Below are 56,083 nucleotides of genomic sequence, written 5' to 3'. Positions count from 1 at the left end.
GCGCCAAAACCTGCCTTTCCGACCCGAAATCGCCCGAAAGGTATCAAACCCGGTGAAATGGCCCCTTCGCAACCCATTGAAAACGCGCGTTCTTTTTTTCAACAGGTATCAAACCCGGTGAAGGCGCTCATCCGGGACGGGGGCAGCGCCCCCCGAACACCCCTGGGGGTCAGCCGTTGCCGTCGCCGGTGAAGCGCGCCGCGTCGGCCGCCGCGCGGCGGATCGCGTTCGACTTGTGCACGGTTTCCTGGTACTCGGCCTCGGGGTCGCTGTCATAGACCACGCCGCCGCCGGCCTGGATGTAGAGCTTCTGGTCCTTGACGATGGCGGTGCGCAGGGCGATGCACATGTCCATGTCGCCGCCGGCGCTGAAATAGCCCACGCCGCCGCCATAGACGCCGCGCTTTTCCGGTTCCAGCTCGTCGATGATTTCCATCGCGCGCACCTTGGGCGCACCCGAAACCGTGCCCGCCGGCATGCCCGCGAAAAAGGCCGACAGAGCGTCCTGGTCGTCGGCCAGTTCGCCCACCACGTTCGACACGATATGCATCACGTGGCTGTAGCGTTCGATGATGAATTTCTCGGTCGGGCGCACGGTGCCGATCTTGCTGACGCGCCCGGCGTCGTTGCGGCCGAGATCGAGCAGCATCAGGTGTTCGGCCAGTTCCTTCTTGTCCGCCAGAAGATCGGCCTCGAGCGCGCGGTCCTCTTCGGCTGTGACGCCGCGCGGGCGGGTGCCCGCGATCGGCCGGATCGTGACTTCGCGGCCGAAGACGCGCACCAGGATTTCCGGGCTGGCGCCGATCACCTGGAACCCCCCGAAATTGAAGTAGAACATGAACGGAGACGGGTTCGTCCGCCGCAGTGAGCGGTAGAGCGAGAAAGGCGGCAGCGGGAAATCCTGGGTCCAGCGCTGCGACGGCACGACCTGAAAGATATCGCCGGCGCGGATGTATTCGCGCGCCGTCTCGACCGCCTGCTTGTAAGCCTCATGGGTGAAATTCGACACCGGCGGGCCGGCTTCATGCGCCTCGCCCAGCACGCGCGAGGCCTGGGGCAGGGCGCGTTCGAGATCGCGCACCGCGTCCATCACCCGTTCGGCCGCCTGGGCATAGGCCGCGCGCGCCGATTGCCCATCCTGCACCCAGGCCGGCGACACCACCGTCACCTCGCCCTTGACCCCGTCCAGCACCGCTACCACCGAAGGCCGCAGCATCACCGCGTCGGGCAGGCCCAGCGGGTCGGGATTGACGTTCGGCAGGCGTTCGACCAGCCGGATCATGTCATAGCCCAGATAGCCGAACAGACCCGCCGCCGCCTGCGGCAGGTCGTCGGGCAGTTCGATCCGGCTTTCGGCGATCAAGGCGCGCAGGGCGGTCAGGGGGTCGGCATCCTGCGGCTCGAAGGCGTCGGCATCGAACCGCGCCTGGCGGTTGATGCGGCTGGTGTCGCCGTGGCACTGCCAGATCAGGTCGGGCTTCATGCCGATGATCGAATAGCGCCCGCGCACCTCGCCGCCGGTGACCGATTCCAGCATGAAGGCGTCGCGTGCGGCCCCGGTCAGCTTGAGCATCAGCGACACCGGCGTATCGAGGTCGGCCGCCAGCCGCGCATAGACGACCTGGTTGCGCCCCGCTTCATAAGCCTTTGCAAAGGCGTCATATTCGGGGATCAATGCCGCCATCGGATCACTGGAAATTGGCGTGAACGGCGTTCAGCGCTTCCTGGTTGATGGTGACCCCGGCGCGGGACTGGATGTCGGAGGCCAGCGCACGGAACAGATCGTTCGCCACGTCCGAGACCGCCTGGTCCTGCACTGCGCCGGCGATCAGCTGTGCTTCCTCGCTGCTCATGTCGACCGCGATGATCTCGTCGAGCCGCAGCAGATAGGCGCCATCGGGCGTCGTCACCACCTGCACAGCGCCGGGTTCCATCTCGAATGCGGCGCGGCGCAACTCGGCCACCTGTCCGGTCAGCGCACCGTTGCGGGTGATCCCCGGCTCGCTCTGCACTGTCAGGCCAAGGGCTTCGAAGGTGCGGCCTTCGGCCAGTTGTGCCTGCAACGCCTCTCCGGCGGCGGCAAGCGCGGTCACGCGCTGTTCGGCGACCCAGCCTTGGCTGACCGCGTCAGCGACATCTTCGAAGGGGCGCGGCGCGGGCGGCTCGATACCATCAAGGCGGAGCGCGAAGATGCCGCCATCGCCCAGATCGTCGATCGCCGGGAAATCCTGCTCGGTGGCGGCAAGCGCCGCGCTGCGAAAGGCGTCGTAGCCCGCGATGTCCTGCTCGGACAGGTCGTTGAAATCGATCTGGCCCAGCCGCATGTCGGTTTCGGCCGCCAATTCCTCGAGCGTGGCGCCGGCGGCCAGTCGGTCATCGAAATCCTGGATCTGGGCATCGATCACCCGCCGCGCCCGGTCCATCGCCAACGCGTCGCGCAAGTCGGGCTCGGCCTCTTCGAAACTGGTGTTTTGCGACGGCAATACGGCATTCACACGGTAGAGCGCCGGGCCCAGCGAAGACGGCGCCGGTCCGGCGACGCTGCCGGGTTGCGCGGCAAAGACCAGCTCGGCGGCGGCACCCAGATCGTCGGCGGTCACGTCGCCCATGTCGGTATCGGCCAGCGCCAGCCCGCGTTCCGCGACCAGCGCCTCGAATGTCGCGTCGCCGCTGGCGATCCGGTCGGCCGCCGTCCGGGCGGCGGCATCGTCGGCAAAGACAAGGCGTTCGACCAGCCGCCGTTCGGGCAGGTTGAACTCGGCCCGGCGTTCGTCATAGGCCGCCCGCAACGCGGCCTGGTCCACCTCGACCTCGTCGACGATCATGTCCGGGGTCAACCAGGCATAGGTGATCAGCCGCGTCTCGGGGCGGGTGAAGCGGTCGATATTCGCCTCGTACCAGGCGGTCAGATCGGCGTCGGTGGGTTCGGGCAGCGGATCGGTCAGCAGATCGCCGGTCAGGGCGGCATAACTATAGGCGCGACGCTCGCCGATATGGGCCAGCAGCGTGTCGACATAGGTGTCGGGAAACGCGACACCGGCCACCACCGCGGCCTGCAACAGGGCCCGGCCGCTGTCGGCGCGCAGGTCTTCTTCGAACTCGGCTTCGCTCAGACCGGCATTCTGCAGGGCAAAGGCATAGGCCTCGCGGTTGAACTGGCCGTCCGAGCCGTTGAACGCGTCGATCTGGCGCAATTCCCGGGCCAGACGCTCATCGCCGATCGACAGGCCGATGCGTCTGGCCTCGTCATCCAGCGCCGTGGCCACGACGACCTGCGCCAGCACCTGGTCGGTCAGCCCGATGTCGCGGGCCTGCTGGAACGGCAGCGGCTGGCCGGTCTGCGCCTCGAAGGCGCGGATTTCGTTCTGCAGGGTGCGCGCGTAATCCTGCAACGGGATGTCGCTGTCGCCGACGCTGCCCACGCTGCGCACGGTGCCCGAGAAATTGGTCGCGCCGAACCCTGCCAGGCCGACGATCAACAGGCCCAGGATGATCCAGACAAAGGTCTTCGACAAACCGCCTTTTGCGCGTGCCATGGCCGCCTCTTTCGCTCGTGTCGGGGTGTGTCTACGCTGCAGGTTGACGACCCGCAAGGGGCCAGTCCAGCGCGGCGAGACGGTCGAACAGGGTGCCGATCTGCGTCGCGTCGATATTGGCGAAGGCAACACGCAATTCGCGGCGACCGGCCTCGGCACCCGCGGGGTGGAACATGGTTCCGGGCAAAAGCAGGATACCGGCCTCGCGCACCAGTTTCGGGGCCATCTCGGCGCTGGACATCGCAAAGGGATGTTCGAGATAGGCGAAATAGGCACCGGCCCCCGCCAGTCGCCAGCCCTTGACCGCGAGTTTCGGCATGTTGGCCGCGATCGCCGCGCGGCGGGCCAGGATCTCGTCGCGTTCTCCGGCCAGCCATTGCCGCAGGTTGCGCAAGCCCCAGAGCGCGGCGCGCTGGCCCAGCTGCGGCGGGCAGATCGCGATGGTGTCGAGGAATTTCTCGACCTCGGACAGCAGGTCCGGCGCGGCGACAAGCGCGCCGACGCGATGGCCGGTCAGGCGGAACGCCTTGGAGAAACTGTAAAGATGCACCAGCGTGTCGTCCCAGTCCGGATCGGCGAAAAGCGGATGGGTCGGCATGGGTCGCATGTCGAAATCCCGATATGTCTCGTCCAGCAGCAGTTTGATACGTTTTGCCCGGGCCAGGTCGCGGAAGGCGGCCAGTGTTTCGGCGGGGTATTCGACCCCGCCGGGGTTGTTGGGAGAGACCAGCGCAATGGCACGGGTGCGGTCGGTCACCAGCGCTTCGGCGGTTGCGACATCGGGGATCAGGTTGGCGTCCGTCGGCAGTGGCACGGCCGTCACGCCGGACATGTCCAGCCACATCTTGTGATTGAAATACCAGGGGGTTGGAAGGAGAACTTCATCTCCCTCGGTGCAGATCGCGGTGATCGCGGCGGCAAAGGCCTGGTTGCAGCCCGACGTGATGGCGACCTGTTCGGGCGCGATCGCACCGCCATATTGCGCCGACCATTGCGCGGCCAGTTCCCCGCGCAGGGCAGGCAGGCCCAGGACAGGGCCGTAAAGGTGGGTATCGGCGTCTTTCAACGCGTCGGCCATCGCCGCAAGCAGCGGTTCGGGTGGTGGTTCGACCGGGGCGGCCTGGCTGACGTTCAGCAGCGGCCGGTCGGGCGGAAAGGTCACCCCGTCAAGCCAGCGGCGGGCCTCCATGACCGGGGGCGGAAAGGTGGTTTGCGTTCTGCTGGTCATGGCTGTGATCCGATTGGGCGGCTGCGCCGCACAGGGTTTGATTTGCGTTCACGCAGATTGGGGGTGCTACCCCCAAACCCCCGAGATATTTTGAAACCGGAGAAGACGGGGGCGGGGTTCCGGGGTCAGTCGTCGCCGCGATAGGGTTTGACGTATTGCAGCGCCATGTCCCAGGGGAAGAAGATCCAGGTGTCCTGGCTGACCTCGGTGATGAAGGTCTCGACCTGCGGGCGGCCCATCGGCTTGGCGTAGACGGTGGCGACATGGGCCTTGGGGTAGAGGCTGCGCACCAGTTCCAGCGTCTTGCCGCTGTCCACGAGGTCGTCGACGATCAGGATACCTTCGCCATCGCCCATCAATGCCGGGTCCGGCGATTTCAGCACTTCGGCCTCGCGCCGCTGGTCGGCCTTGCCGCCACCGGAATGGTAGGATTTCACGCTGATCGTGTCGACGGTGCGGATGTCGAGCTCGCGCGCCACGATCATCGCCGGTGCCATGCCGCCACGGGTGATGGCGACCACGGCCTTCCAGGCGCCGTTATCCGGGCCCTGGCCCTGCAGGCGCCACGCCAGGGCGCGGGCATCGCGGTGCAGCTGGTCCCAGCTGACATGAAAGCCTTTTTCGTGAGGCAGGCGGGTGTCGGACATGGGCGGGTTCCTTTAGCTGAGCGCGATCTTGAGCCCGAAAAGCGCGATGAGGCTGCCGAAAGCACGGTCTATCCAGGCCTTGAGGCGGGCATAGGCGGTGCGGGCGCGGGGCAGCGAAAAGACCCGCGCCACCGCGAGATACCACAGGGTTTCGTTGAGAAAGATCACGCCGATCAGAGCGATACGCACAAGTGGCGGGGTCTCTGCAGGCACCAGCCCCACGAAGACCGCGCCGAAGAAAACCGCCGTCTTGGGGTTGCTGGCGAAGGTCAGGAAGCCAAGCCGTATCGCCGAAGCGGCACTGCGCGGCGCGGCGCCCTCGGTCGAAGGCAGGGGGTCGCGGGCATGACGCCACATCATGAAGGCGATGAAGAGCAGGAAGGCGGCCCCGCCGAACTTGAGCGCGGCGAACAGCGCCGGGACCAGCTCGAACAGCAGCGCCAGGCCGGCCATCGCGGTGGCGGCCCAAAGCGCCGCCCCCAGGCCGAAACCGATGGCCAGCGCGACAGCGGTGCCGAACCCTTCGGACACGGCGGTGCGGACGCAGACGACGAAGGAAGGGCCGGGCGACATCGCCGCAACCAGGTGGATCAGCCAGACCGAGGCGAAGGCGACAAGGCTCATCTCAGCGGTCCAGCAGCAGGCGCAAGCCAAGCGCAGCCAGGATCACGCCCGCGGCGCGGTCGAACCAGTGCTTGATCCGCAGGTAGCCCGCACGGGCGGGCGGCGTGGCCAGCATCGCCGCAAACAGGCCGTAGACGATCAGCTCGACCAGGAAATGGTTGAGAACGATCAGGGCCTTGCTGGCCAGACTTAACCCGGCGGGGAAAATCACGATCAGCACCGAACCGGCGAACAGGACCGATTTGGGGTTGGCGAGATTGACCAGCACGCCGCCCCAGAAGGCCTGCGCGCCGGGCCGGGCGCTGTCGCTGACCGGCTGGCGGGCATCGCGCCACAGCGTGTAGGCGATCCAGAGCAGGTAGAGCGCGCCCGCGATCTTGAGCGCGAGATAGGCCCAGGGCACGAGGCGGAACACCGCTTCGAGACCCAGCAGCGCCGCGCCGGTCCAGCAAGCCGCCATCAGCCCGAGCCCGGCCCCGGTCGCCACACCCGTGCGGAAGCCGCCCGCGATGGACTGGCGCAGCGCGAACAGGAAAGCCGGGCCGGGGGCCGCCATCGCGGCCAGCAGCGTGAGGTTGAAGGCCAGCAGGTGGGTCCAGTCCATGACCGGTCAGCCCTTGGTGATGTCGGGCGCGTCCACCGCCTTCATGCCGACGACATGGTAGCCGGCATCGACATGGTGGGTCTCGCCCGTCACGCCGGAGCCCAGGTCACTGAGCAGGTAAAGCGCGGATTTGCCCACATCCTCGATGGTCACGTTGCGGCGCAGCGGCGAATTGTATTCGTTCCACTTCATGATGTAGCGGAAATCGCCGATGCCGCTGGCGGCCAGCGTCTTGATCGGTCCGGCGCTGATGGCGTTGACGCGAATGCCGTCCTTGCCGAGATCCTCGGCCAGGTAGCGCACCGACGACTCCAGCGCCGCCTTGGCCACGCCCATGACGTTGTAATGCGGCATGATGCGTTCGGCGCCGTAATAGGTCAGCGTCAGGGCCGATCCGCCATTGGTCATCATCTTTTCGGCGCGCTGCATCACCGCGGTGAAGGAATAGACCGAGATGTCCATCGTCATCATGAAATTGTCGCGGCTGGTATCGACATAGCGACCGCGCAGTTCGTTCTTGTCGGAGAAGCCGATGGCGTGGACGATGAAATCCAGGTTGTCCCACCGGGCCTTGAGACCGTCGAACAAGGCGTCGATCGACGCGCCGTCGCCCACGTCGCAGGGCAGAACGATGTCCGAACCAAGCTGTGCGGCCAGCGGGTCGACGCGCTTTTTCAACGCCTCGCCCTGGTAGGAAAACGCCAGGTCGGCGCCGGCATCGCCGCAGGCCTTGGCGATACCCCAGGCGATCGACTTGTCATTGGCCAGGCCCATGATCAGCCCGCGTTTGCCCGCCATCAATCCGTTTGACATATGCGCCTCTCCGCCCAAATCCTGCGTTTAGCGACCATTAGGCGATCCCCCGCGGGCCATCAAGGCCGCAGCGCGGGGCGATCGCGGGCAACAGAGGCGGACATGACAGACAGAACCGGCATATTCGCGGGAGACGACCCGTTCGCCATCGCGCGCGCCTGGCTTGCCGAGGCCGAGCAGAGCGAACCCAACGATCCCAATGCCATCGCGCTGTCGACGGTGGATGCCGACGGGATGCCGAACGCCCGGATGGTGCTGCTCAAGGAGATCGAGGACGGCGCCTTTGTCTTCTACACCAACTATGGCAGCGCCAAGGCCCGCGAGATCGAGGGCGCCGGCAAGGCGGCGTTCGTCATGCACTGGAAATCGCTGCGCCGGCAGATCCGGGTGCGCGGCACTGTCACCCGCGAGGACGGGCCGCTGGCGGACGCCTATTTCGCCTCACGCTCGCTGAAAAGTCGCCTGGGCGCCTGGGCGTCGCATCAAAGCCGGCCGCTGTCGTCGCGTGCCGCGCTGATGGCCGAGGTCGCCAAGGTGACTGCGCTGCATGGCACCGCGCCGAAACGGCCGCCGTTCTGGGGCGGGTTCCGTATCGTGCCGGTCGAGATCGAGTTCTGGGCCGATGGCGCGTTTCGTCTGCACGACCGGTTCCGCTGGACCCGCCGCGACCGGGAAACGGCCTGGGAAATCGCCCGTCTCAGCCCGTGAATTTCACGCCACGTGAAATGAAGGCCTGTCCAGCTGACACAAAATCGGGCAAGCTGCGACTTGAAATCCCCGTCTTTCCTATCGCAGAAGTGATCCTTGGGGATATGCAAGTTGTGTTTTGGACAAGCAGTGAGACAGCAAGAAACAGACACCGAACGGTTGCATGGCAAGGTCAAATGGTTCGACCCTGTCAAGGGTTTCGGATTTGTCGTGGCGGAAGCCGGGGGTCCTGACATCCTGTTGCATGCCAACGTTCTGCGCAACTTCGGCCAGAGCTCGGTCGCGGATGGAGCGCGAATCGAGATTTCGGTCCAGCGCACAGAGCGGGGCGTGCAGGCAACCGAGGTTTTCCGCATCGACCCGCCGGAGGCCCCGGTGGGGGCGCCGCTGGCGGATTTCGAGGACATCGATCCGGAATTGATCCGGTCGGCCCCTCTGGAGCCGGCGCGGGTCAAGTGGTTCGACAAGGCCAAGGGCTTCGGGTTTGCCAACGTGTTCGGCAAACCGCAGGACGTCTTCATCCACATAGAGGTGCTGCGCCGGTCAGGCCTGTCCGACCTGCAACCGGGCGAGGCCCTGGCGATCCGGGTGATCGACGGCAAGCGTGGCCGCATGGCGACCGAGGTGAATGTATGGGAAGCCGGTTTGCCGCGCTCCTGATCGCGGCCGTATTCGCACCCGCCTCGGCCCTGGCCGCCTGCGATGCGGGCACGCTGTGGCTGCGCGGCGATTTCGGCAATGCGCGGTTCAACGTCACCGTCGCGGACGACGCCGGCGAACGGGCGCGCGGCTTGATGCATGTCGAGTCGATGCCAGCCAGCACGGGCATGCTGTTCGTCTACGAACGGCCGCAGCGCGTGGCGTTCTGGATGAAGGACACGCTGATCCCGCTGGACATGATCTTTGCCGACGAAAACGGCGTGGTGCGAAAGGTGCATCACCGCGCCGAGCCGGGCAGCTGGAAGTCGATCCCCGGCGGCGATGCAATCCAGTACGTGCTCGAGATCAATGGCGGATTGGCGCAACAGCTGGGGATCGCTGTGGGGACGCAGATGCAGCACCCCGCGATTGCCGATCCGGCCTGGCCCTGTCCCTGAGTTTGGCCTTTTCATCGCGGCACGACGCCGCTAAAGCATGATCCCTGTCGGGGCGTAGCGCAGCCTGGTAGCGCGTCTGTTTTGGGTACAGAAGGCCGTGAGTTCGAATCTCGCCGCCCCGACCACAGCAGCAGTGGAGGACTCCGGATGGAAGTCGACGGGCGCTGCCTTTGCGGTCAGATCACTTACGTTGCCGTCATCGACCCCGACCGCGTCGCGATCTGCCATTGCAGCGATTGCCAGATCAACTCCGGTTCGGCCTTCGGGGTGGTCGCCGCGGTGGTCGAGGGCCGGTTCACGCTGAAGACGGGGCGATTGGCGGAATACCGCAAGATCGCCGAAAGCGGCCGGGTTCGCGTATTGAGCTTCTGCCCCGATTGCGGCACCCGTATCCACGCGCATACCCCGGGAGACCCGGCGGCCTTTTTCGGCCTGCGCGCCGGGACGATCAACCAGCGGGCTGCGTTGACGCCGAGACTCCAGGTCTGGTGCCAGTCCGCACTGCCCTGGACCGCGGACATGACGGCCATACCGGCCCGGGCGCAGCAGGGGGATTGATCGCCACGACCGCCACGCAACCCGAGTCGCGCCTGCGCCGACTCGGCGTGTTACCCGCGCGTAGGGAGTACAATATGGGCTTTGCCGTGACCCGTGTGCCACGAGATGTTGGTAGCAGCCGCTTTGAAAGCCCTGTCGCACCCGAGTTCAGACAAGATCGCAACGCTTGTGGATAACTCTGCGGACAAAAACGTTTTTTCCATACCCCGCCGCAGACCTGTCATGCAGGCACCTTGGGGGTGAATCACGGGCCTGCCTACCGCGGGTTGTGGTAGGTGCCCAGGTCAACACCAAATATATGGCGAACTGTCTAAAAAATTCGTTGACCGACACAGACCGAATACGTCAGTTTGTGTGGGCCGAATGGAAGACCCACAAGATATAGTGGGCGGTTCGACAGGGGACAGAACACCAATTCCGCTAACCCTTGCGCGGAGGCCGTTCTCGGGAACGGGCGGTCAAGCTGTGTTTCCTGTTCGGACATCCGCCGGCACCGGTGTTTACAGTTTGGAGACGGGGCAGCACATCATGAAGATCGAACGGAAATACACCAAGGCCGGCGAAGACGCCTATGCAGGGATCGAATTCGTCAAGACCACCTCGGAGATCCGCAATCCCGATGGTACCACGGTGTTCAAGCTGGACGAACTGGAAGTGCCGGCAAGCTGGAGCCAGGTCGCATCCGATGTGATCGCCCAGAAGTATTTCCGCAAGGCCGGCGTGCCGACCGAACTGAAACCCGTCGCCGAGGACGACGTGCCCCAGTTCCTGTGGCGTTCCGAGGCGGCGACCGAGGACACCCCCCGCATCGGCGAGACCTCGTCCAAGCAGGTCTTCGATCGTCTTGCCGGGGCATGGGCCTACTGGGGTTGGAAGGGCGGCTATTTCACCACCGAAGAAGACGCGCGCGCCTATTACGATGAAATGCGCCACATGCTGGCCACGCAGACCGCCGCGCCGAATTCGCCCCAGTGGTTCAATACCGGCCTGCATTGGGCCTATGGCATCGACGGCCCCAGCCAGGGCCACCACTATGTCGATCACAAGACCGGCAAGCTGACCAAGTCGAAATCGGCCTACGAACACCCGCAGCCGCATGCCTGTTTCATCCAGTCGGTCAGCGACGACCTGGTCAACGAAGGCGGGATCATGGACCTGTGGGTCCGCGAGGCGCGGCTGTTCAAATACGGCTCGGGCACCGGCACGAACTTCTCCTCCCTGCGTGCCGAAGGGGAAAGCCTGTCGGGTGGCGGCAAGTCGTCGGGCCTGATGGGTTTTCTCAAGATCGGCGATCGCGCCGCCGGCGCCATCAAGTCGGGCGGCACCACGCGCCGCGCCGCCAAGATGGTGATCTGCGATGCCGACCATCCGGATATCGAGGAATTCATCAACTGGAAGGTCAAGGAAGAGCAGAAGGTGGCGAGCCTCGTCGCCGGGTCGAAGATGCACGAGAAGATGCTGAACGCGATCTTCGACGCGATCCGGGCCTTCGACGGCACCGAAGACGGCGCCTATGACCCCAAGGTCAACGAGGCGCTGAAAGCGGCGGTGCGCGCGGCCAAGGGCGCGATGATCCCCGAAACCTACATCAAGCGCGTGCTGGACTATGCGCGCCAGGGTTACGCCAGCATCGAATTCCCGACCTACGACACCGATTGGGACAGCGAAGCCTATGCCAGCGTGTCGGGGCAGAACTCGAACAATTCGATCCGCGTCACCGACGCCTTCCTCAAGGCGGTGCGCGAAGATGCCGACTGGGAGCTGATCCGCCGCACCGATGGCAAGGTCGCCAAGACCGTCAAGGCGCGCGACCTTTGGGAACAGGTGGGCCATGCCGCCTGGGCCTGCGCCGATCCCGGCATCCAGTTCCACGACACCGTCAATGCCTGGCATACCTGCCCGGAAGATGGCCAGATCCGCGGCTCGAATCCGTGCTCGGAGTACATGTTCCTGGACGACACCGCCTGCAACCTGGCGTCGATGAACCTGCTGACCTTCCTGCATGACGGCAAGTTCGACGCCGAGACCTACATGCACGCCACGCGGTTGTGGACCCTGACGCTGGAAATCAGCGTGACGATGGCGCAGTTCCCGTCCAAGGAAATCGCGCAGCTGTCCTACGACTTCCGAACCCTGGGCCTCGGCTATGCCAATATCGGCGGGCTGCTGATGAACATGGGCTATGGCTATGACAGCCCCGAGGGCCGGGCGCTGTGCGGCGCGCTGACCGCCATCATGACCGGCGTGGCCTATGCCACCTCGGCCGAGATCGCCGGCGAACTGGGCGCCTTCAAGGGCTACAAGAAGAACGCCAAGCACATGCTGCGAGTGATCCGCAACCACCGCAACGCCGCCTATGGCGCGACCAGCGGCTATGAGAACCTCGCGGTCAAGCCGGTGCCGCTGGACCACGCCAATTGCCCCGACACGACGCTGGTCGAACTGGCCATGTCGTCCTGGGACGAGGCCCTGCGCCTTGGCGAGCAGCACGGCTATCGCAACGCCCAGGCCACGGTGATCGCGCCCACCGGGACGATCGGCCTGGTGATGGATTGCGACACCACCGGGATCGAGCCGGACTTCGCGCTGGTCAAGTTCAAGAAGCTGGCCGGGGGCGGCTACTTCAAGATCATCAACCGCTCGGTGCCCGCGGCCCTGGCCAAGCTGGGCTATGGCAGCGCGCAGATCGAGGAGATCATCAGCTATGCCGTCGGCCACCAGACGCTGGGCAACGCGCCGGGCATCAACCACACGGCGCTGATCGGTCACGGCTTCGGCACCGCGCAGATCGAAAAGATCGAGGCCGCGCTGGCCACGGCTTTCGACATCCGCTTCGTGTTCAACCAGTGGACGCTGGGCGAGGCGTTCTGCAAGGACGTGCTGGGCATCCCGGCGGCCAAGCTGAACGACCCGACCTTCGACATGCTCAAGCACCTGGGCTTTGCCAAGGCCGATATCGACGCCGCCAACGACCATGTCTGCGGAACGATGACACTGGAAGGCGCGCCGCATCTGCGGGTGGAACACTACCCGATCTTCGATTGCGCCAATCCCTGCGGCAAGAAGGGCAAGCGCTTCCTGTCGGTCGACAGCCACATCCACATGATGGCGGCCGCGCAATCCTTCATCTCGGGTGCGATTTCCAAGACGATCAACATGCCCAACTCGGCCACGGTCGAGGATTGCCAGAAGGCCTACGAACTGTCGTGGTCGCTGGGCGTGAAGGCCAACGCGCTTTACCGCGACGGCTCCAAGCTCAGCCAGCCCCTGGCGGCGGCACTGGTCGAGGGCGACGACGACGCGGCCGATGTGCTGGAAAGCGGCACGATCACGGAAAAGGCGCAGGTGCTGGCCGAGAAGATCATCGAAAAGGTGGTGGTCAAGGAAATCGTCAAGTCGCACCGCGAAAAGATGCCCGAGCGCCGCAAGGGCTATACCCAGAAGGCGATCGTCGGCGGCCACAAGGTGTATCTGCGGACCGGCGAATACGAGGATGGCAGCCTTGGCGAGATCTTCATCGACATGCACAAGGAAGGCGCGGGCTTCCGCGCGATGATGAACAACTTCGCCATCGCGGTCAGTGTCGGCCTGCAATACGGCGTGCCGCTGGAGGAGTTCGTCGATGCCTTCACCTTCACCAAGTTCGAACCGGCGGGCATGGTGCAGGGCAATGACAGCATCAAGAACGCGACGTCGATCCTCGACTACATCTTCCGCGAACTGGCGGTGTCCTACCTGGACCGCACCGACCTGGCCCATGTGAAGCCCGAAGGCGCATCCTTCGACGATCTGGGCCGCGGCGAGGAAGAGGGCGTGTCCAACATCCGCGAGATGTCGGAAAGCGCCGCGTCGAAAAGCCTGGAAGTGCTGAAGCAGATCAGTTCGACCGGATATCTGCGCAAGCGTCTGCCGCAGGAACTGGTGGTGCTGCAGGGCGGCCAGGCCGGCGCGGTGGCGTTCAACGGCGCCGACCCGGTCGGAACGCTGAACACGCTGGTACCGGAAACCGCGATCGCGGCGGGCGGCGGCGGGGCCACGATGACGGTCAGCACCACGACGGCGACCTCGTCGATGGTCATGGATGCCGCCAGCAAGGCGCGCATGCAGGGCTACGAAGGCGAAGCCTGCGGCGAATGCGGCAACTACACGCTGGTGCGCAACGGCACCTGCATGAAGTGCAACACCTGCGGCGCGACGAGCGGGTGTAGCTGAACCAGATCGCGTCCGAGGGAGGGCGTGTAGGGGGGCCGGTCATGGCCGACAGGCCGGGCCCCCCGACGAAATACCGGGGCAGGGCGCGCGGGCGCCCGCTCCTCACGGTTCCGGGGCGCGTGCGCGTGCCCCCGACGCGGACAAGGCCGCAGGCAGAAAACATCGGGCGGTAAGTAATCGAGCCTTGTCAGCGAACCTCAGGGGGTCCCATTCGGGGCCCCTTTTTTTGATTCCCGCCGCAGGTTGGTCTGGGCGAAGAAGCGCCGGTCGCCGTTTGGAGCGAAAACCCGGCGGGCTTTCGCGCGTTGGCCCGAGTCGCATCCGCGGCCCTACGCCGACCGAACGCTTTCGGCGAATTGTGTCCTGCGCGCCACCCCGGTTTCAGCAGCCCGGCGCCGGTTTTCCGGCCGCCGCACCGGGGCCATTCCCGCCGCGCCATCGCGGTCCCATCTTCTGTCATGCCAAACGGCATCACTCACGTAACCCTCTCTGACGGAGGACTGTACTTATGAAAAAACCGACCTTTGCCACTCTCACCTTCATCGCCTCGACCCTTCCGGTCCTGGCCATGGGGCAGGCCGCGGAAATCGACGCCAACGGCGACGGCATGCTGAGCCTGGACGAGGTGCAGGCCGTGTATCCGGACGTGTCGAGCGATCTGTTCCTGGAGATGGATGGGGACGCGGATGGCCTTCTGAACCCCGACGAAGTCGCCGCGGCTCAGGAAGCGGGCCTTATGCCGGCCAGCTCTGACGGCTGATCCCACGACACCGGGCTTCGCGGGCGGCAGCACCCGCGAAGCCCACTTACCGGAATCTGCTGAAAGAACGGCAGATAAATTACTGTTTCAATTTGTTTTTTGCCTGCGCCCTGCATTGCAGAAGCCTGGCGTGATGCTTTTGGCGATGCGCTTGCGTCCGGGCATCCGGCACAGGGCGCACACGGATGTCCGCCATCCGATGTCTTGACCGATTTGCGCACCCGGTATCCGGGCCGTTCCACGCGTCACGACGCTCCCCATCGCACCCGGAACTCATGAGAAACCCTTGCCCGAAACGTGGAGGCGCCGCGATCCGCGATCGCCCGCCCGACGATTGGCGACGCGAGGCATTTCGACTGTATCGCGGCGAGTCGACGTGAATTTCAACAGGTTTTCCCACGTCTTCGGAACCAGGATCCCGATCGACGGCGGATTGGCATGAACGACCGGCATTCGACTGCTGCCAAGGCAACAAGCCCGTCACGTCGCGCGTGCGTTTCAAGACCGCTGCGGCCTTGCACGGCGCAGGAACCGGTTGACGCCCGCATTGACGAGCGAACGAAAAACGCGGGGCCTTGGACCCCGCGTTTCCGTTCGCACAAAGACGCGCCGTTCTTCAGCCGGCCAGCGCCTTGTTCAAGTTCTCGTCGACCTTTTCGAGGAAGCCCATCGTGGTCAGCCATTTCTGGTCGGGGCCGACCAGCAGCGCCAGGTCCTTGGTCATGTGACCGGATTCCACGGTATCGACGATGACCTTTTCCAGCGTCGAGGCAAAGTTCATCAGCGCGTCGTTGCCATCCAGCTTGGCGCGATGCTTGAGCCCGCCGGTCCAGGCAAAGATCGACGCGATCGAGTTGGTCGAGGTTTCTTCACCCTTCTGGTGTTGGCGGTAGTGGCGGGTCACGGTGCCGTGGGCCGCCTCGGCCTCGACGATCTTGCCGTCCGGCGTCATCAACTGCGAGGTCATCAGGCCGAGCGAACCGAAGCCCTGCGCGACGGTGTCGGACTGCACGTCGCCGTCATAGTTCTTGCACGCCCAGACGAAACCGCCGTTCCACTTCATCGCGCAGGCGACCATGTCGTCGATCAGGCGGTGTTCGTAGGTGATGCCGGCGGCCTTGAACTTGTCGGCGAATTCCTCGTCGAACACCTTCTGGAAAAGCTCCATGAAGCGTCCGTCATATTGCTTGAGGATGGTGTTCTTGGTCGACAAATAGACCGGCCAGCCCAGGCTCAGCCCGTAATTCATCGAGGCGCGTGCGAAATCCATGATCGAATCGTCGAGGTTGTACATCGACATGAAGACACCCGAGGACGGCGCATCGAACACTTCGTGCTCGATGACGTTGCCGTCGGCGCCGACGAATTTCATCGACAGCTTGCCCGGCCCGGGGAACTTGATGTCGGTGGCGCGGTACTGGTCGCCGAATGCGTGACGGCCGATGACGATGGGCTGGGTCCAGCCCGGCACCAGACGCGGCACGTTCTTGCAGATGATCGGCGCGCGGAACACCACGCCGCCCAGGATGTTGCGGATCGTGCCGTTGGGGCTGCGCCACATCTTTTTCAGGCCGAATTCCTCGACCCGCGCCTCGTCGGGGGTGATCGTGGCGCATTTCACCGCGACGCCGACTTCCTTGGTCTTTTCGGCGGCGTCGATGGTGATCTGGTCCTCGGTGCGGTCGCGCTCTTCGATGCCCAGGTCGTAGTACAGCAGATCGACGTCGAGATAGGGCAGGATCAGTTTCTTCTTGATGAAATCCCAGATGATCCGGGTCATCTCGTCGCCATCCATTTCGACGATCGGGTTGGCTACCTTGATCTTCGACATCTTTGCCCCTTTCCGGCTGAATCGATTTGCCGCCCGTCTAGCGCAAAACATCGCGGCGTGGAAGGCGGTATGCGGTTGTATACCGATTTGCCGCAGGGCTCCGCGTCACCCGGTGTTCAACCGATGCGGTCCAGGTGCACCAGCCGCCAAGCCAGCAGCGCCGCTAGTCCCGAATAGATCAGGATGCCGAATGCCAGCGGCAGCGGCGTGCCGTCGAACATCAGCCCGACCGGCGCGGCCAACATCACGGCCAGCACGGTGGCGACCGATCCCGCAACCGACGACGCAAGCCCGGCGATATGCCCGACCGGCTCCAGCGTGATCGAGGCGGTGTTGCCGATGGTCATGCCCGCCTGGAAAAACACCGTTGTCTGCCAGACCACGAAGATCGCGAACAGCACGTCGTTCGACAGCCCGGCCAGCAAGGCGACGATCATCAGGACCGAAAACGCGATCTGCGCCCGGAACATGGCAAAGACCAGAACCGCCATGCCCAACCGCACCACCAGCGCCGCGTTGAGAACCCCGGAACTGGCCGCCACCAAGGCGATGCCGCCGAACCAGTAGGGAAAGCTGTCACCGCGCCCGAAGGTGATGTCGAAGACCTGCTGGGTGCTACTGAGCATCGCGAACAACATACCGAAGGACAGGGTCTGGGCGGCGATGGCAAGCCGCACCTTGGGAATGGCCAGCATCTCGGCCATGGCGGCGGTCAGCGGCCCCAGACGCACCGGACGCCGCCTTTCCGGCGGCAGGGTTTCGGGCAGGCGGGTCGCCAACCAGAGGGCGGAAAGGGCCGCAAAGACGACAAAGGCGGCGAAGACCGCGCGCCAACCGGCAAGAATGATGATCGCGGCCCCCAAGGCCGGAGCCAGGACCGGCACGATGGTGAAGACGATCATCACGAAGGACAGGATGCGCGCCATCTCGCGCCCGGCATAGAGATCGCGGATCACCGCCTGCGCCGCGATCCGCGGTCCGGCTGCGCCGATTCCCTGCACGACGCGGGCTGCCAGCAAGACCTCGAGACTTTGCGCCAACCCGGCGACCGCCGCGGCGATGCTGTAGATCGCGGCGCCTGCCAGCATGACCCGCTTGCGCCCGAACGCGTCCGACAGCGGGCCGGCGAACAGCGTACCCGCACCCATGCCCAGCACGAAACTGGTCACCACCAACTGCGCGCGGTTCACATCGTCGGGTGACAAGGCCGCGCCGATCCGGGGCAGGGCGGGCAGCATGGCGTCGATGGAAAAGGCGACCGTGGCTGCCAGCATCGCCATCAGCGCGACGAATTCCGTGCGGCCGGGACCGGATGTCATGGTGCCTCCTGAATGGATGCTGCGCTGGTATGGCGGAGGGTGCGGCAACACAAGCCTTGTTTATACCGAGTAAAAGAGTCAGTAATTAAATACCTGACAAAAGGAATCAGTTATGCGCCTGTCTCTCTTCCCGCTCCTCATGCTCGCCACACCCGTTCTGGCTTCGGGTCCCGGCGAGAAACACCATGGCACCGCTTTTCTAGAGGGTGGAGCGCTGACCTACGAGGTTTTCGAGACCACGATCGAGCATGTCGATCTGGAAACCTGTCCCGAACAGTTCGACCCCGATGCAGTGTTCTGCCGTATGACGCTGGCCGCCGACATGGCACATGTCTTTGCCTTCGCCCATGACGGCGACCAGACTCTGCTGGCCGTGAAAAGCTACGAACTGGCGGACGGTTTTCTGCCGTTCTGAAGCGGGGGTTCAGCCCTCGGGGTCGGCCGCAGAGCGCAGTTCCGAGATGACCTGCGACCACAGTTCGGGAGGCTGCGCGCCGGGCACGGCGTGCTGGCCCGCGACGATGAAGGTCGGCACCGAGTTGATCCCCATGCCACGCGCCGCCGCGTCGCGTTCCACGATCTCGCGGCGGTCGCTGTCGCTGGCCAGCAGGCGCATCACCACGCTGGCATCCAGCCCGGCGCCATCGGCGATATCGGCGAGCACCTCTGCTTCGCCGATGTCGCGGCCATCGACGAAATAGGCCCGGAACAGGCCCGCCACGACCGGAGTCTGCCGGCCTTCGATCCCGGCCCAGTGGATCAGCCGATGCGCGTCGATCGTGGACGGCGTCTTTTCGATCGCATCCAGATTGATCGGCAGCCCGGCCTGTTCGGCATGCTGGATGACTGGCATGTAGGCTTGCACCGCGCCCTTCTTCCCGCCGAACTTGCGCTCGAGATATTCGCGCCGATCCATGCCACCCGCAGGCATGTCGGGGTTCAACATGAAAGGCAGCCAGCGCACCTGGAACGGGTGGTCGGGATTGGCCTCGAGCGCGCGGTCGAGATGGGCCTTGCCGATATAGCACCAGGGGCAGATCGGGTCGGAAAAGATGTCGAGCTGGATCATGGGAACTCCTTGCCGCGCGACCCTAAGACCTGTGGCCGGGATTGGCGAGGGGGGTCGGCCTACAAATCCGCGTCTTGGGCCAGGCGGCGGCGCAGCAGCTTGCCGTTGGCGCTGCGCGGCAGGGACTCCAGATGAAACCATGCACGCGGCTGCTTGTAACGCGCCAGTCGCGCTTCGGCGGCCTTGCGCAGCGTCGCCTCGTCCAGCGGAGACGGCCCGGTATAGAACGCGGCGATGATCCGCACCCCGTCCTTGATGCCGATATCGGTGACACCGATCTCGCTGATGCCGGGCAGGTCCGCCAGGGCCGCCTCGACCTCGAGCGGCGACACGCGGTAGCCACCGGCATTCATCATGTCATCGTCACGGCCCAGGTAGGTGACCGCGCCGTCCTCGGCCATCGATCCGCGGTCGCCGGTCAGGAACCAGTCTCCGGCAAAGCGCGCCGCCGTCGCGTCGGGTGCGCCGACATAGCCCTGCATCAGGCCGGGATCGGTGCGATGCACGGCGATGGTCCCGGGGTCGCTGGGTTCGACCGGTGCTCCGTCCTCGCCCAGGATCGCCACCCGCCGCCCCGCCTGGGGATAGCCCAGCGTGCCTTCGGGTGCCGGCCGGTCGGGGCAGGCCGAGATGAAGGTCGAGCATTCCGACATGCCGTAGGCCTCGAACACCGGCGTGCCGGTCGCCGCCTCCCAGGCCGCGCGGATCGGCGCCGCCAGCTTCTCGCCCGCCGCGAGACCGTGGCGCAGCCTTGGCAGTGGCAGCACCGGTGCCTTGAGCAGGTTGCGGAATACGCCCGGTGCCGCGGCGAACAGCGTCGCGTCGTTGCGCTTCATCAGCAGCGGCAGCTGTGCCGCATCGACGCCTGTCGCCGGGATCAGCGCCGTCGCGCCGGCCGTCCATGGGTCGAGCAGACCGGTGCCCAGCGTGAAGGTCCAGTTGAAGGCGCCCGCGTGCAGCAGCCGGTCGCTTTCACGCAGGCCATACCAGCCGTCGAACATCATCCGGCGGGCCCAGATCGCCCGATGCGCATGACCCACGGCGCGCGGCACGCCGGACGTGCCCGAGGTGAAGACGATATAGGCCAGCCGGTCAGGATCGCCCGGCACCGGTTCGGACGGCGGCAGGTCGTGCCAGGCCTCGTATATGTCGGCAGCGATGACCGGGATCGCCGTATCCGGGCAGGCGATGCCGTCGCCGCGCAGGATGGCGGCGGGTGACAGCAGGTCGATCATCCCCTGCACCTCGCGTGCGGTCAGCTGCGACGAGGTCGGAACCGGCACGATCCCCGCGGCGATGGCACCCAGGAAGGCGACCGGGAAGTCCACCGAATTGCCCAGCCGCATCAGCAGCACGTCGCCCGGCGTCAGCCCCATGCGCAGCAGGCCCGTCGCCGTGCCCAGCACCGCGGCACGCAGCCGTGCATAGGACCAGCGCTGCGCGCCGGTGGGGGTCAGCACCGCCAGCGCGATCTTGTCGGGCCGTGTCAGACCGGCCCGCAGGACGTGGTCGGTCAGGTTGAACGGCGCGGGGCAGGGCGGCGGTGGGCCTTGGTCGAAAATCGCTGGCATGGCCTTGGCTTAGGCCGCCGGCGCTGGCTGCGCAAGCGCGCTTGCGCAGGTCCCGGACGCGCCCTATAGCTCTGCCGCATGAGCCGTGACCCGAAATCCCTGATCCGCATCGCCCGAGAAGCCGGCACCGACGTCCATCCCGAGCCACTGGATCTGGGCGCCCGGGTGCGCGAGCTGCGCAAGGAACGCGACTGGACGCTGGAGCAGGCCGCCAGGCAGGCCGGGCTGGCGCGTTCGACCCTGTCCAAGATCGAGAACGGCCAGATGTCGCCCACCTACGAGGCGCTCAAGAAGCTGGCCGTGGGGCTGCAGATCTCGGTCCCGCAACTGTTCACCCCGCCGCAGCGCGAACAGGTGAACGGCCGGCTGGCGGTCACGAAATCGGGCGAGGGCCAAAGCCAGGTGACAGTGACCTACGAGCACGAATTGCTGGCCGAAACGCTGACGAAAAAGCAGATGCTGCCCTACCGCGCCCGCGTCCGCGCCCGGTCGATGGACGAATTCGACGGCTGGGTGCGCCACGATGGCGAAGAGTTCCTGTATGTGCTGACCGGCGTGGTGCGGCTGTATACGGAATTCTACGAACCGATCGAGATGCGCCGCGGCGACAGCGCCTATTACGACGCTACGATGGGCCACAACGTGGTGTCGGTGTCGGACGAAGACGCGATGATCCTGTGGGTCACGTCGCTGGCCTGAACCCGAGATTGAGAAATAAGCCCGGATGATCTACCCTGACGTGTGGCCGGATTGATCGGCACATCTTTTCAGGGAGGATTTAAATGGCCAATTGGACCCAGGTGAGCGTGACCCCGCAGGGCGGCGGCGCGGCCTTGCTGAACAACGGAACCGGCAGCGGCGATATGGGCACCTTTGCCTGTAGCGCGTTCCCCGCCGCATCCCGCCCCGTCGTGGGCACGATCTACAACATCAGCGCGTTGGAAGACGGCGACCAGTTCCCGATGGACTGGGACGCGAAATGCACCTTTTCGGGCGGCACGTCGGAGTTCAAGACCGGCTGACCAGCTGACCAGCTGACCGGCGGGCGCGACGGCGCCCGTCCGACCTAGCGCTCGGGCAGCAGTCCGCGCGGGCTGAAGCGCAGCACCAGAAGCAGGATCACCCCCATCGTCAGCAGCCGCATGTGTTGAACCGAGTCCAGCAGATGCGCCTTGAGCGCGTTACCATCGGCCATGCCCGAGGTCACCACGGTCATGATCCACTGGCCAAAGGGTTCGACCTGCACCCAAAGGAACCAGATCAGGAACCCGCCCAGCACCGCGCCCAGGTTGTTGCCCGATCCGCCGACGATCACCATCACCCAGACCAGGAAGGTGAAGCGCAGCGGCTGATAGGAGATCGGCGTCAGCTGGCCGTCCAGCGTGGTCATCATCGCGCCCGCGATGCCGCAGATGGCCGAGCCCAGCACGAAGACCTGAAGGTGCCGCGCGGTCACGTTCTTGCCCATTGCCCGCGCGGCGGTTTCGTTGTCGCGGATCGCCCGCATCATCCGGCCCCAGGGCGATTTCAGCGCCAGCTGCGCCAGCACCAGCAGCACGATCAGAACAGCGGCGAACAGCACCGAATAGCCCAGCTTGACATAGACGGTCGACGCGGTGGTGGCATCCAGTCCGAACCCGGCGGCGCGGTCGACGAAGGCCGGGTCGTTCTGCAGATCGATCTCGTAGGGCACCGGGCGGGGCAGGCCGATCACGTTCTTGACGCCGCGCGCCAGCCAATCCTCGGCCTTGAGGATGGCGATGACGATCTCGGCGATGCCCAGCGTCGCGATGGCCAGGTAGTCCGAGCGCAGGCCCAGGGCGGTCTTGCCGATCACCCAGGCCGCACCCGCGGCCAGCAACCCGCCCACGGGCCAGGACAACAGCACCGGCAAACCCAGCCCGCCCAGGTATCCGGTGGCCGCGGGGTTCACCGACTCGATCGCCTCGACCGCCGGATCGAGCACGGCGCGATAGACGAAAAACCCGACGATCAGAAGCCCCGCCATGGCCCAGCCACGCAAGACACCGGACAGACGCTTCCAGGCCTGCACGGCAGCGGCGATCACCGCCAGGCCCAGCAGCAGAGCGCCGATCAGCCGCCCGCCGCCCGCCGCCCAGGCCTCGGTCACCGGCGGGACCGAGATCAGCACGACCGCCAGCCCGCCAAGCGCGACAAAGCCCATCACACCGACGTTGAACAGCCCCGCGATGCCCCATTGCAGGTTGACGCCAAGCGCCATGACGGCGCTGACCAGCCCCATGTTCAGGATCAGCAACGCCGAATTCCAGCTCTGGAAAAACCCGGTGCCGAGGATCAGCGCCGAGACCAGCGCGAACATGACCCAGGTGCGCACGGAAGGGTTCATACCGATTTCCCCCGGAACAGCCCCGTTGGACGGAACAGCAGCACGATCACCAGGATCACGAAGCTGACCGCGAACTTGTAATCGGTCGACAAAAGCTGCACGAGCCCGTCCGGCGCCAGGCTTTCGGGCAGGGCATGGTTCAACACCTTCTTCCAGGCGTAGGTGATGCCGACTTCGGAAAACGCCACGATGAACCCGCCCGCGATCGCCCCGATCGGATTGCCCAAACCGCCGACGATGGCGCTGGCGAAGATCGGCAGCAAAAGCTGGAAATAGGTGAACGGCTTGAATGTCTTGTCCAGCCCGTAAAGCACGCCCGCCACGGTGGCCAGCGCCGCCACGATCAGCCAGGTCACCAGCACGACGCGTTCGGGATTGATGCCCGACAGCAAAGCCAGGTCTTCGTTGTCGGAATAGGCGCGCATCGACTTGCCGGTGCGGGTGCGGTTGAGAAACCAGAACAGCAGCGCCACCACGATCACCGCCGTCACGACGGTCAGCGCCTGGGTGGTGCGGATCGCCAACCCTTCTTCGAGACCGGTCAGGTCGCGAAAGGTGCGCGCCGAAATCAGGAACCGTTCGCCATCGGCGAAATTCTGGTCGCCCGGCCCGACGATCAGGCGCACCACGCCGTTGTAGATGAACATCACACCCATCGACACGATCACCAGGATCACCGGCTTGGCCTTTTGCGCGCGATAAAAGCGGTAGACGCCGCGATCGGTCAGCAGAACCAGCGCCGCCGCACCCGCGATGCCTGCCGGTATCGCCAACAGCGCGGTGGGCAGGGGGCCAAGGCTGACGCCCAGGCTTTGCAGCCACCAGGTAAACAGGATGGCGCTCATGGTGCCGAAGGCCATCGTGTCGCCATGGGCAAAGTTGGAGAACCGCAAGATGCCGTAGATCAGCGTCACCCCAAGCGCCCCGAGCGCCAGCTGGCTGCCATAGGCAATGGCCGGGATCAGAACGAAATTGGACAGCGCGACAATGGCGTTGAGCAGATCCATCACTCGCAAACCCCGAGATAGCTGATGACCATCGGACCATCGGCATAATGCACGCTGTAGCGCGCCGACCCTTCCAGGCCGATCGTCAACAGGTGGCGTGCATCCAGCCCGCCGCCGAACAGCGAGGTCAGGTTGCCCTCGCGCGCGCCCAGCAACTCGACGGTACCGGCATCCGAGATCAGCGATGCGCCCACCACCAATGTGTCGGGCGTCATGCCGCCGGCCTTGCCCTCGACCCGCGGGGTGAATGCGGTTTCGGAACACGGTTCGCTGTCGAAGCATTCCAGCGTGAAGGTGCACAACAGCGCGATGTTGAGCTGGAACGGCGCATGCTCGATGGTGAAGCCATCGTCGTCATGCGCGGGATCATCCTGTGCGGCCAACGGCGCGGCGAACAGCGCCAGGCCCAGGGCCAGCAGGCGAAAGCGGGTCATCGTCATCCTCCCAGGAAACTGCGGCGGACTTCGGCGTCTGCCAGCAGTTCCTTTCCGGTACCGGCAAAGGCGTTGCCGCCCTGCACCAGCACATAGCCCTTGTCGGCGATCTCGAGCGCCTGGCGGGCATTCTGTTCCACCATCAGGATCGATATCCCGGTGCGCGCCACTTCGATGATGCGGTCGAACAACTCGTCCATGACGATCGGGCTGACCCCGGCGGTGGGTTCGTCCAGCATCAGCACCTTGGGCCGGGTCATCAGCGCACGGCCCACCGCGACCTGCTGGCGCTGCCCGCCCGAGAGTTCACCGGCCGGTTGACGGCGCTTGTCGCGCAGGATCGGGAACAGCTCGAAGACCTGCTCCATCGTGCCGCGGAAATCGTCGTCGCGCAGGAAGGCGCCCATCTCGAGGTTCTCCTGCACCGTCAGCGAGGTGAAGATGTTGTTGGTCTGCGGCACGAAGGCCATGCCCTTGGCCACCCGGGCCTGCGGCGTCAGCGCGGTGATGTCCTCGCCATCCAGGCGCACATGGCCCGCGCGCAGGTCGAGCATGCCGAAGACCGCCTTCATCGCGGTCGACTTGCCGGCGCCGTTGGGGCCGACGATCACAGCGATCTGGCCCTTTTCCACGGCGATGGTGCAGCCGTGCAGGATGTCGGCGCCACGGCCATAGCCGCCGGTCATCGCCTCGCCGATCAGGAAGGGGCCGCCGGGGGCAGGGCGCGCGGCGCCGGACTTGCGGGTGCCGTCGATTTCGCCGATGCCCTTGGGATTGGTGATCGACAGGTCGCGGTTGCCGCGGTCGTCCTGATACGGGTTGCCGCTCATGCGCCGACCTGATCCTTGTTCTTGAGACCGGTGCCCAGATAGGCCTCGATCACCTGTTCGTTCGCCTTGATTTCCTCGATCGTGCCCTTGGCCAGAACATGCCCTTCGGCCATCACGATCACCGGGTCGCAAAGCCGACCGATGAAATCCATGTCGTGTTCGATCATGCAGAAAGTGTAGCCGCGTTCCTTGTTCAGGCGCAGGATGGCATCGCCGATGGTGTTCAACAATGTCCGGTTCACCCCCGCGCCGACTTCGTCGAGGAACACGATCTTGGCGTCCACCATCATCGTCCGGCCCAGTTCCAGCAGCTTTTTCTGCCCGCCCGACAGGTTTCCTGCCCTTTCATCCTTGAGATGGGAAATCGTCAGGAAATCAAGCACCTCGTCGGCTTTCTTCAGAAGCACCGCTTCTTCCCGGGCGATCCTGCCGCGGCCGATCCAGGCGTTCCACAGCGTTTCGCCCGATTGACCGCCGGGCACCATCATCAGGTTCTCGCGGCAGGTCATCGACGAAAATTCATGCGCGATCTGGAAGGTGCGCAGCAGACCCTTGTGGAACAGTTCGTGCGGCGGCAGGCCGGTGATATCCTCGCCATCCATGTAGACGCGGCCCGATGTCGGTGGCAGCGCCCCGGCGATCACGTTGAAAAGCGTGGTCTTGCCCGCACCGTTCGGCCCGACAAGCCCGGTGATCGACCCCTTGGCGATCTCGAGACTGGCGCCATCGACGGCCCGAAAGCCCCCGAAATGCCGGTGCAGATTGTCGACCCGGATCACGTTTTTCCCCTGCGGGCGCCTGGCGCGCCTCTGTCTATGCAAACAGCCCGGGGCTTTTGCCCCGGGCTGCCTGTCTCGTCAAGCGCGGCTTACTTGAACTCGACCGTCGAATAGCCGCCGTCCTTGATCTCGTAGTAGCGGTAGCTGCCCGCCGCTTCGCCCGGACCGATCAGCTCGACCGACGAGGCGCCGACATAGTCGATGTCGCCCCCAGCGGCGAGGATTTCCAGCGCCTTGCCCAGCTCGCCCGGCAGGATCGGCTCGCCCGGCGCGTTGGCCACGTCCAGCAGGTTGGCCGCCACGGCCGCCGAGGTCGCCTCGCCGCCCTTGGCCATGGCCAGCGCGATCAGCGCCGCCGCGTCATAGCTTTCGCGGGTGAAGGAGGATTCCCCGTTGATGCCGGCCGCGTCGGTGATCGTCTTGAACGCGTCCGCGCCATCGCCTTCGGACCACGGAACCGCGCCAAAGCTGTCTTCCATGCTGCCGCCAAGCGCGTCGACAAGCGCGTCGCCATACATGCCGTCGCCCAGGCCGAACACGTCGAAGGCGCCGGTATCGACCGAGGCCTGGATCATGCCGCGGCCGCCACTGTCGGCATAGCCCAGCACCATCAGCGCCTCGCCGCCGGCCGAAGCCAGCGCGGCGATTTCGGCCGAATAGTCGGCCTTGTTGTCCTCATGCGGGGCGTTCAGCGTGATCGAGCCACCCATTTCGGCGTATGCGGCGGCAAAGCTGTCGGCCAGGCCCTTGCCGTAGTCGCTGTTGGAATAGGTCACCGCGACTTCGTTGATGCCGCGCGCCTTCAGGATCTCGGCCAGCACGACGCCCTGACGGGCATCGGACGGCGCGGTGCGGAAGAACAGGCCGTTGTCTTCGGCGGTCGACAGCGCCGGCGACGTGGCCGAGGGCGACACCATCGGGATACCGTTGGCGACGGCGACGTTGGCCAGGATCGCACCGGTCACACCCGAGCAATCGGCGCCCATGATCGCCACGACGCCATCGGTGGTCACCAGGCGTTCGGCCGCGGCGGTTGCGGCGGCGCTGTCGACGCAGGTCGAATCCGCGCGCACCGGAACCAGCGTCACGCCGTCCAGGAACTTGCCGCTTTCGTTGACTTCCTTCATCGCCAGTTCGGCGCTGTCGGCCATCATCGGCGTCAGCGATTCGATGGGACCGGTGAAGCCCAGGATCACACCGATCTTGGCTTCGGTTGCATGGCTGCCTGCAAGCGCGCCGGTTGCCGTCAGGCCAAGGGCGACAGAGGCCATGAGCCACTTTTTCATATCTCAACTCCCTGATTGGATCATTGTCCGGCGCGCAGCCTATGCCCGCGCACCAGAAAAGAAAAGGGGCTTGGCGTGGCGGCATCGGCGCCCATATCGAAGGGCAGGAGGATAGATCCGATGCGCATTCTGACTGCCACCGTCCTGACCCTGTCGATCTGGCTTTCGCAGGCCCAGGCCGATCCGATCCAGACCCAGGCCGGCGCGATGACCGCGACACCGGTGATCACCGGCCTGGACACGCCCTGGGCCTTCGGGTTCCTGCCCGACGGCACGATCCTGGTCACCGAACGCGGCGGGCGCCTGCTGGCGTGGCGCGACGGGGCCGTGACCGAAATCGCCAATCCGCCCCCGGTGGTGGTCGACGGGCAGGGCGGGTTGCTGGATATCCTCGTGCCGCGCGATTTCGCCCAAAGCCGCGAGCTGTTCTTCACCTACGCCAAGAAACAACTGTGGCGCGAAGGCACGGCGGTCTATCGCGCGCGGCTGTCGGCGGATGGCACGCGGCTGGAAGGCGGCAAGGCGATCTTCGAGATGACCCGCGGCTCGGGCGGCGGATTCCATTTCGGATCGCGACTGGCCGAGGCGCGCGACGGCACGCTGCTCGTCACCATCGGCGACCGCGGCGAAGACGCCTCGGCGCAGGATCTGGGGCGGCACAACGGGTCGGTCTTGCGGATCACCAGGGACGGGAAGGCGCCGTCGGACAATCCGTTTGTCGGCCAGGGCGGTGCAGAGCCCGAAATCTGGTCCTACGGACACCGCAATCCGCAGGGCATGGCGATGGACCCTGCCGGGCAGCTTTGGGCCGTCGAACATGGCGCCCGCGGCGGCGACGAGGTCAACCGGATCGAACCCGGCCGGAACTATGGCTGGCCGGTGATTTCCTATGGCACCCACTACAGCGGAGCCAAGATCGGCGAAGGCACCGCCAAGGAGGGCCTGCAGCAGCCGGTCTTCTACTGGGACCCGTCGATCGCGCCCTCTGGCATGACGTTCTATGACGGCGCGATAGCGGACTGGCGCGGCAACGCCTTTATCGGATCGTTGAAATTCGATTATATCTCAAGACTTTCCGGCGATCCTCTCAGGGAAGTCGAACGCATCGAAGGCCCCGAAACCGAACGCGTCCGCGACGTGCGACAGGGGCCCGACGGCGCCCTGTGGTTCCTCAGCGAGGGCAATGGCGCGCTCTATCGTCTCGCGCCCTGACAAAACTCTGGGTCAGCGCTGCGCGCCGTGGCATCCTGCGGTCATTCAGGACCGGAGGATTGCCATGATCGATTTCAGGAAAACCGTGTTGGCCATCGCCTTGACGCTGCTCGGTGCGCTGCCCGGGCGCGCGCAGGATGGCGTCTTCGTATCCTACGACGCGATGCGCGCCTCGCTGGACACGCTCATCATGGCGCGCGAGATCGAACAGATGATGGTGCTTTTCGGCGCCGGAGACGAGATGACGCCGCAGCAGTTGCAGGGGCTCGAGGCTCAGGTCCGGCAAATCTACGCCGAAGACTTCCAGAACAAGGCCGTCATGCGCCGTGCCGATCTCGAAAACGGGTTCATGCAGGAATTGATCGCGTACTGGACCGGCAGCCGCTACATCTATGCCTATGTCCTCGGGCATGACCGCGACGATGGGTTCCTGAGCATCAATTTCCGCTTCAACAGCGACTTCACCAAACTCAATCAGCTTTTCTGATCCGGCGGGGCAGCGCGAAATAGGCGGTGTCGCACATCTCGATCCCGCCATAGTCGAAATTCTGCCTGTCGAACCCGGTCAGCCGGAAACCCAGCCGCGTCAGCAAGCCGACCGAGGCAAGGTTCCGGGGATCGCATTCCGCAGTGATTTCAGGCATCTCCGGCCATTTCCTGAAGCACCTTGGCAGGATCGCCTCCAGCGCTTCGCGCACATAGCCCCGCCGCCAGTGGTCGGGATGCAGGATGAACCCGACCTCGGGCCTGGCCCAGATCCCCGCCTTGCCGATGCAGCGCCCGTCAAGGTCAAGGATGTATTCCTCGCGCCGCTGGTCGTCGGGCGTCATGAAACCGTTCAGGAACCGCTGCGTCTGCGCGATGGCGTCATGCGGTGGCCGATCCCAGTAACGCATGGCCCGTGGATCGGTGAAGATGGCATGGAGCGCATCCAGGTCGTCTGGCCGCGCCGGGCGCAAGGTCAGGCGCTCGGTCCGGATCACACCGACAGGCGCGTCGCCTGGCTGCCGCGTTCCCTGTAGGGCGTTGTCTGGTAGTGCGCGCGGTAGCATTTCGAAAAATGCGACGGGCTGGCGAACCCGCAGGCCAGCGCCACGTTGATCACGCTCATGTCGGTCTGCATCAGCAGGTTGCGCGCCTTTTGCAGCCGCAATTCCATGTAATACCGCTTGGGCGACCGGTTGAGGTAGCGCCGGAACAGCCGTTCCAGCTGGCGCGTCGACATGCCGACCTGGTGGGCGAGGACGGCGGGGCTGATCGGTTCCTCGATATTGGCTTCCATCATCTGGATGACCTGGCTCAGCTTGGGATGGCGCACGCCGATGCGGGTGGGCACCGACAGGCGCTGCGTGTCCTGGTCGGTTCGGATCGCGGAATAGATCAGTTGGTCGGCCACCGCGTTGGCCAGTTCCTCGCCATGGTCGTCGGCGATGACCTTGAGCATCAGGTCGATGGACGCGGTGCCGCCAGCGGTCGTCATGCGGTTGCCGTCGATCACGAAGACCGATTTGGTCAGCGTCACGTCTTCGAATTCCTCGGTAAAGCTGTCCTGGTTTTCCCAGTGGATCGTCGCCTTCTTGCCGTCCAGCAGACCGGCCTTTGCCAGCGTGTAGCCCGCCGTGCACAGGCCGCCGACCATCAGGCCCCGGCGCGCTTCGCGGCGCAGCCAGTTCAACATCTTCTTGGATGTCGCGGCCGCGATGTCGATGCCGCCGCAAACCATGACCGTGTCGTCGCGCAACAATTCGGGCAGGTCGCTGTCCAATTGGAACGACACGCCCGCCGAGCAGCTTACGGTTTCGCCGCCCTCGCCGGTGATGATCCATTCGTACAGACGCTTGTCCGCCATGCGATTGGCGATGCGCAGCGACTCCACCGCGGCGCAAAAGCACAGCATGGTGAATTCCGGCAAAAGGACGAAGACGAAGCGCCGGGGTTTTTTCGGCGTGTCTTTGACTTCGATGATCTGCCGCTGCATCGGTGGAAGCATGTCGCGCGCTTTCTTGGTCTTGTCCGACGCCGCTGCGCCGCGCATCCACATGGTCAGAAAGGCCCGAAAGCGTCAAGGGATGTCGGAGAAAACGCATATGGTCACCGCTGGCGGGCTTGGGTATAAAAAAGTCCTTGTGAACGCGAACCATGTATGACCGGAGACGACCGATGACCGAGTGGCAGAAATCGAACTGGCGCGCCAAGCCGCGGGTTCAGATGCCCGAATATACGGATGCAGAAGCGCTGAGCGCCGCAGAGGCCCAGCTTGCCAAATATCCGCCGCTGGTCTTCGCAGGCGAAGCGCGCCGGCTGAAGCGCGCCCTTGGTGCGGCGTCGCGCGGCGAGGCGTTCCTGCTGCAGGGCGGCGATTGCGCCGAAAGCTTCGAGCAGTTCAGCGCCGATGCGATCCGCGACACCTTCAAGGTGATGCTGCAGATGGCGATGGTTCTGACCTACGGCGCCAAGGTGCCGGTGGTGAAGGTGGGCCGCATGGCCGGCCAGTTCGCCAAGCCGCGCAGCGCACCGACCGAGGTGGTGAACGGCGTCGAGCTTCCCAGCTATCGCGGCGACATCATCAACGAACTGGCGTTTACGCCGGATGCGCGCATTCCCGACCCGCGCAAGATGCTGCAGGCCTATACCCAGGCGGCAGCCACGCTGAACCTGCTGCGGGCCTTTTCGACCGGTGGCTATGCCGACGTGCACCAGGTGCATTCCTGGACCCTGGGTTTCATCGAGGGCGAAAACGCCGAGCGTTACCGCGACATGGCCAACCGCATCAGCGACACGCTGGACTTCATGCGCGCAGCCGGCGTCGACAGCGACCGCTCGCACACGCTGCAGACAGTGGATTTCTACACCAGCCATGAATCGTTGCTGCTGGAATACGAAGAGGCGCTGTGCCGGCTCGACAGCACCTCGGGCAAGTGGCTGGCAGGGTCGGGTCACATGATCTGGATCGGCGACCGCACGCGCCAGCCGGACGGCGCCCATGTGGAGTTCGCCCGCGGTGTGCTGAACCCGATCGGCCTGAAATGCGGCCCCACCACCACGGCCGAGGACCTCAAGGTCTTGATGGCCAAACTGAACCCCGAAAACGAGGCGGGCAAGCTGACGCTGATCGCCCGGTTCGGGGCCGGCAAGGTGGGCGAACACCTGCCGCGGCTGATCAAGGCAGTGCAGGAAGAAGGCGCCAACGTGGTCTGGGTCTGCGATCCGATGCACGGCAACACGATCAAGTCGGCCACGGGCTACAAGACACGGCCGTTCGAGCAGGTGCTGCGCGAAGTGCGCGACTTCTTCGGCGTGCACGCGGCCGAGGGCACGATCCCCGGTGGCGTGCATTTCGAGATGACGGGCCTCGATGTCACCGAGTGCACCGGCGGCGTGCGCGACGTGACCGAAGAGGATCTGTCCGACCGTTACCACACCGCCTGCGACCCACGGCTGAACGCCTCGCAGTCGCTGGAACTGGCGTTTCTGGTGGCCGAGGAACTGGTCAAGCGCCGCGACAACGCCGCGGCCGCAGCCAGCGCCTGACATCGTGGTGGATTGAAAACTGGAAACGCCCGGTCTTTCGGCCGGGCGTTTCCCGTTCAATCGTTCGACACCACGACCCGCAGATAGGGTTTGGCAGGTCGAAACGGTGCATGCGCTTCGGACAGGCCCCGCAACGGTTCGGTCTGAGGCGTCGTCTCGGTCGTGGCGGGGCTGTCGGACAAGGCGCCGAAAGCCGGCACGATCTCGGATGCATCGACGCGAAACCGCCGCGGCGTGCGTCCGATCCGGCCCGTGGTCGCCACGACGCCGATGGCCCGGCTGACTTCGCCGAAATCCGACCGCAGCGGAAGCACCACCATCTCGGCGTCGAGGCGAGGCTTGCCGAACCCGCCTTCGCCGCGCAGCGACACCCGAAGCACCGCCGGGTCGGCAAAGACCCGGCCCAGCGATGCGCCAAAGCCGTCCCGATCCTGGGGCGCAATCAGTGTCGACAGGGGCATCCCCGACACGTCCATCCCCATCAGGTCGGTCAAGTGCCGCCCGGCCACGCGCAGCCGGGCATGGTTGGGCGCGATCCGCTCGGCGAGAAATGCGCAATCCAGTGCGCCTTCGATCGCGCGCGGATCGATCTGGCTGCGCAAGGGCACCGCATCGGCGCCGCGCAGGCTTGCCCAGTACCGCTCGACCAGCCGCAGCGGCGCGGCCTGTCGTTCGGCACTGCGCCTGAGCATCGAAATCACCCCGCGGCGCGGCGCGGTGTCGGTTGTGTCGTCGACTGACATGTCATCACTCCCACCTGATCCAATCCGGCCGGAGCCCCCATTCGCCAAGCCCGTTAACGCTTAACGATCCGTTACCCGCCATCTTTCTACCGCAATTCGCGCCCAGTCCCGCCTCATTTCCGACCAAATGGTTAACGGCGCCCGTGCCCCAGCCGCCTTGCCATGCTGCCGGCTTCCCGCTAGGCCATCGGCAACAAGACGGGGAATGACGATGCGCCAATCCATGACGGGGTTCGCTTCGGTCCAGGGCGAAGGGCTGGGCCAGCGCTGGACGTGGGAATTGCGTGGCGTGAACGGCAAGGGATTGGACCTGCGGCTGCGCCTGCCCGACGGAATCGACGGGCTCGAGGCTGCCGTGCGCAAGGCCACCTCCGACCGGCTGCAACGCGGCAACATCCAGGTTTCGCTGCGGATGCAGACAGCCGAGGACGAAGGCGCGGCGCGGCTCGACCCGGTGCAGATGGTCGCGGTTCTGGATGCCCTGGCCGAGATCGAAGCCGCCGCGATGGCGCGCGGTCTGAGCCTGGCACCATCGACCGCAAGCCAGATCGCGGGCCTGCGCGGCGTGCTGCGCAGCGACCCGCCGCAGGCCGACCCGGACGCGCTGAGCGCCGCTCTGATGGCCGACTACATCGCCGCGCTGGACGCCTTTGTCGCGATGCGCACACGCGAGGGCGCGGCGCTGAGCGTGATCCTGAGCGGGCAGATCGACGAGATCGCCGGCCTGACCGATGCCGCCGAGGCCGAACTGGCCGCGCGGCGCGACGATCAGCAGGCGCGGCTGACGGCACAACTGTCGCGCGTGCTCGACCAGGGATCGGATATGGACGAGGGCCGCATCGCCCAGGAGCTTGCGCTGATTGCCGTCAAATCGGACGTGACCGAGGAAATCGACCGGCTGCGCGCCCATGTCGACGCCGCCCGCGCGCTTCTGACCGACAGGGGAGCGGTGGGTCGCAAGCTGGATTTCCTGATGCAGGAATTCAACCGCGAGGCCAATACGCTGTGTTCAAAGGCCGGTTTCGCATCGCTCACGCAGATCGGGCTTTCGCTGAAGACGGTGATCGACCAGATGCGAGAGCAGGTTCAGAACGTGGAGTAGGGTATGGCACAGCGGCGCGGATTGCTGATCATCCTGTCCTCGCCCTCGGGCGCGGGGAAATCGACGCTGGCGCGGCGGCTGCGCGACTGGGATCCGACGATCCGGTTTTCTGTCTCGGCCACGACGCGTCCGCCCCGGCCCGGGGAACAGGACGGCAAGGACTATCACTTTGTCGGAGAGCCGGAGTTCCGCCGGCAGGTCGCCGACGGCGCGATGCTGGAGCACGCCCACGTGTTCGGCCATTTCTACGGCTCGCCCCTGGCGCCGGTGAAACAGGCCACCGAGTCGGGCTGCGACGTGCTGTTCGACATCGACTGGCAGGGCGCGCAGCAGATCCGCAACTCGGCGCTCAAGGACAACGTGCTGTCGATCTTCCTTCTGCCGCCATCGATCCCGGAATTGCGCGCGCGTCTCGAAGGGCGCGGTCAGGACGGATCGGCGGTGATCGACAAGCGGATGCAGAAAAGCTGGGACGAAATCAGCCATTGGGACGCCTATGACTACGTCCTGATCAACGACGACCTTGACGTGACCGAAGCCCGGCTGAAAACCATCGTTCAGGCCGAGCGCCTGCGCCGCGATCGCCAGCCCGGTCTGGTGGCGCATGTCCGCAAACTGCAAAGCGAATTCGAGGATCAGACATGACGCTGTACGCGCTGGACGATATCGCCCCCGACCTGGCTGACGATGCCTGGGCGGCGCCGGATGCCAACCTGATCGGGCGCGTGGTGCTCGAAGCGCGCGCCTCGGTCTGGTTCGGCGCCACGCTGCGCGGCGACAACGAAGAGATCCGTGTGGGCGCGGGCAGCAACCTGCAGGAAAACGTCGTCTGCCACACCGACATGGGCTTTCCGCTGGTGATCGGGCCGGGCTGCACGATCGGCCACAAGGTGATGCTGCATGGCTGCACGATCGGGGAAAATACGCTGATCGGCATGGGCGCGACGGTTCTGAACGGCGCCCGGATCGGACGGAATTGCCTGATCGGGGCGGGCGCGCTGATCACCGAGGGCAAGGATATCCCCGACGGGTCGCTGGTGATGGGCATGCCGGGCAAGGTGGTGCGGCAACTGGACGAGGCGGCGATCAACGGATTGCGGGCCTCGGCCCTGCATTACCAGGAAAACGCGGCACGGTTCGCCCGCGGCCTTCGACCGGTCTGAGGGGCGCTGCCCCTCTGGCGCCAGGGGCGCCATTCACCCCGGGATATTTTCGAACCAGAGAAGTCAGGACCTCGCGCGATGAAGAAAACGATCCAGCGCCCCGTCGTGCCACCCGCCAGCGTGTCGACGCCGGTCGTATCGCCGATCTATCCTTCGGTGGTCTATGCCTCGGACGACCCCGACGGGCTTGACGCGCAATACGAAGGCGGCGCGGCGGGCTATACCTATGCCCGCGAGGGCCACCCCAATGCCGATCTGCTGGCGCGCAGGATCGACGCGCTGGAGGGATGTTCCGGCGGCATCGTGCTTGGTTCGGGCATGGCGGCCGTGGCCGCGGTCTTGCTGGGTCTGTGCGGGGCAGGGGACCACGTGGTGGGCGGCAACCAACTGTATGGCCGGTCGCTGCGGTTGATGGCGGAAGACCTGCCGCGGCTGGGGATCGCCACGACACTGGCCGATCCGACGGACATGGCCGCGGTCGAGGCGGCGCTGCGGCCCGAAACCAGGCTGGTGCTGATCGAGGTCGTGTCGAACCCGACGCTGCGGGTGGCCGATATCGAAGGCATCGCGCGTCTGTGCCGCGACCGCGGTGTGCTGCTGGCGGTCGACAACACCTTTACCACGCCGCTGGCGGTGCGGCCGTTCGCGTTGGGTGCAGACATCGTGCTGCATTCGGTGACCAAGCTGCTGGCGGGTCATTCCGATGTCACGCTGGGCTGGGTGGCGGCGCGCGATCCCGACCTCGCCGTGCGGATGCGGGTCTTTGCGGTGACCACCGGCATGACGCCCAGCCCGTTCGATTGCTGGCTGGCCGAACGCGGTCTGGCGACTTTTGCCCTGCGCTTCGACGCCGCGCAGCGCAACGCCGCGGCGCTGGCGGACTGGCTGGCCGGGCAGGCGGGCGTGCGCCGCGTGTTGTATCCGACCCGCGCCGACCACCCCGACCACAATCGCGCGGCGGCGCTTTTGGGCGGGCAGGGCTGCAACATGGTCAGCTTTGAAGTGGCGGGCGGGCGCAAGGCGGCAAACGCGCTGGCGCGGGCGGCGGATGGTGTCGCCTTTGCACCGACCTTGGGCGATGTCGGCACCACGCTCAGCCACGCTGCCTCGTCCTCGCACCGGGCGCTGAGCCCCGAGGCCCGCGCCGCGATCGGCATCACCGAAGGCTTCTTCCGCGTGTCGGTCGGGCTGGAGCCGCTGGACGCCTTGAAAACCACGTTCGCCGCCGGTCTGGCCGCGGCGCGAGACGCCTGATGCAGGCAGCGGCCGAGGCCCTGATCGCGGGATTTCCCCTGCCAGCGGTGTTGATCCGCGCCGATGAACGCATCGCCGCGGCCAACGAACCGGCCACCGCGCTGCTGGGGCCCGGGATGGTCGGGCGGCACTTCATCACCGCCTTGCGCCAACCGACCCTGCTGGATGCGATCGAGGATTGTCTGCAGTCCGGTGAGCCGCGCAAGACCGACTACCTGACCAATGACGGGCGCCAGGACACCACGTTCCGCGTCTCCATCGCCGCGGTGGCGCTGGACCGGGGGCGCGGCGTTCTCGTGACCTTCGAGGACATCACCCACCTGGAACAGGCCGGGCAGATGCGCCGCGATTTCGTCGCCAATGTCAGCCACGAATTGCGCACGCCGCTGACAGCGCTGATCGGCTTCATCGAAACGCTCAAGGGGCCCGCGCGGAACGACGAGGTCGCGCGCGATCGTTTTCTGGACACGATGGAAAAGGAGGCCGGGCGGATGAACCGGCTGGTGCAGGACCTGCTGTCGCTCAGCCGGGTCGAGGCCGAAGAGCGCGTGCGGCCGACGGGACGGGTCGATCCGGCGGCGCTGATCCGGACCACGCTTGACCGGCTGAGCCCGATGGCGATGGAGGCCGGCGTGAGGGTTCTAGCCGACTTGCCCGACAGCGCCGCGACGATCACCGGCGATGCCGACCAGTTGGTCCAGGTCGTGACGAACCTGGTCGAGAACGCGATCAAGTATTCCGGACGCGGCGCCGAGGTGCATGTGAGCCTGAGCCGGCCCGTTTTCGAGCCGCGCATCCGCGGCGACGGCATCCGCATCACCGTCCGCGATACCGGCCCCGGTATCGACGCGATCCACCTGCCGCGACTGACCGAACGATTCTACCGGATCGACACCCACCGGTCGCGCGAGAAGGGCGGAACCGGACTGGGCCTTGCCATCGTCAAGCATATCGTGAACCGCCACCGCGGCCGGCTGCGGGTGGAAAGCGAGCCCGGCAAGGGCGCCACGTTCATCGTGATCTTGCCGATCACTTGAATGCGCGCCGATTCGACGGCATGCCGACGGCGAGTCCCGGATGAACCGCCGGACCGTCGGTACAAGTGACGTGGGGGCAGGCAACGAAAGTGGCGCGGCTCGATTCCGGGTGAATATTCTCACGTGAAATCAAGATAATATGCCCTGAACCTCAACCTTCAACAAATTCGGCAGAGGCCAGCGGGATACGAAAATGACATGCCGCGCGCCCACCCCGGATGACGGGCAGGCAATTGTCATAAAACTGTTACGTAACCGTCACAAAAGCAAAGCGCTCGGGCCGTAGCTGTGCGCCTCGAAGATCATCGTGGGGATGATCGGATCTTCGCATCAGGAGTGTTCATATGAAATCCGTCAAAATGACCGCCTCGGTTCTGGCAATCGCCGCCATGACCGCTACCGCTGCAGCCGCGCGCGACAACGTGCAGGTTGCCGGGTCCTCGACCGTGCTGCCCTATGCCTCGATCGTCGCCGAAGCCTTTGGCGAGAACTTCGACTTTCCGACGCCGGTGGTGGAATCGGGCGGCTCGTCCGCTGGCCTCAAGCGTTTCTGCGAAGGCGTGGGTGAGAACACCATCGACATCGCCAACGCGTCGCGGGCGATCCGCGAGAAAGAGATCGAAGCCTGTGCCGCGAACGGCGTGACCGATATCATCGAGGTCCGCATCGGGTATGACGGCATCGTCTTCGCCAGCCAGATCGACGGCCCGGCTTATGACGCCTTTACCCCGTCCGACATCTTCAACGCGCTTGCGCCCAAGGTGATGGTCGATGGCGCGCTGGTCGACAATCCCTACAGCAAGTGGAACGAGTTCAACGCCGATCTGCCCGACGCCGAGATCATGGCCTTTATCCCCGGCACCAAGCACGGCACCCGCGAAGTGTTCGAGGAAAAGGTGATCGCCGCAGGCTGCGAGGCGACCGGTGCGATGGAGGCGATGATCGCCGCCGGCATGTCCGAGGACGACGCCGAGGACGCCTGCCTGGCTGTGCGCACCGATGGCCGGTCGGTCGACATCGACGGTGACTATACCGAAACCCTGGCCCGCATCGACGCCACCCCGAACGGTATCGGCGTCTTCGGTCTGGCTTTCTACGAGAACAACACCGACAAGCTGAAGGTCGCCACCATGTCGGGCGTCGCGCCGTCGACCGAAACCATCGCCAGCGGCGAATACCCGGTGTCGCGTCCGCTGTTCTTCTACATCAAGAAGGCGCATATCGGGGTGATCCCGGGCCTCAAGGAATTCGCGGAATTCTTCGTCGCCGACGAGATCGCCGGCCCCGATGGCCCGCTGGCAGCCTACGGCCTGGTGTCCGACCCGGAACTGGCCAAGACCCAGGCCACGGTCGCCGACGAAGCGGTCATGGGTTCGAACATGTAAAAGGGCTTGAGCCCGGACAAGGGGCGGCATATTCCGCCGCCCCTTTCTTGCTTTTAGGACCTTTTCGAAACTGGCGGGGGTGACATGCCTGTATTCTGGCTTGTGGGGATCGTGCTGGCGCTCGCGGCGCTCGGGTACGTCCTGGGCCGCGCGCGGGCGATGGCCAGCGTCGCCGGAGACCGGCGTGGGCTGCATTCATTGCCCAGCTATTACGGCGCGAACGTCTTCATCAAGACGGTCGTTCCGTCCTTTGCGGTGCTGATCGTCTGGCTTTTGGTGCAGCCGCTGGTGGTCAACAACCGGATCGTCGACATGCTGCCCGATCAAGCCGTCAGCGCCGATACCAGCGTGGGCCTGGTCATGTCGGACGTGCGGCGCCTGGCCGACGGTCTGGACAGCGCGGTTGCGCAGGGGATCATGACCGCGGACGAGGTCGCATCGCTGCGCACCGAGTCGACGGACATCCGCGAACGGCTTGGGCAGGCGGGGGTCGCGCTTGGTTCGGACGTCGGACCCGAGGTGCTGTCCGCCGCACAGCGCTACCGGGCGCTGACCGCGGCGGGGTCGGCTATCCAGACCGGCGTCGTGCTTGCCCTGGCCATCGCCGGGCTGCTCTGGGGCCTGAAGAACGCGACGGCCGAGTTCCGGGCGCGAAACACGGTGGAACAGGCGATCCTGACCATTCTCATCGCGGCGGCCTCGCTGGCCATCCTGACCACCATCGGCATCGTGTTGTCGCTGATCTTCAACACGGTGGAATTCTTCCGGCTCTATCCGGCGCTGGACTTTTTCACGCGTCTGGAATGGTCGCCCAGCTTTTCGGGGCGGGGCGGGTCTTCGGCGCTTGGGGTGCTGCCGCTGCTGTGGGGGACGTTCTACATCTCGGTCATCGCGCTGCTGGTGGCGGTGCCGATCGGGCTTTTCGCGGCGATCTACCTGTCCGAATACGCAGGCCCCAAGGTCCGCGCCATCGCCAAGCCGATGCTGGAAGTGCTGGCCGGTATCCCGACCATCGTCTACGGCCTGTTCGCGCTGCTGACCGTCGGGCCGATGCTGATGAAGGTTTTCGGTGGCGACGGGCTGGGATGGATGTCCGCCGGCACCGCGGTGATGACCGCGGGCCTGGTGATGGGCATCATGCTGATCCCCTTCGTCAGCTCGCTGTCCGACGACATCATCAACGCCGTACCGCAGTCGTTGCGCGACGGATCCTATGGGCTGGGCGCGACGCAATCCGAAACGATCCGCCAGGTTGTGCTGCCCGCTGCGCTGCCCGGAATCGTCGGCGCGATCCTGCTGGCCGCCAGCCGCGCCATCGGTGAGACGATGATCGTGGTGCTGGGGGCAGGGGCGGCGGCCAAGCTGAGCCTGAACCCCTTCGAGGCGATGACCACGGTCACCGCCAAGATCGTCAGCCAGCTGACCGGCGACGCCGACTTTGCCAGCCCCGAGGCGCTGGTGGCCTTTGCCCTGGGCATGACGCTGTTCGTCATGACGCTGGGGCTGAATGTCTTCGCGCTGTATATCGTGCGCAAATACCGGGAGCAGTACGAATGACCGACGCCAGCCTGTCGCAAGCGCCGTCGGCGCGGCCCCGCGTTTCGCTGACAGCCGCGGATGCGCGCACCAAACGCCGCAACGCGGCCGAGACCCGTTTCCGGATGTATGGCATCGCCGCCATCGCAACCGGCCTGGTTTTTCTGGTCGTGCTGCTGTTCGCGATCCTGACGAACGGTGTCGGCGCCTTTCAGCAAAGCTTTGTCAACGTGCCGGTCTATCTCGACCCGGCCAAGCTGGACAAGAACGGCAACCGCGACATCGAGGACATCAAGAAGGTATCGACATTCGGTTACGGGCCGCTGATCGAAAACGCCGTCTTCGAGGCGGTCACATCCCGGGGGATCGACACGCCGCTGGACAGCGCCAAGGACATGAAGAAACTGCTTTCGGCCAGCGCCGCGGCACAGGTGCGCGATTTCGTCATCGCAAACCCCGACCGGATCGGCGACACGGTCGAGTTCCGGGTTCTGGCGTCAAGCCGTGTCGACGGCTATCTGAAGGGCCGGGTGGTGCGCGACGCGGTCGAACGCGACAAGAACATCGATGCAGAACATCTTGATATCGTTGATGCATTGGTGTCCGAAGGCGTGATCAAGAAAAGCTTCAACCTCAGCTTCATCACGGGATCGGACGCATCGGAAAGCCGCGCCGAGGCGGCCGGACTTGGCGTGGCGATGCTGGGCTCGTTCTTCATGATGCTGGTGGTTCTGGTGCTGTCGCTGCCCATCGGCGTCGCGGCCTCGATCTACCTCGAGGAATTCGCACCAAAGAACCGCTTTACCGACCTGATCGAGGTCAACATCTCGAACCTCGCCGCGGTGCCGTCGATCGTTTTCGGCATCCTGGGGCTTGCCGTCTTCATCCAGTTCATGCACCTGCCGCAATCGGCGCCGCTGGTGGGCGGGCTGGTGCTGACGCTGATGACGCTGCCGACGATCATCATCTCGACCCGCGCCTCGCTCAAGGCGGTGCCCCCTTCGATCCGCGACGCCGCCCTGGGTGTCGGAGCATCCAAGATGCAATCGGTCTTTCACCATGTGCTGCCGCTGGCCATGCCGGGCATTCTGACCGGCACCATCATCGGTCTGGCGCAGGCCCTGGGCGAAACCGCTCCGCTGCTGCTGATCGGCATGGTGGGCTATATCGCGACCAACTATCCCGACGGGGTGGCGAGCGGTTTTCTCGACCCGAATTCCGCGATGCCCGCCCAGATCTACGAATGGGCCAAACGCGCCGACCCGGCCTACTACGAACGCGCCTGGGGCGGCATCATCATCCTGCTGGTGTTCCTGTTGACCATGAACATCATCGCCATCATCCTGCGCCGCCGCTTTGAGCGGCGCTGGTAACGGGGTATCACCCATGTACGACGCACCGCCATCGGAGAGAGACGTGGATCAGAAGGACATCAAGATCGCCGCACGGGGCGTGCAGGTCTATTACGGCGACAACCACGCGATCAAGGACGTGGATGTCGATATCGCCGACCGCACCGTCACGGCCTTCATCGGCCCGTCAGGTTGCGGCAAGTCCACCTTCTTGCGGTGTCTCAACCGGATGAACGACACGATCGACATCTGCCGGATCGAGGGCAGGATCGAACTGGATGGCGAAGACATCTACGACAAGCGTGTCGATCCGGTGCAACTGCGCGCCAAGGTCGGCATGGTGTTCCAGAAACCCAACCCGTTCCCCAAGTCGATCTACGACAACGTCGCCTATGGCCCGCGCATTCACGGCATGGCCCGGAACAAGGCGGATCTGGACGAGATCGTCGAACGTGCCCTGCGGCGCGGCGCGATCTGGGACGAGGTCAAGGACCGCCTGCAGGCCCCCGGCACCGGCTTGTCGGGCGGCCAGCAGCAGCGGCTGTGCATCGCCCGCGCGGTGGCCACCGAACCCGAAGTTCTGCTGATGGACGAACCCTGTTCGGCGCTCGACCCGATCGCCACGGCCCAGGTCGAGGAACTGATCGACGAATTGCGGCAGGACTACTCGGTGGTGATCGTGACGCATTCGATGCAGCAGGCCGCACGCGTCAGCCAGAAGACGGCGTTCTTTCACTTGGGCAACCTCGTCGAGTTCGGCGAGACGGGCAAGATCTTTACCAACCCCGAAGACCCACGCACGGAATCCTACATCACGGGACGGATCGGCTGATGAAAGAGCTTTCGCAACACATTGCCAGCGCATTCGACCGCGATCTGGAAGGCATCCAGGCGCAGATCATGAAAATGGGCGGGCTGGTGGAAAACGCCATAACCCAGGCCGCCAAGTCGCTGGAAACCCGCGATGTCGATCTGGCCGAAGAGGTCCGCAAGGGCGACCAGGCCATCGACGCGCTGGAAGAACGCCTGAACGAAGAGGCCGCCCGCGTCATCGCGCTGCGCGCGCCGGCCGCCCGCGACCTGCGGGTCGTGCTGTCGGTGATGCGGATGTCGGCCAACCTGGAACGCATCGGCGACCTGGCCAAGAACCTGGCCAAGCGTACCGGCGTCCTGGTTCAGATGCAGCCCATCGGCGGCACCGCCACATCGTTGCGGCGCATGGCCCGCGACGTGGAACTGATGCTCAAGGATGCGCTGGACGCCTACATCCAGCGTGACGAGGCGCTGGCGCTGGACGTGATCGACCGTGACCGCGATATCGACCAGATGTACAACACGCTGTTCCGCGAATTCCTGACATTCATGCTGGAAGATCCGCGCAACATCACCGCCTGCATGCATCTGCACTTCATCGCGAAGAATATCGAGCGCATGGGCGACCACGTGACGTCGATCTCGGAGCAGGTGGTGTTCCTGACCTCGGGTCACAAGCCGGACGAGGCGCGGGTCAAGCTGGACCGCACCTCGACGGATGCCACCCTGACCCCCGACATGGACAGCGACGGAGACTGATACCGATGTCCGCCAATCAACCCACGGTTCTGGTCGTCGAGGATGAAGCGGCGCAGCGCGAGGTCCTGAGCTACAACCTCGAGGCCGAAGGGTTCCGCGTGGCGCTGGCAGAGGACGGCGAAGAGGCTTTGCTGCTGGTCGACGAGGAACAGCCCGACATCATCGTCCTGGACTGGATGCTTCCCAGCCTGTCGGGCATCGAAGTCTGCCGCCAGCTCAAGACACGGCCCGACACCCGCGGCGTTCCCGTCATCATGCTGTCGGCCCGGTCCGAGGAGATCGACAGGGTGAGGGGGTTGGAAACCGGTGCGGACGACTACGTGGTCAAACCCTATTCGGTTCTCGAACTCATGGCGCGGGTACGCACCCAGCTTCGGCGCGCGCGCCCTTCGGCAGCCGGGCTGCGGCTGGAATACCAGGACATCGTGCTGGACAGCGAAACCCACCGCGTGACCCGCGGCGGGGCCGAACTGAAACTCGGCCCGACCGAGTTCCGCCTTCTGACCACCTTCATGGAAAAACCCGGTCGGGTCTGGTCGCGCGAACAGCTGCTGGACCGAGTCTGGGGGCGCGATATCTATGTCGATACCCGCACCGTGGACGTCCATATCGGACGGCTGCGAAAGGCGCTCAGTATCCACGGCGGTGATGATCCCCTGCGCACCGTGCGCGGCGCGGGTTACGCGCTTGGTTGAATTGGGTTGAATTCCGGGCACTTGGCGTCATCTACTGCCCCCAATGGTAACGAAGGGACGTGGCAGATGATGCGAATGGTTTTCGCTGTGTTGTTCTGGATGGCGGGTATATCGGGCGCTGCCGCTCATGAGGTGCGACCGGCCATCGGCGATCTGAGCGCCACGGACGGGCAAGTGACGCTCGAACTGCGGTTAAGCGTCGAACCTCTGCTGGCGGGCGCGAACCTTGAGGGCGTCGAGGACACCAACGACACCGACGAGTCCGACGCGGTCGATGCCTTGCGGATGCTGGATGCCACCGCACTGCGTGACCGGCTGACACAGGCGCTGCCTGACCTTCTCGCCTCGATGCCGTTGACGGTGGATGCGGCGCCCGTGCCGCTTCAGGCCACCCGGATCGAAACCGAAGACGTCGGCAATCCTGATCTGCCTCGTGAAACCCTGCTGGTTCTTCAGGGCGACTTGCCGGCCGGCGCGCAAACGCTTGAAATGAATTGGCCCGCATCCTTCGGTACGTTGATCCTGCGCCAGATGGGCGTGGACGAACCCTATACCGGCTATCTGACCGGCCAGCCCTCGGGCCCGATCCAGATCGCCGGCGGCGATGCGTTGACCAACGCGGGTGCGTTCTTCGGCTATATCCCCGTCGGATTCGATCATATCCTGCCCAAGGGGCTGGACCATATCCTGTTCGTGCTGGGCCTGTTCTTCCTTGCCGCGCGGATCGGGCCGCTGTTGTGGCAGGTCTCTGCCTTCACGCTGGCCCATACCGTGACGCTGGCGCTTGGTGCGCTCGAGATCGTCACCGTTTCGGCCAGCATCGTCGAGCCGATCATCGCCGCTTCGATCGTCTACGTGGCGGTCGAGAACATCGTGTCGGACAAGCTCCACCGCTGGCGTCCGGCAGTGGTGTTCGGTTTCGGGCTTTTGCACGGTTTGGGCTTTGCCAGCGTTCTGGGCGAATTCGGTTTGCCGCAAGGCCAGTTCATTGCAGCCTTGATCGGCTTCAACATCGGGGTCGAGATCGGTCAGCTGACCGTGATCGCGGTCGCCTTCCTGCTGGTCTGGTGGGCCTTGCAGGTGGACCGGGGCAGGGCGCAAGAACTGCCCGCTCAGGTCTTTTACGGTGCCGCTGTGATCGGACTTGCGCTGGCCGGTTACTGGATCGGCGGCGAAGCGCGGGTGTTGCTCTGGCCGCTGGCGGGTCTGAGCCTGCTGTGCCTGGTTTCGGTGTCGCTGGTCGACCGGATGGAGGCCTACCGTCGCTTCGTGTCGATCCCGGCTTCCTGCGTCATCGCCGCCGTCGGCGCCTGGTGGGTGGTGGAACGGGTGTTTCTCTGAACATCAACGCGGGCCTTGCGCCCGCAGCGAAACCGGCCTATAGCGCGCGCACCAACTCCGCAGGCGGGGGCGGGTGTTCGGGAGAGACATCCCCGATCATCCACCGGTTGTCCCAGATCCGATCCGGGATGATACCTCCGCCAAGGCGATAAACCGGAAAGGAAAAAGGCATGGCTCTTCCCGAGTTCACCATGCGTCAGCTGCTGGAAGCTGGCGTTCACTTCGGCCACCAGACGCAGCGCTGGAACCCCCGCATGGGAGAGTTCATCTACGGCGACCGCAACGGCATTCACATCATCGACCTGACCCAGACCGTCCCGATGCTGGACGCGGCGCTGCATGCGATCCGCGAAACCGTCGCCAAGGGTGGCCGCATCCTGTTCGTCGGCACCAAGCGCCAGGCGTCGCAACCGATCGCCGAGGCGGCCGAGAAATGCGCGCAATACTACATGAACCACCGCTGGCTTGGCGGCACGCTGACCAACTGGCAGACTGTGTCGCAGTCGATCGGCCGCCTGCGCCAGATCGACGAACTGATGGAGCGCGGCGCCGAGGGCCTCACCAAGAAAGAGCGCCTGAACATGGAACGCGACCAGGGCAAGCTTCAGGCGTCGCTGGGCGGCATCCGCGAAATGGGCGGCCTGCCGGACATGCTGTTTGTCATCGACGTCAAGAAAGAAGCGCTGGCCGTGGCCGAAGCCAACAAGCTGGGCATCCCGGTTGTGGCCGTGGTCGACACCAACTGCTCGCCCGACGGCGTCGATTACATCATCCCCGGCAACGATGACGCAGCCCGCGCCATCGCGCTTTACTGCGACCTGGCCAGCCGGGCCGCGCTGGACGGCATGACTGCACAAATGGGCGCAGCCGGCGTCGACCTGGGCGCACTGGAAGACGCACCGGCCGAGGAACTGCTGGCGGAAGCCGCGGGCGAGACGCCCGCCGAGCCCGCCGCGGCGGAAGCACCGGCCGAAGGCGCCTGACGCCGTCCTGTCGCACGCGCGACAGGAGCCAATGACATGAGCGGGTGACCCAGCGGTCACCCCGATCCGCACGCAAGAATGACGAGGAGAGCCAAGAGATGGCGATCACAGCAGCACAGGTGAAAGAACTGCGCGAGATGACCGGCGCCGGCATGATGGATGCCAAGAAAGCGCTGGTTGAAAACGACGGCAACATGGACGCCGCCGTGGATTGGCTGCGCACCAAGGGCCTTGCCAAGGCCGCCAAGAAGTCCGGCCGCACCGCCGCCGAGGGCCTTGTGGCCGTCGTCGTCGACGGCGGTACAGGCGTCGCGGTCGAGGTCAACTCGGAAACCGATTTCGTCGCCAAGAACGCCGAATTCCAGGCCATGGTGAACAAGATCGCCGAGGCAGCCCTGGGCGTGGACAGCACCGAAGCGCTGAGCGCTGCGGACCTGGGTGGCAAGACCGTCGGCGACGCGATTACCGACGCGGTGGCCAAGATCGGCGAAAACATGTCGCTGCGCCGTATGGCAAAGCTGACCGGCGATCAGGTGGTGACCTACGTTCACAACGCCGCCGCTGACGGCATGGGCCAGATCGGCGTGCTGGTCGCGATGACCGGCGGCGACGAGACGTTCGGCAAGCAGGTCGCAATGCACATCGCCGCGGTGAACCCGGCTTCGCTGTCGTCGGACGATCTTGACTCGGCGGTCGTCGAAAAGGAACGCCAGATCCAGATCGACATCGCCCGCGAATCCGGCAAGCCCGAGCAGGTGATCGAGAAGATGATCGAGGGCCGGATGAAGAAGTTCCTGGCCGAGGTCACGCTGCTGGGTCAGCAATTCGTGGTCAACCCCGACGTCACCGTGGAACAGGCCGCCAAGGACGCCGGCGCCACGATCACCGGTTTCGTCCGGATGCAGGTGGGCGAGGGGATCGAGAAGAAGGAAGAGGATTTCGCTGCCGAGGTGGCAAAGGCCGCCCAGGGCTGATCCGTTTCCCTTGCTTGAAGGTATGCGGAGCCGTCTCGGGAGGGACGGCTCCGCGCCTTTTTGAGACCCCAGGAGACATTGGGGATGAGATTTGGGGCCTCCAAAGGATGCCGGCCCAAGAATTCTCAAACTGAATTCCCGAACCGGCCCCCGGCTTGCACCGGCAGGTTCGCAGAGCCCGTAAAATGCTCGGGTTGCGTCCCCACGTTCCATGGCCAAAGCCACCACTCACGGAACATGGAAAGCTTGCCCCATTTACTTGACGTTAAGGAAGTCGGGTATTCCCGACCCAGCGTTCCGGCGCGGTTTTTTCACGATGCTTTAACGGTACGGATGCGCAACCCGGGATAGCTGCCTGATTTCACGGCAATTCACGGGGGCAGGGGTGCCATCACCCCCGTAGGATGAACATCTGATTCTGAAACGCTGCCTTGGCCACCGCTTGCGCCGTGGTTTCGACGTTCAGCGTTTCGCGTGCCAGGCGCAGATGTTTTTCCACCGTCGCCTGGGTCAGCCCCATGATCTGCGCGATGTCCTGCATCGTCTTGCCGTCGCCGACCCATTCCAGCGCTTCGCGCTGGCGTGGCGTCAGGCTCTGGTTCGGCAGGATCATCGGCAAGGTCAGGATCTTCAGGTGCACGATGTTGTTCATCAGCACGATGTCCGCTCCGTTTTCCTCCCAGACGACATCGGCATCGTCCTGGGTCATGCCGATACGGGCGGTCAGCGATATCGCGCCCTTGGCCCGGCTGGATACCGACTTGAAGGAAACGGTGTAACCTGCGTGCACCTTATGGGCCAAATTGAACTCGACGACACGGCGTTCTTCAGCGGTCAGTTCGCCTTTGGAAATGCGCTCGCCCATGACGCGCCAACTGCTCCAGCCTTCATTGTCCAACGCCCATTGCACCATCGGCCCATGCCGGTAGAGACCGCCTTCGACAAAGCCTTCGCGGTAATCGTGCGGATGATTGGACAGGACGACGAAATCGTTCGGGTCGCCCAGGGAATTCGCCGTGCGAAAACGGGTGAAGCCGTAAAGAAGCCGGTCGAACCCATAAGACGCCATGGTGTCGCAATGCATCTGCCAAAGCACTTCAACGCTGTCGGTGTTCGACAGGTCGATAAGGTATCGGCGAAGTCCTGGCGACATCAAGCAACCTCATTCAATCAATACCCACCGCGTAACCCGACGGGAACGGACACGCAACGGAAGCATCCAAGCAGGCTAGCATATTGCCAAAGCACTGTGTCCTGTCCAGACGCGCGAGCGCCAACTTGTCCGAAAGTCGCAGGAGACCGCCCGGGATGCCGTTTCCATACCGATCTACTTTACATAATACTGATTATAAGACTTGGTCTGTTGGCGCTGGCTGGGCCAGTCCTTTTCGGCGATCGCTATGACAGGAATTACTTTCGCACCCTACGCCCATGATTCAACGTAGAAAATCGCGCGGCTGACCTTTGTCATGCGCGAATGAAAAACGGCGCCCTGCGGCGCCGTTTTCGGTTTGGCCCGGGTATTCCCGCGTTCCAGGTGTTCAATCCTGCTTGGCCAGATAGTCGCGGATGCTGCCTGCATCGGCCTGCGACACGCGCACGCCTTTGGGTTCCGGGACCAACCCTTTCGCTTCGAGTTCGGCCACGACATCGCGATACCGTTCGAGATACCCTTCCGGCAGTCGGTGCGCGATGCCCTGGTGGCAGTCGATGCAGGTCTTGCCTTCGTCTTGGGCGATCTGGTGGTTGTCGGCCGCGCGGTTTTCCTGCTCGGTAAAGTCCATGTAGTCGAACTTGTGACAGTTCCGGCACTCGCGCGAGTCGGTCTTCTTCATCGCTGCCCAGACGCTGCTGGCCATGTCCAGGCGATGTGCTTCGAACTTTTCGGGTGTGTCGATGATACCGGTGACGAAATGGCCGTAGAGCTCCCAGCTGGCCTGGATCTTGCGCACGACCTTTGGCGCCCAAGCCTTGGGCACGTGGCAGTCGGGACAAGTGGCACGCACGCCCGAGGCGTTTGCCTCGTGAACCGAGCCCTTGTATTCCGCATAAACATTGACCCGCATCTCATGGCAGGAAATGCAGAATTCCTGGTTGTTGGTTTCTTCCATCGCCCAGTTGAAACCGCCCCAAAAGACGATACCCGCGGCGAAGCCGGTGATCATCAAGCCGCCCAACGAATAGACGGTCGATGGTGACCGGATCGCATTGATGATGCGGCGAAGAAAGCCGGGGCGCTTGCCCGGAGTGTCATTTCGCGACATGGCCTTGCTCCTTACCTGCTTGATCGCCCTCAGTTGCCGCTGGACGGGTTGAAGATGTTTTCGACCAGTTCCGGCGCGTTTGCCTGCGGCACGTGGCACTGCGTACAGAACCAACGAGTGCCGGAAATGCGGTCCATCTGGTTGCCATCGCGGTCCTGGTAATGGGTCATTGACAGCGTCGGCGCATGACGTTCGGCGGCGTTCGTCCAGTCATGGCATGCCAGGCAACGGTTGGCATTGGTGTCGATCTGGTAGTTGTCGATGCCGTGCGGGATCAGCGGCGGTTGCTGCCGGTAGGCCCGCGCGAACCGACCTTCATCCTGCTGATACAGGTTCAGCGGCTGGTCGAGATCGGCGACGCTCGAACCCCGCAGGCTGCTGACACCGCTGCCCGCGGACTGGGCGATGGCCAGCCCGCCGCTAATGACAAGCGCGGCCGCCACCGAAAGGCTGAGGATGGTTTGTTTTTTCATGGAACTTCTCCGTTCAGGTCTCAGGCCGCGCGACTGGCCTTGGTACTGGGGGTGTTTTTTTCCCGTTCCGGCCGGGCGGGTGCCGGGCTGTCGTCGAAACGGTGGGTGAAGCGGAAAACCTGCGGCGCGCAGACATCGATGCAGCGGCCGCAGTTCGTACAATCGGGCGACAGGATCAGGGGCGTATCTTCATCCCTGCCCCGCAGCGCCGGCGTGATCACATGCATCTCGGGGCACACGGCGAAGCAGTCCATGCAATCATCGCAAGCGGCACGGTCGACGGCCGAGACACGCAGCAGCGATTTCGTTCCGAGCAGCCCGTAGAAAGCCCCTACCGGGCAAAGATGGCCGCACCAGCCCCGGCGCGCCACGGCGAAGTCGAACACGAACACCGCCAGCACGAAGGCCCAGGCAAAGCCCATGCCGAAGATCAGCCCGCGATGCAGCATGGAGATCGGGTTGACCAATTCCCAGGCGATCACGCCGCCCAGAACCGAGACCGCCAGAACCATCGCCAGAACCCAGTAACGGGTGTTGGCCTTCGGCTGCCAACCCTTCGGCATGCCCAGTTTCTCGTGCAGCCAATGCGCGCCGTCGGTCACGGGATTGATCGGACAAACCCACGAGCAGTAAACCCTGCCGCCGATCAACGCATAAGCGGCGGCGACGATGACCGCGCCGATCAACGCGGTCGTTTCCGGCCAATGTCCGGCGACGATGGACTGGATCAGGATGAACGGGTCGGTCAACGGCAGGACACCGAAGGTCAGTGACCCGGACAAATTGCCTTTGACCCACCAGATCCCGAACCACGGGCCCAGCAGGAAGATCGCGAGGAAGAAGGCCTGTGAAAAGCGCCGCAGCAGAAGGTACTTGTGCGCGCTCAGCCAGCCTTTCTCGGCGATGGCGTCATGGCCTACGGGGATGTCGGCCTTGCGGCTCATTGCCCTGCCCCTCCCGGTAGCTTGAAAGCCGGCTCGAACTCGTAGCCGCCGGGCGCGGCCAGGTTGTCGGTGCCCGGCCCCGGCAGGCGGTCCGGCAGGTCGATCAGGTCGTCGACCAGGGGATCGGGGTTCTCCCAGCCCAGCTTGTAGTGGTCGGCCGCCTCGGCCATCGCGATATGCCGCGGCAACACCTTGATCGCCGCCTCGCCAGGCAGAACGCAGGACTTTTCGCATTTGCCGCAGCCGGTGCAGGCATCGGAATGCACGGTCGGCATGAAGATCGCGTGGTGGCCCGAGCGCGTGTTGTGGCGCTGTTCCAGCGTGATCGCCTCGTCGATCACCGGGCAGACCCGGTAGCAGACATCGCAGCGCAGACCGAGCGCGTTGAGGCATTTCTCCTCGTCGATCAGCACCGCCAGCCCCATCCGCGCGTCGTCGATATCGGTCAGGCCCTTGTCCAGCGCGCCCGTCGGGCATGCCGCGACGCAAGGGATGTCGTCGCACATCTCGCAGGGCACGTCGCGGGCGGTGAAGAACGGTGTACCGGTGGCAGCGCCATCGGCGCCCAGTTCCGCCAACACAAGCGTGTCATAGGGGCAATCGCGGACGCACAACCCGCAGCGGATGCAGGCGGCCAGGAAATCGTCCTCGGGCAAGGCACCCGGCGGACGAAGCGCCTGTGCCGGCAGCGCCTTGGCATCCGTCGCAAGCTTGGCCAACACCAACCCGCCCAGCGTACAGCCCGCGGCAGCCCGGGCCGCATCCTGCAGGAAGCGGCGCCGGTCCATCTTGGATTTTGGCTGGGAAGACATGGTGTTGGCTCTCTCTCTTGAAGTGCCGATTCAGATCAGGCCCGCTGCACTTTGCAGGCGCATTTCTTGAAGTCGGTCTCTTTCGAGATCGGGCAGGTCGCGTCCAGCGTCAGCTTGTTGGTCAACTGGCCTTCGTCGAACCAGGGCATGAACACCACGCCTTTCGGCATCTTGTTCCGGCCACGGGTTTCGACCCGGCTGATGACCACCCCGCGGCGGGTCGAGATCTCGATCTCCTGACCGCGTCGCAGGCCGCGCGCATCGGCATCCTCGGGATGCATGAAGACCTGGGCCGCCGGATACGAGCGGTGCAACTCCGGCACGCGCCGCGTCATCGACCCCGAATGCCAGTGTTCCAGCACCCGGCCGGTGACCAGCCAGAGGTCGTATTCGTCATCCGGCTCTTCGGCGGCGGGTTCGAATGGCGCGAAGATGATGTTCGCCTTGCCGTCGGGCTTGCCGTAGAAATTCACCCCCTCGCCTTCCTTGACGTATGGGTCATAGCCTTCGCGGAAGCGATAGAGCGTCTCCTTGCCGTCCACGACCGGCCAACGCAGGCCACGCGACTGGTGGTAGGTGTCGAAATCGGCCAGGTCATGCGCATGGCCGCGACCGAAGGCTGCGTATTCCTCGAACAGGCCCTTTTGCACGTAGAAGCCGAAATGCTCGCTTTCGTGATTGTTGAAGCCCTCGGCGACCTCGGACACCGGGAACTTGTCCACGGTGCCATTGGCATAGAGCACTTCGAACAACGTCTTGCCGCGCAGCTCGGGTTTCTTGTCCAGCAGTTCGGCCGGCCAGACCTCTTCGGTCTTGAAACGCTTGGAGAATTCCATCACCTGCCAGACGTCCGACTTGGCTTCGCCCGGAGCGCTGACCTGCTCGCGCCAGAACTGGGTGCGGCGTTCGGCGTTGCCATAGGCGCCTTCCTTTTCCACCCACATCGCGGTGGGCAGGATCAGGTCGGCCGACAGCGCGGTCACGGTCGGATACGGATCGGACACGACGATGAAGTTTTCCGGGTTGCGATAGCCCGGCAGGCTTTCCTCGTTGATGTTCGGCGCGGCCTGCATGTTGTTGGTGCACTGCACCCAGTAGGCGTTCAGCACACCGTCCTTGAGCATCCGGTGCTGCAACACGGCGTGGAAGCCGGGCTTGTCCGGGATCGTTCCGGCCGGGATGCCCCAGGCGGTTTCACAGATCTCGCGGTGCTTTTCGTTCATGACCACCATGTCGGCGGGCAGACGATGGGCAAAGGTGCCGACCTCGCGCGCGGTCCCGCAGGCCGAGGGCTGACCGGTCAGCGAGAACGGGCTGTTGCCGGGTTCGGAAATCTTGCCCACCAGCAGGTGCACGTTGTAGAGCAGCGAGTTCACCCACGACCCGCGGGTGTGCTGGTTGAAACCCATGGTCCACAGCGACATCACCTTGCGGTTCGGGTCTGCGTATTCCTGGGCCAGCTTCAAAAGGTTGGCTTCCGGCACGCCGGACATCTTCGACACTTTTTCCAGCGTGTATTCGCTGACCGCCGCGGCGTATTCGTCGAAGGTCATCGGTTCCAGCTTGCCCGAGTTGGCATTCGCCGCCGCCAGCTGAAGCGGGTGTTCGTCACGCAGGCCGTAGCCGATATCGGTGGCTGTCTTGGTGATGTTGACGTGCTTGTCCATGAACTCCTGGTTCACGGCGCCGTTCTCGATGATGTAGTGGGCGATATAGTTCAGGATCGCCAGGTCGGTCTGCGGCGTGAAGATCATGCCGTTGTCCGCCAGTTCGAAACTGCGGTGCTCGAAGGTCGAAAGGACGTGCACCTGCGCACCGGGCTTGGTCAGGCGCGTGTCGGTCAGGCGCGACCACAGGATCGGGTGCATCTCGGCCATGTTCGAGCCCCAGAGCACGAAGGTGTCCGCATGCTCGAGGTCGTCGTAGCAGCCCATCGGTTCGTCGATGCCGAAGGTGCGGATGAAGGCGGCCACGGCCGAGGCCATGCAGTGCCGTGCGTTGGGATCGATGTTGTTCGACCGGAACCCGGCCTTGTAAAGCTTGGCGGCGGCATAGCCTTCCCACACCGTCCACTGGCCCGAACCGAACATGCCGACCGCGGTAGGGCCTTTCTTCTGAATGGCCTCTTTCCACTTTTCGGCCATGATATCAAAGGCTTCGTCCCAGCTGACGGGTTCGAATTCGCCTTCCTTGTCATAGACGCCGTTGGTCTTGCGCAACAACGGCGTGGTCAGGCGGTCCTTGCCGTACATGATCTTGGACAGGAAATAGCCCTTGATGCAGTTCAGGCCGCGATTGACCGGCGCTTCGGGATCGCCCTGGGTGGCCACGACGCGGCCATCCTTGACGCCTACAAGCACCGAACAACCGGTGCCGCAAAACCGGCAGGCGGCCTTGTCCCAGCGGATGTCCGGGGCGCCGACCTGGGCCGTCGCGCCCTGCGGGAGCGTAATGCCGGCGGCCGACGCCGTGGCGGCGGCGGCGCTGGCCTTGAGAAAGCTGCGGCGGGATGTGGAGGCAGTCATGATGGGTTCTCCGGGATCTTAGGAATGGACCGAAGCCGTGGCGGCGTCCGCCCCGAGCTCTTCGAAATGGTGATATGTCAGCGTGACGGTGATCACGCCCGGGATCTGGTGCATGGCCATGATCTGATCCGAGGCCATTAGGTCGTCGGTATCCTCGACGGTGACGACGATCCGGCCGCCATCGACGGCGTGAACTTCGCTGCCTTCGGTGGCGTTGATCGCGGCGACGACCGCATCCACCTTGTCGGGCATGGCGTGCACGAGGCACCCGCAGATGTTCAGCATGCCTGAACCTCCCTCATGAGGCTGAATTCCTTCAGCGAAATGGCGTTGACCGGACAGGCCCCAAGGCATTCTCCGCAGCCTGAACAGGCGTCGTCGGCAATCTGCGGCACGGCGCGCCCGCCGGTTTCCAGCCGGAACCGGATGGCGCCTTCGCCGCAGTGGTCCTCGCACAGGCGGCAGGAAACGGCGTTCTTGGACAGGCATCCCCGGGAAACCCTGGCGCGATAGGGCCAGGGAATTTCGGCGCTTAGCGCACCGGGCTCGCAGGCCTCGGTGCAGGCACCGCAGAACGTGCAGGCGCCACGGGCGAATTCGATGGTGGGATAACCGTCGGCGGCCTGGCGGATGATCTTTTCAGGGCAGGCCCGGGCACAGTCGCCACATTGCGTGCACGCATCTTGAAAGGCCATTTCCTCGATTGCACCAACAGGTCGGATCGGAGGAACGGCGTTCGGCTGACCTCTCAGGAAACTTCTTCTGGACGCTTGTGCGGCCCGCGAAACCATACCTCAACTCCCTCTTCGCGCAGGCTCTGCTTAGTCCCGGAGGCAGTCGATTTCCTTGACATCGATCAATGTTGGCGAATTGTGCACACCAGATGAATGATTTTTTCTCAGTGCATTTTCAGATAGTTGCGGGTTCGCTCGGAAACGGGACACAAGCTTGCGCCTGCTGCGCAGTGCTGAACCCGACGTCGGGGAACAGGCCGGCTGGCCCGCCCCGACAATCACCCGACATACTGCTCGATCCGACCCGCCGGGATCAGAAGAATGCCTGCAAACCCGTCTGAGCCCGGCCCAGAATCAGCGCGTGCACGTCATGGGTGCCCTCGTAGGTGTTCACCGTTTCCAGGTTCAGCATGTGCCGGATCACCTGGAACTCGGCCGAAATCCCGTTGCCGCCATGCATGTCGCGGGCCATGCGCGCGATCTCCAGCGCCTTGCCGCAGTTGTTGCGCTTGACGATGGAAATCATCTCGGGGGCGCCCTGAGCCTCGTCCAGAAGGCGGCCGACCCGCAGGCTGGCCTGAAGCCCGAGCGCGATCTCGGTCTGCATGTCGGCCAGTTTGCGCTGGAACAGCTGGGTCTGGGCGATGGGCTTGCCGAACTGCTTGCGGTCCAGCCCGTATTGCCGAGCCGCGTGCCAGCAGAATTCGGCGGCGCCCAACACGCCCCAGGAAATGCCGTAGCGCGCGCGGTTGAGACAGCCGAACGGACCTTTGAGGCCCTCGACATGCGGCAGCAGCGCGTCCTCGCCCACCTCGACCCCGTCCATCACGATCTCGCCCGTGACCGAGGCCCGCAAGGACAGCTTGTTGCCGATCTTGGGCGCCGACAGGCCCTTGACGCCCTTTTCCAGCACGAAACCACGGATCTTGCCGCCATGGGCGTCGGACTTGGCCCAGACGACGAAGACATCCGCGACCGGACTGTTCGAAATCCACATCTTGGACCCGGTCAGCCGATATCCGCCCGCGGTCTTTTCGGCGCGGGTCTTCATGCCGCCGGGATCGCTGCCGGCATCCGGCTCGGTCAGCCCGAAACACCCGATCCAGTCGCCGCTGGCCAGCTTGGGCAGGTATCTCCGGCGCTGATCCTCGGAGCCATAGGCATAGATCG

Annotated in this window: 55 protein-coding genes and 1 tRNA gene (1 of these 56 only partly in view); 27 read left to right on the top strand and 29 right to left on the bottom strand. The window is 64.8% G+C overall.

The window, feature by feature from the left end:
• Positions 1–169: 169 nt before the first annotated feature.
• From trpE to fabI, 7 genes are all read right to left on the bottom strand, one after another.
• Entirely contained in the window at positions 170–1,684 is a 1,515-nt protein-coding gene (gene trpE, locus KUH32_RS14555) for an anthranilate synthase component I (protein WP_217779324.1), read from the bottom strand.
• A gap of 4 nt (positions 1,685–1,688) precedes the next feature.
• Entirely contained in the window at positions 1,689–3,536 is a 1,848-nt protein-coding gene (locus KUH32_RS14550) for a peptidylprolyl isomerase (protein ID WP_217779323.1), read from the bottom strand.
• Between the two features lie 31 nt (positions 3,537–3,567).
• Positions 3,568–4,764 (bottom strand): aminotransferase, encoded by a 1,197-nt coding sequence (locus KUH32_RS14545; RefSeq protein ID WP_217779322.1) that lies wholly within the window; start codon positions 4,762–4,764, stop codon positions 3,568–3,570.
• Between the two features lie 125 nt (positions 4,765–4,889).
• The gene (gene gpt / locus KUH32_RS14540) at positions 4,890–5,411 is read right to left on the bottom strand and encodes a xanthine phosphoribosyltransferase (RefSeq protein ID WP_217779321.1); all 522 of its coding nucleotides are present in this window, start codon (positions 5,409–5,411) and stop codon (positions 4,890–4,892) included.
• A 12-nt stretch (positions 5,412–5,423) separates the two neighbouring features.
• Positions 5,424–6,035 carry a LysE family translocator gene (locus tag KUH32_RS14535; RefSeq protein WP_217779320.1) on the bottom strand — a complete coding sequence of 204 codons (612 nt, stop codon included), beginning with the start codon at positions 6,033–6,035 and terminating at the stop codon, positions 5,424–5,426.
• Position 6,036: 1 nt separating this feature from the next.
• Positions 6,037–6,639 (bottom strand): LysE family translocator, encoded by a 603-nt coding sequence (locus KUH32_RS14530; protein ID WP_217779319.1) that lies wholly within the window; start codon positions 6,637–6,639, stop codon positions 6,037–6,039.
• 6 nt (positions 6,640–6,645) lie between these two features.
• Positions 6,646–7,452: an enoyl-ACP reductase FabI gene (fabI, locus tag KUH32_RS14525; protein WP_217779318.1), complete on the bottom strand. Its 807-nt coding sequence runs from the start codon at positions 7,450–7,452 to the stop codon at positions 6,646–6,648.
• 102 nt (positions 7,453–7,554) lie between these two features.
• On the opposite strand from fabI, the gene pdxH reads away from it, so the two are divergent.
• From pdxH to KUH32_RS14490, 7 genes are all read left to right on the top strand, one after another.
• Complete coding sequence (pdxH, locus tag KUH32_RS14520) at positions 7,555–8,160, top strand: pyridoxamine 5'-phosphate oxidase (protein WP_217779317.1); 606 nt, start codon at positions 7,555–7,557, stop codon at positions 8,158–8,160.
• Positions 8,161–8,289: 129 nt separating this feature from the next.
• Positions 8,290–8,820 (top strand): cold-shock protein, encoded by a 531-nt coding sequence (locus tag KUH32_RS14515; RefSeq protein WP_217779316.1) that lies wholly within the window; start codon positions 8,290–8,292, stop codon positions 8,818–8,820.
• Positions 8,793–9,257: a DUF192 domain-containing protein gene (locus tag KUH32_RS14510; protein ID WP_217779315.1), complete on the top strand. Its 465-nt coding sequence runs from the start codon at positions 8,793–8,795 to the stop codon at positions 9,255–9,257. Before KUH32_RS14515 ends, KUH32_RS14510 begins: the two co-directional genes overlap by 28 nt.
• A 48-nt stretch (positions 9,258–9,305) precedes the next feature.
• Positions 9,306–9,382, top strand: a tRNA-Pro gene (locus tag KUH32_RS14505).
• A 22-nt stretch (positions 9,383–9,404) separates the two neighbouring features.
• Positions 9,405–9,815 (top strand): GFA family protein, encoded by a 411-nt coding sequence (locus KUH32_RS14500; protein ID WP_217779314.1) that lies wholly within the window; start codon positions 9,405–9,407, stop codon positions 9,813–9,815.
• A gap of 528 nt (positions 9,816–10,343) precedes the next feature.
• Positions 10,344–14,027, top strand: coding sequence for a vitamin B12-dependent ribonucleotide reductase (locus tag KUH32_RS14495; protein ID WP_217779313.1), 3,684 nt, complete (start codon positions 10,344–10,346; stop codon positions 14,025–14,027).
• 508 nt (positions 14,028–14,535) lie between these two features.
• On the top strand, positions 14,536–14,787 hold the full coding sequence (locus KUH32_RS14490) for an EF-hand domain-containing protein (protein ID WP_217779312.1): 252 nt from the start codon (positions 14,536–14,538) through the stop codon (positions 14,785–14,787).
• Between the two features lie 616 nt (positions 14,788–15,403).
• On the opposite strand, the gene KUH32_RS14485 is transcribed toward KUH32_RS14490, so the two are convergent.
• Positions 15,404–16,618: an NADP-dependent isocitrate dehydrogenase gene (locus KUH32_RS14485; protein WP_217779311.1), complete on the bottom strand. Its 1,215-nt coding sequence runs from the start codon at positions 16,616–16,618 to the stop codon at positions 15,404–15,406.
• A gap of 116 nt (positions 16,619–16,734) precedes the next feature.
• Positions 16,735–17,937, bottom strand: a complete 1,203-nt coding sequence (locus KUH32_RS14480) for an MFS transporter (RefSeq protein WP_217779310.1) — start codon at positions 17,935–17,937, stop codon at positions 16,735–16,737.
• Between the two features lie 112 nt (positions 17,938–18,049).
• Here KUH32_RS14480 and KUH32_RS14475 point away from each other — a divergent pair, with 112 nt between their 5' ends.
• Positions 18,050–18,352: a hypothetical protein gene (locus KUH32_RS14475; protein ID WP_217779309.1), complete on the top strand. Its 303-nt coding sequence runs from the start codon at positions 18,050–18,052 to the stop codon at positions 18,350–18,352.
• A gap of 9 nt (positions 18,353–18,361) precedes the next feature.
• On the opposite strand, the gene KUH32_RS14470 is transcribed toward KUH32_RS14475, so the two are convergent.
• Together KUH32_RS14470 and KUH32_RS14465 are read right to left on the bottom strand one after the other, a co-directional pair.
• On the bottom strand, positions 18,362–19,006 hold the full coding sequence (locus KUH32_RS14470; RefSeq protein ID WP_217779308.1) for a DsbA family oxidoreductase: 645 nt from the start codon (positions 19,004–19,006) through the stop codon (positions 18,362–18,364).
• Between the two features lie 59 nt (positions 19,007–19,065).
• Entirely contained in the window at positions 19,066–20,577 is a 1,512-nt protein-coding gene (locus KUH32_RS14465; protein ID WP_217779307.1) for a class I adenylate-forming enzyme family protein, read from the bottom strand.
• A gap of 78 nt (positions 20,578–20,655) precedes the next feature.
• Here KUH32_RS14465 and KUH32_RS14460 point away from each other — a divergent pair, with 78 nt between their 5' ends.
• Together KUH32_RS14460 and KUH32_RS14455 are read left to right on the top strand one after the other, a co-directional pair.
• Entirely contained in the window at positions 20,656–21,276 is a 621-nt protein-coding gene (locus KUH32_RS14460; protein ID WP_217779306.1) for a helix-turn-helix domain-containing protein, read from the top strand.
• Between the two features lie 83 nt (positions 21,277–21,359).
• Positions 21,360–21,599 (top strand): hypothetical protein, encoded by a 240-nt coding sequence (locus KUH32_RS14455; protein ID WP_217779305.1) that lies wholly within the window; start codon positions 21,360–21,362, stop codon positions 21,597–21,599.
• Between the two features lie 44 nt (positions 21,600–21,643).
• Here the strand turns inward: KUH32_RS14455 and KUH32_RS14450 are convergent, their stop codons facing one another.
• From KUH32_RS14450 to KUH32_RS14425, 6 genes are all read right to left on the bottom strand, one after another.
• Positions 21,644–22,945, bottom strand: coding sequence for a branched-chain amino acid ABC transporter permease (locus KUH32_RS14450; protein ID WP_217779304.1), 1,302 nt, complete (start codon positions 22,943–22,945; stop codon positions 21,644–21,646).
• Complete coding sequence (locus KUH32_RS14445; protein ID WP_217779303.1) at positions 22,942–23,952, bottom strand: branched-chain amino acid ABC transporter permease; 1,011 nt, start codon at positions 23,950–23,952, stop codon at positions 22,942–22,944. The genes KUH32_RS14450 and KUH32_RS14445 overlap by 4 nt, the downstream gene beginning before the upstream one ends.
• Entirely contained in the window at positions 23,952–24,386 is a 435-nt protein-coding gene (locus KUH32_RS14440) for a hypothetical protein (protein WP_217779302.1), read from the bottom strand. Before KUH32_RS14440 ends, KUH32_RS14445 begins: the two co-directional genes overlap by 1 nt.
• A 2-nt stretch (positions 24,387–24,388) precedes the next feature.
• Positions 24,389–25,216, bottom strand: a complete 828-nt coding sequence (locus tag KUH32_RS14435) for an ABC transporter ATP-binding protein (RefSeq protein WP_217779301.1) — start codon at positions 25,214–25,216, stop codon at positions 24,389–24,391.
• Complete coding sequence (locus KUH32_RS14430) at positions 25,213–25,995, bottom strand: ABC transporter ATP-binding protein (RefSeq protein ID WP_217779300.1); 783 nt, start codon at positions 25,993–25,995, stop codon at positions 25,213–25,215. Before KUH32_RS14430 ends, KUH32_RS14435 begins: the two co-directional genes overlap by 4 nt.
• 89 nt (positions 25,996–26,084) lie before the next feature.
• The gene (locus tag KUH32_RS14425) at positions 26,085–27,281 is read right to left on the bottom strand and encodes an ABC transporter substrate-binding protein (protein ID WP_217779299.1); all 1,197 of its coding nucleotides are present in this window, start codon (positions 27,279–27,281) and stop codon (positions 26,085–26,087) included.
• A 120-nt stretch (positions 27,282–27,401) separates the two neighbouring features.
• Between KUH32_RS14425 and KUH32_RS14420 the strand changes: the two genes are divergently transcribed.
• Both KUH32_RS14420 and KUH32_RS14415 read left to right on the top strand, forming a co-directional pair.
• Positions 27,402–28,493: a PQQ-dependent sugar dehydrogenase gene (locus KUH32_RS14420; protein ID WP_217779298.1), complete on the top strand. Its 1,092-nt coding sequence runs from the start codon at positions 27,402–27,404 to the stop codon at positions 28,491–28,493.
• A 64-nt stretch (positions 28,494–28,557) separates the two neighbouring features.
• Positions 28,558–28,980: a hypothetical protein gene (locus KUH32_RS14415; protein WP_217779297.1), complete on the top strand. Its 423-nt coding sequence runs from the start codon at positions 28,558–28,560 to the stop codon at positions 28,978–28,980.
• On the opposite strand, the gene KUH32_RS14410 is transcribed toward KUH32_RS14415, so the two are convergent.
• Together KUH32_RS14410 and KUH32_RS14405 are read right to left on the bottom strand one after the other, a co-directional pair.
• Positions 28,964–29,476 carry a GNAT family N-acetyltransferase gene (locus tag KUH32_RS14410; protein WP_217779296.1) on the bottom strand — a complete coding sequence of 171 codons (513 nt, stop codon included), beginning with the start codon at positions 29,474–29,476 and terminating at the stop codon, positions 28,964–28,966. The genes KUH32_RS14415 and KUH32_RS14410 overlap by 17 nt on opposite strands.
• Entirely contained in the window at positions 29,473–30,471 is a 999-nt protein-coding gene (locus KUH32_RS14405) for a GlxA family transcriptional regulator (protein WP_431358195.1), read from the bottom strand. Before KUH32_RS14405 ends, KUH32_RS14410 begins: the two co-directional genes overlap by 4 nt.
• Before the next feature lie 182 nt (positions 30,472–30,653).
• Here KUH32_RS14405 and KUH32_RS14400 point away from each other — a divergent pair, with 182 nt between their 5' ends.
• Positions 30,654–32,024, top strand: a complete 1,371-nt coding sequence (locus KUH32_RS14400; RefSeq protein ID WP_217779295.1) for a class II 3-deoxy-7-phosphoheptulonate synthase — start codon at positions 30,654–30,656, stop codon at positions 32,022–32,024.
• Positions 32,025–32,080: 56 nt separating this feature from the next.
• Here KUH32_RS14400 and KUH32_RS14395 read toward each other — a convergent pair whose 3' ends face one another.
• A complete protein-coding gene (locus KUH32_RS14395; RefSeq protein WP_217779294.1) occupies positions 32,081–32,767 on the bottom strand; it encodes a PAS domain-containing protein in 687 nt (228 codons plus the stop codon).
• 205 nt (positions 32,768–32,972) lie between these two features.
• Between KUH32_RS14395 and KUH32_RS14390 the strand changes: the two genes are divergently transcribed.
• From KUH32_RS14390 to tsf, 14 genes are all read left to right on the top strand, one after another.
• Complete coding sequence (locus tag KUH32_RS14390; RefSeq protein WP_348541123.1) at positions 32,973–33,869, top strand: YicC/YloC family endoribonuclease; 897 nt, start codon at positions 32,973–32,975, stop codon at positions 33,867–33,869.
• Positions 33,870–33,872: 3 nt separating this feature from the next.
• The gene (gene gmk, locus KUH32_RS14385; protein ID WP_217779293.1) at positions 33,873–34,514 is read left to right on the top strand and encodes a guanylate kinase; all 642 of its coding nucleotides are present in this window, start codon (positions 33,873–33,875) and stop codon (positions 34,512–34,514) included.
• On the top strand, positions 34,511–35,032 hold the full coding sequence (locus KUH32_RS14380; protein WP_217779292.1) for a gamma carbonic anhydrase family protein: 522 nt from the start codon (positions 34,511–34,513) through the stop codon (positions 35,030–35,032). Before gmk ends, KUH32_RS14380 begins: the two co-directional genes overlap by 4 nt.
• 78 nt (positions 35,033–35,110) lie before the next feature.
• The gene (locus KUH32_RS14375; RefSeq protein ID WP_217779291.1) at positions 35,111–36,286 is read left to right on the top strand and encodes a trans-sulfuration enzyme family protein; all 1,176 of its coding nucleotides are present in this window, start codon (positions 35,111–35,113) and stop codon (positions 36,284–36,286) included.
• Complete coding sequence (locus KUH32_RS14370; RefSeq protein WP_217779290.1) at positions 36,286–37,323, top strand: sensor histidine kinase; 1,038 nt, start codon at positions 36,286–36,288, stop codon at positions 37,321–37,323. The genes KUH32_RS14375 and KUH32_RS14370 overlap by 1 nt, the downstream gene beginning before the upstream one ends.
• Positions 37,324–37,667: 344 nt before the next feature.
• A complete protein-coding gene (locus KUH32_RS14365) occupies positions 37,668–38,708 on the top strand; it encodes a substrate-binding domain-containing protein (RefSeq protein ID WP_217779289.1) in 1,041 nt (346 codons plus the stop codon).
• An 84-nt stretch (positions 38,709–38,792) separates the two neighbouring features.
• Entirely contained in the window at positions 38,793–40,265 is a 1,473-nt protein-coding gene (pstC, locus tag KUH32_RS14360; protein WP_217779288.1) for a phosphate ABC transporter permease subunit PstC, read from the top strand.
• A complete protein-coding gene (pstA, locus tag KUH32_RS14355; RefSeq protein WP_217779287.1) occupies positions 40,262–41,617 on the top strand; it encodes a phosphate ABC transporter permease PstA in 1,356 nt (451 codons plus the stop codon). Before pstC ends, pstA begins: the two co-directional genes overlap by 4 nt.
• A 13-nt stretch (positions 41,618–41,630) precedes the next feature.
• On the top strand, positions 41,631–42,428 hold the full coding sequence (pstB, locus tag KUH32_RS14350) for a phosphate ABC transporter ATP-binding protein PstB (protein WP_217779286.1): 798 nt from the start codon (positions 41,631–41,633) through the stop codon (positions 42,426–42,428).
• Positions 42,428–43,168, top strand: coding sequence for a phosphate signaling complex protein PhoU (gene phoU / locus KUH32_RS14345; protein ID WP_217779285.1), 741 nt, complete (start codon positions 42,428–42,430; stop codon positions 43,166–43,168). Before pstB ends, phoU begins: the two co-directional genes overlap by 1 nt.
• A 5-nt stretch (positions 43,169–43,173) precedes the next feature.
• On the top strand, positions 43,174–43,863 hold the full coding sequence (gene phoB, locus KUH32_RS14340) for a phosphate regulon transcriptional regulator PhoB (RefSeq protein WP_217779284.1): 690 nt from the start codon (positions 43,174–43,176) through the stop codon (positions 43,861–43,863).
• Between the two features lie 66 nt (positions 43,864–43,929).
• Entirely contained in the window at positions 43,930–45,204 is a 1,275-nt protein-coding gene (locus KUH32_RS14335) for a HupE/UreJ family protein (protein ID WP_217779283.1), read from the top strand.
• A gap of 170 nt (positions 45,205–45,374) precedes the next feature.
• A complete protein-coding gene (gene rpsB / locus KUH32_RS14330; protein ID WP_217779282.1) occupies positions 45,375–46,187 on the top strand; it encodes a 30S ribosomal protein S2 in 813 nt (270 codons plus the stop codon).
• Positions 46,188–46,285: 98 nt separating this feature from the next.
• On the top strand, positions 46,286–47,161 hold the full coding sequence (tsf, locus tag KUH32_RS14325) for a translation elongation factor Ts (protein ID WP_217779281.1): 876 nt from the start codon (positions 46,286–46,288) through the stop codon (positions 47,159–47,161).
• 391 nt (positions 47,162–47,552) lie between these two features.
• Here the strand turns inward: tsf and KUH32_RS14320 are convergent, their stop codons facing one another.
• The 9 genes from KUH32_RS14320 to KUH32_RS14280 form a co-directional block, all read right to left on the bottom strand.
• Positions 47,553–48,314 (bottom strand): helix-turn-helix transcriptional regulator, encoded by a 762-nt coding sequence (locus KUH32_RS14320; RefSeq protein WP_217779280.1) that lies wholly within the window; start codon positions 48,312–48,314, stop codon positions 47,553–47,555.
• Positions 48,315–48,702: 388 nt separating this feature from the next.
• Complete coding sequence (locus KUH32_RS14315; RefSeq protein ID WP_217779279.1) at positions 48,703–49,425, bottom strand: NapC/NirT family cytochrome c; 723 nt, start codon at positions 49,423–49,425, stop codon at positions 48,703–48,705.
• A gap of 29 nt (positions 49,426–49,454) precedes the next feature.
• Positions 49,455–49,898 (bottom strand): nitrate reductase cytochrome c-type subunit, encoded by a 444-nt coding sequence (locus tag KUH32_RS14310; RefSeq protein ID WP_217779278.1) that lies wholly within the window; start codon positions 49,896–49,898, stop codon positions 49,455–49,457.
• A gap of 20 nt (positions 49,899–49,918) precedes the next feature.
• A complete protein-coding gene (gene napH, locus KUH32_RS14305) occupies positions 49,919–50,842 on the bottom strand; it encodes a quinol dehydrogenase ferredoxin subunit NapH (RefSeq protein WP_217779277.1) in 924 nt (307 codons plus the stop codon).
• A complete protein-coding gene (gene napG / locus KUH32_RS14300) occupies positions 50,839–51,654 on the bottom strand; it encodes a ferredoxin-type protein NapG (RefSeq protein WP_217779276.1) in 816 nt (271 codons plus the stop codon). Before napG ends, napH begins: the two co-directional genes overlap by 4 nt.
• A gap of 35 nt (positions 51,655–51,689) precedes the next feature.
• Entirely contained in the window at positions 51,690–54,179 is a 2,490-nt protein-coding gene (gene napA / locus KUH32_RS14295; RefSeq protein ID WP_217779275.1) for a nitrate reductase catalytic subunit NapA, read from the bottom strand.
• Positions 54,180–54,197: 18 nt separating this feature from the next.
• The gene (locus KUH32_RS14290) at positions 54,198–54,464 is read right to left on the bottom strand and encodes a chaperone NapD (protein ID WP_217779274.1); all 267 of its coding nucleotides are present in this window, start codon (positions 54,462–54,464) and stop codon (positions 54,198–54,200) included.
• Positions 54,458–54,970: a ferredoxin-type protein NapF gene (gene napF / locus KUH32_RS14285; RefSeq protein WP_217779273.1), complete on the bottom strand. Its 513-nt coding sequence runs from the start codon at positions 54,968–54,970 to the stop codon at positions 54,458–54,460. Before napF ends, KUH32_RS14290 begins: the two co-directional genes overlap by 7 nt.
• Before the next feature lie 256 nt (positions 54,971–55,226).
• Positions 55,227–56,083: the 3' portion of an acyl-CoA dehydrogenase gene (locus KUH32_RS14280; RefSeq protein ID WP_217779837.1), read on the bottom strand. The gene runs 367 nt beyond the window's last position; only the last 857 of its 1,224 coding nucleotides appear in the window; its start codon lies beyond the right edge, outside the window; it ends in the stop codon at positions 55,227–55,229.

Origin of the sequence: Thalassococcus arenae, assembly GCF_019104745.1 — a bacterium.
Taxonomy (GTDB): Bacteria; Pseudomonadota; Alphaproteobacteria; order Rhodobacterales; family Rhodobacteraceae; genus Thalassococcus_B; species Thalassococcus_B arenae.
This window is presented reverse-complemented; position numbering and strand designations above follow the sequence as displayed.

Bases quoted from the DNA above. Each gene is read 5' to 3' on its own strand.
- pstA (WP_217779287.1), top strand. From the start codon at position 40,262: ATGACCGACGCCAGCCTGTCGCAAGCGCCGTCGGCGCGGCCCCGCGTT.
- KUH32_RS14370 (WP_217779290.1), top strand. From the start codon at position 36,286: ATGCAGGCAGCGGCCGAGGCCCTGATCGCGGGATTTCCCCTGCCAGCG.
- KUH32_RS14425 (WP_217779299.1), bottom strand. From the start codon at position 27,281: ATGAAAAAGTGGCTCATGGCCTCTGTCGCCCTTGGCCTGACGGCAACC.
- phoU (WP_217779285.1), top strand. From the start codon at position 42,428: ATGAAAGAGCTTTCGCAACACATTGCCAGCGCATTCGACCGCGATCTG.
- pdxH (WP_217779317.1), top strand. From the start codon at position 7,555: ATGACAGACAGAACCGGCATATTCGCGGGAGACGACCCGTTCGCCATC.
- KUH32_RS14315 (WP_217779279.1), bottom strand. From the start codon at position 49,425: ATGTCGCGAAATGACACTCCGGGCAAGCGCCCCGGCTTTCTTCGCCGC.
- KUH32_RS14490 (WP_217779312.1), top strand. From the start codon at position 14,536: ATGAAAAAACCGACCTTTGCCACTCTCACCTTCATCGCCTCGACCCTT.
- KUH32_RS14435 (WP_217779301.1), bottom strand. From the start codon at position 25,216: ATGAGCGGCAACCCGTATCAGGACGACCGCGGCAACCGCGACCTGTCG.
- KUH32_RS14530 (WP_217779319.1), bottom strand. From the start codon at position 6,639: ATGGACTGGACCCACCTGCTGGCCTTCAACCTCACGCTGCTGGCCGCG.
- KUH32_RS14535 (WP_217779320.1), bottom strand. From the start codon at position 6,035: ATGAGCCTTGTCGCCTTCGCCTCGGTCTGGCTGATCCACCTGGTTGCG.
- KUH32_RS14550 (WP_217779323.1), bottom strand. From the start codon at position 3,536: ATGGCACGCGCAAAAGGCGGTTTGTCGAAGACCTTTGTCTGGATCATC.
- KUH32_RS14495 (WP_217779313.1), top strand. From the start codon at position 10,344: ATGAAGATCGAACGGAAATACACCAAGGCCGGCGAAGACGCCTATGCA.
- KUH32_RS14545 (WP_217779322.1), bottom strand. From the start codon at position 4,764: ATGACCAGCAGAACGCAAACCACCTTTCCGCCCCCGGTCATGGAGGCC.
- KUH32_RS14510 (WP_217779315.1), top strand. From the start codon at position 8,793: ATGGGAAGCCGGTTTGCCGCGCTCCTGATCGCGGCCGTATTCGCACCC.
- tsf (WP_217779281.1), top strand. From the start codon at position 46,286: ATGGCGATCACAGCAGCACAGGTGAAAGAACTGCGCGAGATGACCGGC.
- pstB (WP_217779286.1), top strand. From the start codon at position 41,631: ATGTACGACGCACCGCCATCGGAGAGAGACGTGGATCAGAAGGACATC.
- trpE (WP_217779324.1), bottom strand. From the start codon at position 1,684: ATGGCGGCATTGATCCCCGAATATGACGCCTTTGCAAAGGCTTATGAA.
- KUH32_RS14440 (WP_217779302.1), bottom strand. From the start codon at position 24,386: ATGACCCGCTTTCGCCTGCTGGCCCTGGGCCTGGCGCTGTTCGCCGCG.
- KUH32_RS14400 (WP_217779295.1), top strand. From the start codon at position 30,654: ATGACCGAGTGGCAGAAATCGAACTGGCGCGCCAAGCCGCGGGTTCAG.
- KUH32_RS14465 (WP_217779307.1), bottom strand. From the start codon at position 20,577: ATGCCAGCGATTTTCGACCAAGGCCCACCGCCGCCCTGCCCCGCGCCG.
- KUH32_RS14415 (WP_217779297.1), top strand. From the start codon at position 28,558: ATGATCGATTTCAGGAAAACCGTGTTGGCCATCGCCTTGACGCTGCTC.
- KUH32_RS14380 (WP_217779292.1), top strand. From the start codon at position 34,511: ATGACGCTGTACGCGCTGGACGATATCGCCCCCGACCTGGCTGACGAT.
- KUH32_RS14310 (WP_217779278.1), bottom strand. From the start codon at position 49,898: ATGAAAAAACAAACCATCCTCAGCCTTTCGGTGGCGGCCGCGCTTGTC.
- KUH32_RS14470 (WP_217779308.1), bottom strand. From the start codon at position 19,006: ATGATCCAGCTCGACATCTTTTCCGACCCGATCTGCCCCTGGTGCTAT.
- fabI (WP_217779318.1), bottom strand. From the start codon at position 7,452: ATGTCAAACGGATTGATGGCGGGCAAACGCGGGCTGATCATGGGCCTG.
- rpsB (WP_217779282.1), top strand. From the start codon at position 45,375: ATGGCTCTTCCCGAGTTCACCATGCGTCAGCTGCTGGAAGCTGGCGTT.
- KUH32_RS14365 (WP_217779289.1), top strand. From the start codon at position 37,668: ATGAAATCCGTCAAAATGACCGCCTCGGTTCTGGCAATCGCCGCCATG.
- gmk (WP_217779293.1), top strand. From the start codon at position 33,873: ATGGCACAGCGGCGCGGATTGCTGATCATCCTGTCCTCGCCCTCGGGC.
- KUH32_RS14445 (WP_217779303.1), bottom strand. From the start codon at position 23,952: ATGGATCTGCTCAACGCCATTGTCGCGCTGTCCAATTTCGTTCTGATC.
- KUH32_RS14390 (WP_348541123.1), top strand. From the start codon at position 32,973: ATGACGATGCGCCAATCCATGACGGGGTTCGCTTCGGTCCAGGGCGAA.
- KUH32_RS14480 (WP_217779310.1), bottom strand. From the start codon at position 17,937: ATGACATCCGGTCCCGGCCGCACGGAATTCGTCGCGCTGATGGCGATG.
- pstC (WP_217779288.1), top strand. From the start codon at position 38,793: ATGCCTGTATTCTGGCTTGTGGGGATCGTGCTGGCGCTCGCGGCGCTC.
- KUH32_RS14290 (WP_217779274.1), bottom strand. From the start codon at position 54,464: ATGCTGAACATCTGCGGGTGCCTCGTGCACGCCATGCCCGACAAGGTG.
- KUH32_RS14320 (WP_217779280.1), bottom strand. From the start codon at position 48,314: ATGTCGCCAGGACTTCGCCGATACCTTATCGACCTGTCGAACACCGAC.
- napH (WP_217779277.1), bottom strand. From the start codon at position 50,842: ATGAGCCGCAAGGCCGACATCCCCGTAGGCCATGACGCCATCGCCGAG.
- KUH32_RS14405 (WP_431358195.1), bottom strand. From the start codon at position 30,471: ATGCAGCGGCAGATCATCGAAGTCAAAGACACGCCGAAAAAACCCCGG.
- phoB (WP_217779284.1), top strand. From the start codon at position 43,174: ATGTCCGCCAATCAACCCACGGTTCTGGTCGTCGAGGATGAAGCGGCG.
- KUH32_RS14375 (WP_217779291.1), top strand. From the start codon at position 35,111: ATGAAGAAAACGATCCAGCGCCCCGTCGTGCCACCCGCCAGCGTGTCG.
- KUH32_RS14475 (WP_217779309.1), top strand. From the start codon at position 18,050: ATGCGCCTGTCTCTCTTCCCGCTCCTCATGCTCGCCACACCCGTTCTG.
- KUH32_RS14460 (WP_217779306.1), top strand. From the start codon at position 20,656: ATGAGCCGTGACCCGAAATCCCTGATCCGCATCGCCCGAGAAGCCGGC.
- KUH32_RS14450 (WP_217779304.1), bottom strand. From the start codon at position 22,945: ATGAACCCTTCCGTGCGCACCTGGGTCATGTTCGCGCTGGTCTCGGCG.
- napG (WP_217779276.1), bottom strand. From the start codon at position 51,654: ATGTCTTCCCAGCCAAAATCCAAGATGGACCGGCGCCGCTTCCTGCAG.
- gpt (WP_217779321.1), bottom strand. From the start codon at position 5,411: ATGTCCGACACCCGCCTGCCTCACGAAAAAGGCTTTCATGTCAGCTGG.
- KUH32_RS14420 (WP_217779298.1), top strand. From the start codon at position 27,402: ATGCGCATTCTGACTGCCACCGTCCTGACCCTGTCGATCTGGCTTTCG.
- napF (WP_217779273.1), bottom strand. From the start codon at position 54,970: ATGGTTTCGCGGGCCGCACAAGCGTCCAGAAGAAGTTTCCTGAGAGGT.
- KUH32_RS14485 (WP_217779311.1), bottom strand. From the start codon at position 16,618: ATGTCGAAGATCAAGGTAGCCAACCCGATCGTCGAAATGGATGGCGAC.
- KUH32_RS14335 (WP_217779283.1), top strand. From the start codon at position 43,930: ATGATGCGAATGGTTTTCGCTGTGTTGTTCTGGATGGCGGGTATATCG.
- KUH32_RS14500 (WP_217779314.1), top strand. From the start codon at position 9,405: ATGGAAGTCGACGGGCGCTGCCTTTGCGGTCAGATCACTTACGTTGCC.
- KUH32_RS14395 (WP_217779294.1), bottom strand. From the start codon at position 32,767: ATGTCAGTCGACGACACAACCGACACCGCGCCGCGCCGCGGGGTGATT.
- napA (WP_217779275.1), bottom strand. From the start codon at position 54,179: ATGACTGCCTCCACATCCCGCCGCAGCTTTCTCAAGGCCAGCGCCGCC.
- KUH32_RS14455 (WP_217779305.1), top strand. From the start codon at position 21,360: ATGGCCAATTGGACCCAGGTGAGCGTGACCCCGCAGGGCGGCGGCGCG.